The organism is Ureibacillus chungkukjangi (assembly GCF_044795995.1).
Taxonomy (GTDB): domain Bacteria; phylum Bacillota; class Bacilli; order Bacillales_A; family Planococcaceae; genus Ureibacillus; species Ureibacillus chungkukjangi.
This window is the reverse complement of record NZ_CP085009.1, coordinates 1,860,144-1,917,814: the sequence shown is the minus strand read 5'-3', so window position 1 is coordinate 1,917,814 and position 57,671 is coordinate 1,860,144. Positions and strand designations below refer to the sequence as shown.

General features: G+C 34.3%; 57 protein-coding genes, 1 pseudogene, 1 riboswitch and 1 other annotated feature (2 of these 60 cut by a window edge). Of the genes and pseudogenes, 18 read left to right on the top strand and 40 right to left on the bottom strand.

Annotated features, from left to right (window positions below):
- The 5 genes from LG296_RS09495 to LG296_RS09475 form a co-directional block, all read right to left on the bottom strand.
- Nucleotides 1-350, bottom strand: the beginning of a protein-coding gene (locus LG296_RS09495; protein ID WP_107937034.1) for an LAGLIDADG family homing endonuclease. 463 nt of this gene lie to the left of the window's left edge; the window shows 350 of its 813 coding nt (coding positions 1-350); its start codon is at nucleotides 348-350; its stop codon lies beyond the left edge, outside the window.
- 179 nt (nucleotides 351-529) lie between these two features.
- Entirely contained in the window at nucleotides 530-1,945 is a 1,416-nt protein-coding gene (gene aspA / locus LG296_RS09490) for an aspartate ammonia-lyase (RefSeq protein WP_107937036.1), read from the bottom strand.
- A gap of 467 nt (nucleotides 1,946-2,412) precedes the next feature.
- Complete coding sequence (locus LG296_RS09485) at nucleotides 2,413-2,979, bottom strand: nitroreductase family protein (protein ID WP_107937038.1); 567 nt, start codon at nucleotides 2,977-2,979, stop codon at nucleotides 2,413-2,415.
- A 115-nt stretch (nucleotides 2,980-3,094) separates the two neighbouring features.
- Entirely contained in the window at nucleotides 3,095-4,156 is a 1,062-nt protein-coding gene (locus LG296_RS09480) for a serine hydrolase (RefSeq protein ID WP_107937040.1), read from the bottom strand.
- Nucleotides 4,157-4,186: 30 nt separating this feature from the next.
- Complete coding sequence (locus LG296_RS09475) at nucleotides 4,187-5,068, bottom strand: LysR family transcriptional regulator (protein WP_181418058.1); 882 nt, start codon at nucleotides 5,066-5,068, stop codon at nucleotides 4,187-4,189.
- A gap of 110 nt (nucleotides 5,069-5,178) precedes the next feature.
- Here LG296_RS09475 and LG296_RS09470 point away from each other — a divergent pair, with 110 nt between their 5' ends.
- Complete coding sequence (locus LG296_RS09470) at nucleotides 5,179-6,201, top strand: DUF2332 domain-containing protein (RefSeq protein WP_107937044.1); 1,023 nt, start codon at nucleotides 5,179-5,181, stop codon at nucleotides 6,199-6,201.
- 115 nt (nucleotides 6,202-6,316) lie between these two features.
- Here the strand turns inward: LG296_RS09470 and LG296_RS09465 are convergent, their stop codons facing one another.
- The 3 genes from LG296_RS09465 to LG296_RS09455 form a co-directional block, all read right to left on the bottom strand.
- The gene (locus tag LG296_RS09465) at nucleotides 6,317-6,544 is read right to left on the bottom strand and encodes a hypothetical protein (RefSeq protein ID WP_107937046.1); all 228 of its coding nucleotides are present in this window, start codon (nucleotides 6,542-6,544) and stop codon (nucleotides 6,317-6,319) included.
- A 153-nt stretch (nucleotides 6,545-6,697) separates the two neighbouring features.
- The gene (locus LG296_RS09460; RefSeq protein WP_107937048.1) at nucleotides 6,698-7,786 is read right to left on the bottom strand and encodes a toxic anion resistance protein; all 1,089 of its coding nucleotides are present in this window, start codon (nucleotides 7,784-7,786) and stop codon (nucleotides 6,698-6,700) included.
- Between the two features lie 34 nt (nucleotides 7,787-7,820).
- Nucleotides 7,821-9,443, bottom strand: a complete 1,623-nt coding sequence (locus tag LG296_RS09455) for a YceG family protein (RefSeq protein ID WP_181418059.1) — start codon at nucleotides 9,441-9,443, stop codon at nucleotides 7,821-7,823.
- A gap of 344 nt (nucleotides 9,444-9,787) precedes the next feature.
- Here LG296_RS09455 and LG296_RS09450 point away from each other — a divergent pair, with 344 nt between their 5' ends.
- Nucleotides 9,788-11,182 carry a nucleoside-diphosphate sugar epimerase gene (locus LG296_RS09450; RefSeq protein WP_107937052.1) on the top strand — a complete coding sequence of 465 codons (1,395 nt, stop codon included), beginning with the start codon at nucleotides 9,788-9,790 and terminating at the stop codon, nucleotides 11,180-11,182.
- 73 nt (nucleotides 11,183-11,255) lie between these two features.
- Here LG296_RS09450 and LG296_RS09445 read toward each other — a convergent pair whose 3' ends face one another.
- The 4 genes from LG296_RS09445 to LG296_RS09430 all read right to left on the bottom strand — a co-directional run bounded on the left by LG296_RS09445 (nucleotide 11,256) and on the right by LG296_RS09430 (nucleotide 14,142).
- The gene (locus LG296_RS09445; RefSeq protein WP_107937054.1) at nucleotides 11,256-12,968 is read right to left on the bottom strand and encodes an EAL domain-containing protein; all 1,713 of its coding nucleotides are present in this window, start codon (nucleotides 12,966-12,968) and stop codon (nucleotides 11,256-11,258) included.
- 236 nt (nucleotides 12,969-13,204) lie between these two features.
- Nucleotides 13,205-13,369, bottom strand: coding sequence for a transcriptional regulator (locus LG296_RS09440; protein WP_107937056.1), 165 nt, complete (start codon nucleotides 13,367-13,369; stop codon nucleotides 13,205-13,207).
- 1 nt (nucleotide 13,370) lies between these two features.
- Complete coding sequence (locus tag LG296_RS09435) at nucleotides 13,371-13,532, bottom strand: transcriptional regulator (protein ID WP_368730906.1); 162 nt, start codon at nucleotides 13,530-13,532, stop codon at nucleotides 13,371-13,373.
- 184 nt (nucleotides 13,533-13,716) lie between these two features.
- Entirely contained in the window at nucleotides 13,717-14,142 is a 426-nt protein-coding gene (locus LG296_RS09430; protein WP_107937058.1) for a GatB/YqeY domain-containing protein, read from the bottom strand.
- Between the two features lie 341 nt (nucleotides 14,143-14,483).
- On the opposite strand from LG296_RS09430, the gene LG296_RS09425 reads away from it, so the two are divergent.
- A complete protein-coding gene (locus LG296_RS09425; RefSeq protein WP_107937060.1) occupies nucleotides 14,484-15,512 on the top strand; it encodes a PTS transporter subunit IIC in 1,029 nt (342 codons plus the stop codon).
- A gap of 19 nt (nucleotides 15,513-15,531) precedes the next feature.
- On the opposite strand, the gene LG296_RS09420 is transcribed toward LG296_RS09425, so the two are convergent.
- Nucleotides 15,532-16,422: a tyrosine-type recombinase/integrase gene (locus LG296_RS09420; RefSeq protein WP_107937062.1), complete on the bottom strand. Its 891-nt coding sequence runs from the start codon at nucleotides 16,420-16,422 to the stop codon at nucleotides 15,532-15,534.
- A gap of 293 nt (nucleotides 16,423-16,715) precedes the next feature.
- Here LG296_RS09420 and LG296_RS09415 point away from each other — a divergent pair, with 293 nt between their 5' ends.
- A complete protein-coding gene (locus tag LG296_RS09415) occupies nucleotides 16,716-17,507 on the top strand; it encodes an enoyl-CoA hydratase/isomerase family protein (RefSeq protein ID WP_107937064.1) in 792 nt (263 codons plus the stop codon).
- A gap of 53 nt (nucleotides 17,508-17,560) precedes the next feature.
- Here the strand turns inward: LG296_RS09415 and LG296_RS09410 are convergent, their stop codons facing one another.
- On the bottom strand, nucleotides 17,561-18,364 hold the full coding sequence (locus tag LG296_RS09410) for a hypothetical protein (RefSeq protein ID WP_107937066.1): 804 nt from the start codon (nucleotides 18,362-18,364) through the stop codon (nucleotides 17,561-17,563).
- A 217-nt stretch (nucleotides 18,365-18,581) separates the two neighbouring features.
- Between LG296_RS09410 and LG296_RS09405 the strand changes: the two genes are divergently transcribed.
- Nucleotides 18,582-19,748, top strand: coding sequence for an aminotransferase class I/II-fold pyridoxal phosphate-dependent enzyme (locus LG296_RS09405; protein ID WP_107937068.1), 1,167 nt, complete (start codon nucleotides 18,582-18,584; stop codon nucleotides 19,746-19,748).
- A gap of 44 nt (nucleotides 19,749-19,792) precedes the next feature.
- On the opposite strand, the gene LG296_RS09400 is transcribed toward LG296_RS09405, so the two are convergent.
- Both LG296_RS09400 and LG296_RS09395 read right to left on the bottom strand, forming a co-directional pair.
- The gene (locus tag LG296_RS09400) at nucleotides 19,793-21,019 is read right to left on the bottom strand and encodes an AI-2E family transporter (RefSeq protein ID WP_107937070.1); all 1,227 of its coding nucleotides are present in this window, start codon (nucleotides 21,017-21,019) and stop codon (nucleotides 19,793-19,795) included.
- Between the two features lie 137 nt (nucleotides 21,020-21,156).
- The gene (locus LG296_RS09395) at nucleotides 21,157-22,110 is read right to left on the bottom strand and encodes an LCP family protein (RefSeq protein ID WP_107937072.1); all 954 of its coding nucleotides are present in this window, start codon (nucleotides 22,108-22,110) and stop codon (nucleotides 21,157-21,159) included.
- A 187-nt stretch (nucleotides 22,111-22,297) separates the two neighbouring features.
- Between LG296_RS09395 and msrA the strand changes: the two genes are divergently transcribed.
- Nucleotides 22,298-22,813: a peptide-methionine (S)-S-oxide reductase MsrA gene (msrA, locus tag LG296_RS09390; protein ID WP_107937074.1), complete on the top strand. Its 516-nt coding sequence runs from the start codon at nucleotides 22,298-22,300 to the stop codon at nucleotides 22,811-22,813.
- A gap of 117 nt (nucleotides 22,814-22,930) precedes the next feature.
- Here msrA and recQ read toward each other — a convergent pair whose 3' ends face one another.
- Nucleotides 22,931-24,691 carry a DNA helicase RecQ gene (gene recQ, locus LG296_RS09385; protein WP_107937077.1) on the bottom strand — a complete coding sequence of 587 codons (1,761 nt, stop codon included), beginning with the start codon at nucleotides 24,689-24,691 and terminating at the stop codon, nucleotides 22,931-22,933.
- 213 nt (nucleotides 24,692-24,904) lie between these two features.
- Here recQ and LG296_RS09380 point away from each other — a divergent pair, with 213 nt between their 5' ends.
- Complete coding sequence (locus LG296_RS09380; RefSeq protein ID WP_107937079.1) at nucleotides 24,905-26,509, top strand: ABC-F family ATP-binding cassette domain-containing protein; 1,605 nt, start codon at nucleotides 24,905-24,907, stop codon at nucleotides 26,507-26,509.
- Between the two features lie 643 nt (nucleotides 26,510-27,152).
- Here LG296_RS09380 and LG296_RS09375 read toward each other — a convergent pair.
- From LG296_RS09375 to LG296_RS09355, 5 genes and pseudogenes are all read right to left on the bottom strand, one after another.
- A complete protein-coding gene (locus LG296_RS09375; RefSeq protein WP_107937081.1) occupies nucleotides 27,153-27,374 on the bottom strand; it encodes a transcriptional regulator in 222 nt (73 codons plus the stop codon).
- A gap of 241 nt (nucleotides 27,375-27,615) precedes the next feature.
- Entirely contained in the window at nucleotides 27,616-28,965 is a 1,350-nt protein-coding gene (locus tag LG296_RS09370) for an amino acid permease (protein WP_107937083.1), read from the bottom strand.
- Nucleotides 28,966-29,046: 81 nt separating this feature from the next.
- Nucleotides 29,047-29,299 (bottom strand) — a binding site (T-box leader).
- Between the two features lie 582 nt (nucleotides 29,300-29,881).
- Nucleotides 29,882-30,375: pseudogene (locus LG296_RS09365) on the bottom strand (DinB family protein).
- 197 nt (nucleotides 30,376-30,572) lie between these two features.
- Entirely contained in the window at nucleotides 30,573-31,604 is a 1,032-nt protein-coding gene (locus LG296_RS09360; protein WP_235867656.1) for a serine hydrolase, read from the bottom strand.
- 243 nt (nucleotides 31,605-31,847) lie between these two features.
- A complete protein-coding gene (locus LG296_RS09355) occupies nucleotides 31,848-32,135 on the bottom strand; it encodes a hypothetical protein (RefSeq protein WP_107937918.1) in 288 nt (95 codons plus the stop codon).
- Between the two features lie 142 nt (nucleotides 32,136-32,277).
- Here LG296_RS09355 and LG296_RS09350 point away from each other — a divergent pair, with 142 nt between their 5' ends.
- Nucleotides 32,278-32,448, top strand: a complete 171-nt coding sequence (locus tag LG296_RS09350; RefSeq protein ID WP_404427952.1) for a hypothetical protein — start codon at nucleotides 32,278-32,280, stop codon at nucleotides 32,446-32,448.
- A 237-nt stretch (nucleotides 32,449-32,685) separates the two neighbouring features.
- On the top strand, nucleotides 32,686-33,852 hold the full coding sequence (locus LG296_RS09345; protein WP_107937934.1) for an IS256 family transposase: 1,167 nt from the start codon (nucleotides 32,686-32,688) through the stop codon (nucleotides 33,850-33,852).
- Between the two features lie 722 nt (nucleotides 33,853-34,574).
- Here LG296_RS09345 and LG296_RS09340 read toward each other — a convergent pair.
- Nucleotides 34,575-35,783 carry a helix-turn-helix transcriptional regulator gene (locus LG296_RS09340; protein ID WP_282433294.1) on the bottom strand — a complete coding sequence of 403 codons (1,209 nt, stop codon included), beginning with the start codon at nucleotides 35,781-35,783 and terminating at the stop codon, nucleotides 34,575-34,577.
- 139 nt (nucleotides 35,784-35,922) lie between these two features.
- On the opposite strand from LG296_RS09340, the gene LG296_RS09335 reads away from it, so the two are divergent.
- Complete coding sequence (locus LG296_RS09335) at nucleotides 35,923-37,221, top strand: S8 family peptidase (protein WP_107937884.1); 1,299 nt, start codon at nucleotides 35,923-35,925, stop codon at nucleotides 37,219-37,221.
- Nucleotides 37,222-37,507: 286 nt separating this feature from the next.
- On the opposite strand, the gene LG296_RS09330 is transcribed toward LG296_RS09335, so the two are convergent.
- From LG296_RS09330 to LG296_RS09315, 4 genes are all read right to left on the bottom strand, one after another.
- Nucleotides 37,508-37,936, bottom strand: a complete 429-nt coding sequence (locus tag LG296_RS09330; protein ID WP_107937883.1) for a PhoU family transcriptional regulator — start codon at nucleotides 37,934-37,936, stop codon at nucleotides 37,508-37,510.
- Between the two features lie 157 nt (nucleotides 37,937-38,093).
- On the bottom strand, nucleotides 38,094-38,285 hold the full coding sequence (locus LG296_RS09325) for a hypothetical protein (RefSeq protein ID WP_107935121.1): 192 nt from the start codon (nucleotides 38,283-38,285) through the stop codon (nucleotides 38,094-38,096).
- Between the two features lie 321 nt (nucleotides 38,286-38,606).
- On the bottom strand, nucleotides 38,607-38,867 hold the full coding sequence (locus tag LG296_RS09320; RefSeq protein ID WP_235867715.1) for an RNA polymerase sigma factor: 261 nt from the start codon (nucleotides 38,865-38,867) through the stop codon (nucleotides 38,607-38,609).
- Between the two features lie 51 nt (nucleotides 38,868-38,918).
- Nucleotides 38,919-39,191, bottom strand: coding sequence for a sigma factor (locus tag LG296_RS09315; protein ID WP_251398975.1), 273 nt, complete (start codon nucleotides 39,189-39,191; stop codon nucleotides 38,919-38,921).
- Between the two features lie 85 nt (nucleotides 39,192-39,276).
- On the opposite strand from LG296_RS09315, the gene LG296_RS09310 reads away from it, so the two are divergent.
- The gene (locus LG296_RS09310; protein WP_107937920.1) at nucleotides 39,277-39,705 is read left to right on the top strand and encodes a VOC family protein; all 429 of its coding nucleotides are present in this window, start codon (nucleotides 39,277-39,279) and stop codon (nucleotides 39,703-39,705) included.
- 322 nt (nucleotides 39,706-40,027) lie between these two features.
- On the opposite strand, the gene LG296_RS09305 is transcribed toward LG296_RS09310, so the two are convergent.
- Complete coding sequence (locus LG296_RS09305; RefSeq protein WP_107937921.1) at nucleotides 40,028-40,408, bottom strand: GNAT family N-acetyltransferase; 381 nt, start codon at nucleotides 40,406-40,408, stop codon at nucleotides 40,028-40,030.
- 176 nt (nucleotides 40,409-40,584) lie between these two features.
- Between LG296_RS09305 and istA the strand changes: the two genes are divergently transcribed.
- From istA to LG296_RS09290, 3 genes are all read left to right on the top strand, one after another.
- The gene (gene istA, locus LG296_RS09300; RefSeq protein WP_181418126.1) at nucleotides 40,585-42,135 is read left to right on the top strand and encodes an IS21 family transposase; all 1,551 of its coding nucleotides are present in this window, start codon (nucleotides 40,585-40,587) and stop codon (nucleotides 42,133-42,135) included.
- Complete coding sequence (istB, locus tag LG296_RS09295) at nucleotides 42,132-42,878, top strand: IS21-like element helper ATPase IstB (protein WP_107937907.1); 747 nt, start codon at nucleotides 42,132-42,134, stop codon at nucleotides 42,876-42,878. Before istA ends, istB begins: the two co-directional genes overlap by 4 nt.
- 206 nt (nucleotides 42,879-43,084) lie before the next feature.
- Nucleotides 43,085-43,237 carry a hypothetical protein gene (locus tag LG296_RS09290; protein ID WP_181418125.1) on the top strand — a complete coding sequence of 51 codons (153 nt, stop codon included), beginning with the start codon at nucleotides 43,085-43,087 and terminating at the stop codon, nucleotides 43,235-43,237.
- A 441-nt stretch (nucleotides 43,238-43,678) separates the two neighbouring features.
- On the opposite strand, the gene LG296_RS09285 is transcribed toward LG296_RS09290, so the two are convergent.
- The 3 genes from LG296_RS09285 to LG296_RS09275 all read right to left on the bottom strand — a co-directional run bounded on the left by LG296_RS09285 (nucleotide 43,679) and on the right by LG296_RS09275 (nucleotide 45,168).
- On the bottom strand, nucleotides 43,679-43,777 hold the full coding sequence (locus LG296_RS09285) for a YjcZ family sporulation protein (RefSeq protein ID WP_107936181.1): 99 nt from the start codon (nucleotides 43,775-43,777) through the stop codon (nucleotides 43,679-43,681).
- A gap of 670 nt (nucleotides 43,778-44,447) precedes the next feature.
- On the bottom strand, nucleotides 44,448-44,648 hold the full coding sequence (locus tag LG296_RS09280) for a cold-shock protein (protein ID WP_107936179.1): 201 nt from the start codon (nucleotides 44,646-44,648) through the stop codon (nucleotides 44,448-44,450).
- Between the two features lie 226 nt (nucleotides 44,649-44,874).
- On the bottom strand, nucleotides 44,875-45,168 hold the full coding sequence (locus LG296_RS09275) for a DUF1033 family protein (RefSeq protein WP_107936177.1): 294 nt from the start codon (nucleotides 45,166-45,168) through the stop codon (nucleotides 44,875-44,877).
- A 297-nt stretch (nucleotides 45,169-45,465) separates the two neighbouring features.
- On the opposite strand from LG296_RS09275, the gene LG296_RS09270 reads away from it, so the two are divergent.
- Together LG296_RS09270 and LG296_RS09265 are read left to right on the top strand one after the other, a co-directional pair.
- Nucleotides 45,466-46,113 (top strand): 5-bromo-4-chloroindolyl phosphate hydrolysis family protein, encoded by a 648-nt coding sequence (locus LG296_RS09270; protein ID WP_107936175.1) that lies wholly within the window; start codon nucleotides 45,466-45,468, stop codon nucleotides 46,111-46,113.
- On the top strand, nucleotides 46,113-47,216 hold the full coding sequence (locus LG296_RS09265) for a toxic anion resistance protein (RefSeq protein WP_107936173.1): 1,104 nt from the start codon (nucleotides 46,113-46,115) through the stop codon (nucleotides 47,214-47,216). The genes LG296_RS09270 and LG296_RS09265 overlap by 1 nt, the downstream gene beginning before the upstream one ends.
- Before the next feature lie 89 nt (nucleotides 47,217-47,305).
- Here LG296_RS09265 and LG296_RS09260 read toward each other — a convergent pair whose 3' ends face one another.
- Nucleotides 47,306-47,503, bottom strand: a complete 198-nt coding sequence (locus LG296_RS09260) for a DUF6501 family protein (RefSeq protein ID WP_107936171.1) — start codon at nucleotides 47,501-47,503, stop codon at nucleotides 47,306-47,308.
- 298 nt (nucleotides 47,504-47,801) lie between these two features.
- Between LG296_RS09260 and LG296_RS09255 the strand changes: the two genes are divergently transcribed.
- Nucleotides 47,802-48,089: a YerC/YecD family TrpR-related protein gene (locus LG296_RS09255; RefSeq protein WP_107936169.1), complete on the top strand. Its 288-nt coding sequence runs from the start codon at nucleotides 47,802-47,804 to the stop codon at nucleotides 48,087-48,089.
- 187 nt (nucleotides 48,090-48,276) lie between these two features.
- A complete protein-coding gene (locus tag LG296_RS09250) occupies nucleotides 48,277-48,906 on the top strand; it encodes a YitT family protein (RefSeq protein WP_107936167.1) in 630 nt (209 codons plus the stop codon).
- A 43-nt stretch (nucleotides 48,907-48,949) separates the two neighbouring features.
- Here the strand turns inward: LG296_RS09250 and LG296_RS09245 are convergent, their stop codons facing one another.
- The 8 genes from LG296_RS09245 to LG296_RS09210 all read right to left on the bottom strand — a co-directional run.
- A complete protein-coding gene (locus LG296_RS09245; RefSeq protein WP_107936165.1) occupies nucleotides 48,950-49,687 on the bottom strand; it encodes an amino acid ABC transporter ATP-binding protein in 738 nt (245 codons plus the stop codon).
- A 29-nt stretch (nucleotides 49,688-49,716) separates the two neighbouring features.
- Nucleotides 49,717-50,439: an amino acid ABC transporter permease gene (locus LG296_RS09240; protein ID WP_107936163.1), complete on the bottom strand. Its 723-nt coding sequence runs from the start codon at nucleotides 50,437-50,439 to the stop codon at nucleotides 49,717-49,719.
- Nucleotides 50,440-50,563: 124 nt separating this feature from the next.
- Nucleotides 50,564-51,409, bottom strand: a complete 846-nt coding sequence (locus tag LG296_RS09235; RefSeq protein ID WP_107936161.1) for a transporter substrate-binding domain-containing protein — start codon at nucleotides 51,407-51,409, stop codon at nucleotides 50,564-50,566.
- 101 nt (nucleotides 51,410-51,510) lie between these two features.
- Nucleotides 51,511-51,697: riboswitch (Lysine riboswitch) on the bottom strand.
- A 111-nt stretch (nucleotides 51,698-51,808) separates the two neighbouring features.
- Nucleotides 51,809-52,657 carry a transglutaminase family protein gene (locus tag LG296_RS09230; protein WP_107936159.1) on the bottom strand — a complete coding sequence of 283 codons (849 nt, stop codon included), beginning with the start codon at nucleotides 52,655-52,657 and terminating at the stop codon, nucleotides 51,809-51,811.
- A gap of 58 nt (nucleotides 52,658-52,715) precedes the next feature.
- Nucleotides 52,716-53,660 (bottom strand): alpha-E domain-containing protein, encoded by a 945-nt coding sequence (locus LG296_RS09225; RefSeq protein WP_107936157.1) that lies wholly within the window; start codon nucleotides 53,658-53,660, stop codon nucleotides 52,716-52,718.
- A complete protein-coding gene (locus tag LG296_RS09220; protein WP_107936154.1) occupies nucleotides 53,653-55,104 on the bottom strand; it encodes a circularly permuted type 2 ATP-grasp protein in 1,452 nt (483 codons plus the stop codon). The genes LG296_RS09225 and LG296_RS09220 overlap by 8 nt, the downstream gene beginning before the upstream one ends.
- Before the next feature lie 157 nt (nucleotides 55,105-55,261).
- Entirely contained in the window at nucleotides 55,262-56,515 is a 1,254-nt protein-coding gene (odhB, locus tag LG296_RS09215) for a 2-oxoglutarate dehydrogenase complex dihydrolipoyllysine-residue succinyltransferase (protein WP_107936152.1), read from the bottom strand.
- Nucleotides 56,516-56,623: 108 nt separating this feature from the next.
- On the bottom strand, nucleotides 56,624-57,671 hold the 3' portion of the coding sequence (locus LG296_RS09210; RefSeq protein WP_107936150.1) for a 2-oxoglutarate dehydrogenase E1 component. 1,763 nt of this gene lie beyond the right edge of the window; the window shows 1,048 of its 2,811 coding nt (coding positions 1,764-2,811); its start codon lies off the right edge, out of view — the gene reads right to left on this strand; its stop codon occupies nucleotides 56,624-56,626.

The following is a 57,671-nucleotide window of genomic DNA, read 5'->3' as shown; positions in this document are numbered from 1 at the left end:
CGTACTACGTAGGCTACTTCCATATATTTGGCCACTAGTTTAAGGATTCTTTCATCTTTTTGAGCGAAGTTTATGCTATGTGCATTTCCACTAACTGTTCCATCCGTAACAAATAATCCAAATACCCAAGCCATTTCATGGGACCAGATTTTAAAAAAGTCTTCATTGACCTTATGTTTTCTTGGTTGGCCACTGGATGGCTCACGATTAACGGTGACATTATGCTTAGCAATTACATTATAGATGGCTCGATTAGATAGCCCAATAATTGGAACCATCTCTTTATAAGGCATGCCACTTTTGTACATCTCTATAATCATATCATCAGTTATTCCTTTATTTCTCGGCATCTTAAACCCTCCAATATAATTAGGCTTTATGCTATAAACTAAAGGTGTTAATACAATTATACAAACATATGTTCTTGTTTTCAATAATTTACACTCAATTTAAATGAAATAATTTCCAGATGATTCAAATAAAAAGTTCAACCAATATTGGCTGAACTTTAGATATTTCTCTTACAATCTTATAAGCTTCTTCCACCTGCAATACCTGGATGCGTCATTTCATATGGATCTAATATTTTATCTAACTGTTCGGCAGTTAGGGCACCTGATTTAATACATAACTCACGAACAGAGTTCCCTGTTTCAATTGCCTCTTTTGCAATTTGAGCAGCAAGCTCATATCCAATATGAGGATTTACAGCAGTAATAATCCCTACACTTTGTTCGACATATTGTTTTAAATGCTCTACATTTGCTTTAATACCTAATACACATTTCTCTGTAAACACTTTAAATACATTATTCATAATCGAGATAGATTGAATTAAATTATAGAATAGGACAGGCTCCATTACGTTTAATTCAAATTGGCCAGCTTCAGAGGCTTGTGAAATCGTTAAATCATTCCCCATAACTTGAAAAGCAACTTGGTTTACTACTTCTGCCATCACGGGATTTACTTTACCAGGCATGATTGATGATCCAGGCTGACGAGCTGGTAACACAATTTCAAATAATCCATCGCGTGGTCCAGAGGCCATTAAACGAAAATCATTGGCAATTTTAGACATATTAATCATGCAAACCTTTAACATGGCAGATACTTCAGTATAACAATCCGTATTTTGAGTTGCATCCACTAAATGTTCTGCTCCACTTAATGGCAACCCACTTAAATCCCTAAGATTTTGTATAACTGCTTCAATATACTTCGGGTCTGCATTTAAGCCTGTACCAACAGCGGTTGCCCCCATATTCACTTCATATAAATGCTGAATAGATAGTGACATACGTGATATATCACGAGAAATCACTCTAGCATAAGCCTCGAACTCTTGACCAAGTAATATCGGTACAGCATCTTGTAAATGTGTACGGCCCATTTTTATAACACCGGCAAATTCTTTCGCCTTTGACCCAAACGCATCTTGCATAGTTTTAGTTGAATCGAGTAATTGATGCATTAAGCTTAAGACTGCAATATGAGTTGCTGTTGGAAATGCGTCATTTGTTGACTGAGACATATTGATATGGCTATTGGGACTAATGACTTTATAATTCCCCTTTTCCACTCCCATAAGTTCAAGTGCACGATTTGCAATTACTTCGTTTGAATTCATATTGATAGATGTCCCAGCACCACCCTGAATCGGGTCAACAATAAATTGGTCATTCCATTTTCCATCAATCACTTCATCACATGCTTGTATAATGAATTGTCCAATTTTATTGTCTAACATACCCACCTTCATATTGGCTAGTGCGGCAGCTTTTTTTACAATACCTAAAGATTTTATAAGCACTGGATGGATTCGGTATCCAGTAATTGGGAAATTCTCAATAGCCCTCATTGTTTGTACGCCATAATATGCGTTTTTTGGTATTTCCTTTTCACCTAAAAAATCTTTTTCAATACGAAATTCGCTCATTACCATAATACAAATCTCCATTTCTGATGTCTTCTAAATTAAAAGCAAATTATTTTATATAAGAATATTCCAAAACCTATCTCTAGATTAGCACAATTTAATCTAATTTTGAGATAGAAAATTAAATTTTTTAATGTTCGAATATTATGTGAATAAATCTTCGAAATCCAATATATGGAAACTAATTGATTTACAGTAATGAATTGATTATATATAATTATAGTAATATCGTTTAGAAAGTGAGGAGTTTCGGTGGGAAACAGTAAGGTGAAGGCTAAAATAACATCAAATTTAGTAGTACCAGCCTTTTTCGGAGCTGGTATTGGCGCATTTTTAGGTTTGTTAGCATATGTTAAGGATTGGCTCTCTTTTTTATAATTAAATAATGTAAATAGTTATCTGGTTAAATTTTAAAGGGTTTTTACACGACGCTATACGATCGTGTAAAAAACCCTTTAATAATGTTTATGGTGTTATTTAAAAGTGCCCTCAAAAATTGTTTCATTTAATGGGCGACGTGTAGATGGCTGTTCACGACCTTGTAAATCTTCTGGTAATGCCTCTTTCTCACCTTGGTAGCCAATGGCAATTACAATTTGAAGATCGAAGTTGTCAGGAATATTTAGAACTTCACGGGCCTTGTCCTTTTCATATCCACCCATCGCATGAGTTACTAAACCTTCTTTTGCAGCCTGTAGTGCTAAAAAGCCCCATGCCGTGCCACTGTCAAAAGCATGCACTGGATCTTCCTTATCTGAAATAAGTACAGCTAATACTGGAGCTTTTTCGCACCAGCGACGGTTCCCATCTAAGATGAAGGAATTGAATTTTGCTCGATCCTCTTCACTTCGTGCAATGATAAATCTCCAGGGCTGTAGATTGATTGCAGAAGGAGCCCAGCGTGCTGCTTCAAACACGCGCATTAGAACGTCCTCAGGCACCTCTTTCTCAGAAAAAGATCTAGGAGACCAACGATTTAAATAGATAGGATCCACATCATGCTCTGATTGGCGGAATTGTTTAATTTGTAGTTCATTCATTGTAATTACTCCTTAGAAATAGTTTAAATTTAATGGGCAGCATCGTATGTATTTTTACACTCTATTGCCATTCAAAAGTTTAAACCAGTTGCAGGGAATAATCCAAAGGAACGACTTATAGTGAAAGCGTTCGATTTTGTACATTTTCTATTTCTAGCTTTTTCAAACAATCCATCACTGTATCTCCAAATGACCTAACATCCTCTAAATAGTCATAGCCTTCTGGTGAACCATAGCTATTAAACATACGAACTGCAACTATGTCTTCATCTGGTATGACCAACAGTGTCACGCCTGTATATCCAAGGATTTGAAAGGCTCCTTTTGGGACACTCGCACCAATCTCTGTTTTTGTTGCAGGTAAAGCCTTAACAAACCATAAAAAACCGTTTTGAGGGAGATCTTTATCTATTGTTGAAGGACTTTGTAATGAAATAGCTAAATTTAGCAATTCTTTTGGTACTATCTGTTTCCCGTTAATATTTCCTTCTTTTAAATGTAAGTACCCCCAGAAAGCCAATTCCCTTGCAGAAACAAACATATTCATCCTGTCACCATCAGTACTTTTGTCGATGTTCCATTTCCTGTGCTGACCGTCCGTAAGAATAACATCTACAAGTTTTTCGTGTGAATTGCTATACCAACCAGTTTCTTTCAAACCTAATGGCTCAAAAACTTGTTCATGCAGGATATGAGAAACTGTTTTTTGGGTAGTCCGGTTGACCAGTTCGGTTAGGGTATTTATATTGACTTGCCTATATGTCCAATTTTCACCGACTGGATATTCGCGGAAAATTTGCCCGTCTAATTCATTTAGACCATGTGTATGGGTTAATAAATGTCTTATTGTGGTATTCTCCCAGATTTCAGTATCAAGCTCTGGTAAATATTGAAGGACGTGATCATCTATACTCTGAATTTTGCCGGTAAAAATTGCGTAAGCTACTGCAAAACCAATATAGCTTTTTCGAACAGATGCTACGTGAAATTGGGTGTTTGCTTGAACAGTCCGTGCATCATTCTTATTGGATTGTTTACCCCAATACTCTTCAATGACAACTGTATCCTTATGAATAACAAATGTAGCAGCTCCTGAACAAACGACTTGATTAGCGGTATTTTTTACATGCTCAACTATTGGAGTAAAATCATTATTACTTTTAAAATTTAGATTCATAGAATGCTCCTTTATTGATTTAACTGCATTTTAAACTAGATAAGAAGATAGCAGCTTTTCTCTAATTAATAACGTTTTTTTATCGTTCAGCTTATATTGCATGTATATTTTTACTGATGGTAGCTCGAATTCTGTAAACGGTATGACATTAAACCGACCCTCCATCATCTCTCTACGAATAATAAGCTTGGGTAAAAAGGATATTCCCAGGCCATCCTTTATGAACCTTTTCACAATATAAGATTGAGGAATGGAAATCGGTTTTACATAATGAAAATGATTTTTGACTAATAGATTGATGCTGGGAAAGATGCTGGATATATGATTTGTAAAGAAAGGATAAGTTCTAAAAAGCTCGTGGATATCAAAGTTGACACCTGTTTCATCATCATATTGATCTAGCGGCACCACGAACTCTAGCGGGCTAGTATGAATTAATTCATCCTGTATAAACTCACTATCACTTGGTGTCAACCCAATTCCGATATGCGCTTGTCCAGATTGCAATAAACTTCCTATTCTCTCAGATTCCACAACCATTAAGGTTACCTCATAGGATGGGTTTTCTATTATAAATTGATAGATTATCTGAGGTATAGTTGAATCAACCAGCATCGGTGAAATCACAATAGTAAGCTTGACGTTTTTCTTTTCTGAAAACAATTTCAGGTTCTGCTTCCCTTGCTCAATTTTATTTAGGATTTCCTCTGCCTCAGTTAAAAAGAATTTCCCCTCTTCTGTTAAAGCGACCTTTCCACTCTCCCTTTTAAATAATTGAATTTGTAGGTAATCTTCTAATTGATGAATATGTACTGTTATTGAAGGCTGAGAAATATAAAGAAGTTCAGCGGCTTCTCGAAAGTTTTCAGTTTTACCAGCAACTACAAAGGATTTCAAACATTTTGTTTCCATTTTCATCCCACCAATTAAAAATCTTAATCGTAATAATTAAAAAGTATTAATTTTCATAATTTTACCAAAAGTATACACTTAACTTAATCAATCAACAAGGGGATGATGAAATGGATGATTATAAAAAAAACTTTCAACAATTCGCCGACAAAGAAGCGAAAGGTAGTAGTGAGCTATATGCTTATTTGAGTATACGAGTTATCGAGGATTTGGAATTACTTGATATTATTGATAAAATTCCAGCTTCTCAGCCAAAACCAAATCTCTTTTTTGCATCTATTCAATATCTTCTAACGAAATCTGATGCTCCTTTGCGAAATTATTACCCGTCTTTAACTGAAAATCCCTTACCATTTGATGAGTGCTTTGAACCTTTTAAAGAATTCGTACTTACACATAAAGAACAGCTTCTTGACTTGTTTCATACAAAGCTAGTCCAAACAAATGAGGTGAGAAGAGCTGCCTATCTATACCCGACTTTTTTAGATATACAAAAGAATACGAACAAGCCTCTAACACTCATAGAAATCGGCACAAGTGCTGGGCTATTGCTTTGTTTAGATGCTTACAATTATGAATATAAAGAAGATAATCAATCATTTAGAGTAGATAATTTCGATAATTCGATAACAATTCAATCTGAAAACAAAGGAGGAAATTTACCAAATACTATAAATGTAGACTTGAAAATAGAAAAGCGCATTGGAATTGATTTAAATATTGTGGATTTAAGTAATAGAGAAGAATTCGAATGGATGCTTGCATTAATTTGGCCAGAGCACCAAGAAAGAAGGAAGCAGTTTGTGGCAGCCAGTAAAATTGCAAATGCAGTTGAAAAAGAAATGTATGAAGGAGACCTATTAGAACTATTACCGAATATTATTCAATCCAATTCACCTGAAAATCAAATTGTTTTGTTCCATACTCATGTTGCAAACCAATTTCCTGCACAGTTAAAAAATGACTTTAAAGCGTTATTAAATAAAATGAGTTACACACGCTCTATTTACCATGTCTATAACAATATGTACGATTTAAATCTTCATCAGGAGCACCTTGAAAATGGCAAAGTCGTTTCAAAAAAGACATTTCTCAAACCGGATGGGCATGGAAGATGGTTTTATTGGAATTAAATTGATTTTTTCGTAAATAAAAAGCGTATCACTAAATATAGAGATACGCTTTCCTACTATAAAACTAGCTACTTAAAGGAGAATTCTAATATTCTTTCGGTCTTACTTCTTGTTCTTAGTCAGGCATGAAAGTAATTATTCCACTAAAAATAAGAAATATAGTTACTATCACTATGGCAGCAATATTGCCCCACTTAAACAGAGTCATTTGTAAATCTGAAAACTCGGGCTCTTCGCTATAACGCCATCTATCCATAAAAAGAATCATATCTTGCGGATAATATAATCCGAAAATTGCAAAAGTATATATAGGTAATGAAAAAACGATTGCTAAATAAAGCATAATAAGTCAGCTCCAAATTTTTCTAGTACTAGTATTTACGAGCTATACATTTAAAAGTTTCAAATTTTTGTATATTTACAACAATAAAAATACAGATTATTTAGCTTTCTATTTTTTGAAAGGTCTAAAAAAAGTGTCAATTAGATGACACCTTTACTTTGCGACTTTCTGTTCAAAACGTTTCTTTAAATCTGCTAATTTATTTGTACCCTCTGTTCGTTCTTCATTTGCTTTACTATAAATATCTTTCACATCTTCAATCCCCTGGATAATCGTTCCCCAGGTCTTTTCAAGCGATTCTAATTGAATCAAGCTACCATTTGTTAATCGTGCCATCGCTTTTTCTTGCAAGGCGGCATTATTAGCGTTTTTTAACAATAATTCATTTGTTTGAGCATCTAAAGTCTGCTGAGCTTTTTCAATCACCTGCTGACGTTTCAGTGCTACCGTTTGAGCTAGAGCCTGCTTGAATAATGGCAGAGTAATTATAAATGAAGTATTGATCTTTTGAACTAATTCGTCATTCCCCGTTTGTGTAAGTTTAATCATGGGAAGACTTTGCAGTGCAACATTTTCAGCTAGCTGTAAGTCGTATACCCGGTGGTCCAACATTTCTTTAGCCTGGACTAAGGATTGTAATTTTAACTGGTCTAACTGATTGCCAGATACCTTCGCCTTTTCTTCCCACTCAGGTATAAGCTTTGTTGATAATTCCTGAATAGCAATTTCTCCAGCTGCAATATATTTTTGAAGCTCCTCGTAATAGGCAAGATTATGATGGAACATTGTTTCTAACTGATCGTTTTCCTTTAGAATTTCAGCCTCATATTTCTTTAGAGTTATGCCAACTTGTTCGACATCCATTTGCATTGTTTCATATTTCTTAAAAATCGTTTCCATCGAGTTTTTCGCTTTCTTGAACAGCTTTTGAAAGAAACTAGGCTTTCTTTCCTTATCAAAATCATTTAAATCAAATTGATCCATGATTCTGCTAAGTCGTAAAGTTAGATCCTTAGCTTCTTCAATTTTAGCTCGCCGAATAGAATTTAAAATCATATCCGAAAATCTTGATATCTCTACAGTCGTTTTACTACCAAATGTGACGAGGGAATTCAGATTTTCGATATTTAATTGACGACGAATAGCTTGTGTTTCAGGAGAGATTTTAACCTTTTTTAGAATCTCACTTGTTCTTTGCTCTAATTCATTTGGTAATTGAACCTTATAATTTTCTGCTTCCATCTTCCTTCCTACCTCCCTTTGAGTTAGAAATGAATTATCGTTTAAAGAATCTTTTTAAAAAGCCTGTTTTAGTTTTAGGAATATCATTTGGAATTTCCAAGTCAAATTGAACAGCTGGTAACTGATGGATATCAAAATAGTTTCGGTTAATCCAAGCTTCAATATTATTGTAGTTTGTGGGTGTATAAATAAGAATATCTGCCCCTATCAAATTGAAATAACATAATAAGATAATGTCTGTTTCAGAAAAATTATCTGGCTTATTATCATAAATAACAATTTTAGGAACCTTACCAGTAAAGTCGAATGACTCAACTAGCCTCAAAAAGTCTTTTTCCAATGTTATAACTGTCATTAGTATTTTGATTCTTAAATCATCATCCATCTCTTTCAAAAACATATCTGATTTAATTAACTCGTTCATCTTACTTACAACAAAGTCTTGTACAGTTTGATTTAAATATGCCAGCTTATATAACGGGTGCTTAAACAGCTTTTCCTTTTCAATCAATCCATTTGCATCGAAAACAAAGGAAGTAGAATACATTTCCTGCCTGCTATAAGTAATTGGTGTAAAATCTACTTTTTCTCTAAAAACAGTATTAACAGTTTCCTTCATTTCAAATAGTTCTTTCCAGTAGTCCTCTAATTGAGGATATGTTCCACTTACCTTGACAAACAAATTCGGAACATAGACAATTTCATTCTTCACTTGAAATTCAGGTCTTATTTTTGCATCCTCATGCCATAAGATTTTCATTTCGTCATGAGTAGTTCTTAAAGTGATAGGCTTTGTTAAACCTGTTTCAAATTGCCTTGTTTTAAAAATCCCTACCTCTTCTCCATATAAGAAGCTTTCAATTTCCTCTTTTGCTTCATAGGTAACAGTTTTCTTTCGTACTCGTTTTGCCTCTTGAGGGAACGGTTTAATTGGGAAGCTGTTGGAGTAAACCATTCTTTTGGAGAACATATCGTTTGAATCAATTTGGGAAAACCTCTGCTCTTTTGCTGGTTCTGTATGAATGTATAAAATATCAATGCCTAACAACGAAGCAAAGATTAAGAAATAAACCTCATGAGCTTTTATATCTCCATAGAAAATGATTTTGGGTATATCCTTGTCTGGCTGACTGGTTGGATATAATTTTTCAATAATTCGCTGCAGCCAAATCAATATTTTAACAACGAAAGTCTCTACTTTTGATGTATTGAGGAAGGATTCATTTTTTAGAAATAAATCAAGAACCTGTAAAAAGGCTTTATGAATAACAGCATAATGACTATGCCCATAGAAAATACGTGAATTAAAAAATAGAGATAAGCCTTGCTTCCTAAGAGCTGTAGGATCTTGTGTTAAGGATTTCCCAATAAAATTTTTAAAATAGCTCATTTCATTGTTTTGTGGTGTGAGAATTGAACCATCAAATCGAACATAACGCCCATATGCCGATAACTGTTCGTCTAATCGAAACAACTCATTTATATATATATTAAAATCGTTTTCTTCTTCGCCCTCTACCCCCAGTAAACGATAAAAATAAATTGGTATAACGGGTGTCTCTCCCCCGACATATCCAATCCTTTGTTCAACCGGGACTAATATATCCTCTAAGGGGTTTCTCGTCTCCTTCAAAGAAACAACAAAGTTTGAACTCATAAACTCACCATCTTTTGTATAGTTAACTTCAATTATACATCTTTTATCTATTGGAAGAGAGTGTTTATCCATATTTTCTCATTAATCTTTTATATGCTTGTTATAATTTGCAAACCATAGCATCAGTCATGTATTTTATAATACATTGTTTTTCTAAAAATTATTGAATTCAGTTCTAAAACTCATGCAAACACAATAAATTAGTAGAGTGGGCTTTCTATGTATTTTTATAAGTACAATTTTTCGTTCAATTGTTTTGAGTAGGAATAATTCATAAATTCTCAACACTTTTTGCTATTGTTTCATAAGCGAAAGAAATATAATAGAGGTAATGGAGGTACGGTATGCTTAAAATTAAACATATTGAATTTATAAAGACAGTTTATGATGAATCTCTTTCACATAACATATTCTCAATAGCTAATATTCAATTCTCCAACTATCCCCCAATCAACGGGGCTCTTTTGTATTGGAAGAAAAATACGTCTCGTTCAGATTTTACTCCTGAGGGTGATTTTAAATTTTTCTATGATATGTCCAATATTACATACTACGCTTCTGTAAAATTCCCTAAAAATATTAAGCTAACACGTGACCAAAGACAAGAATTAGCTTATATTTTGTTGGACGAGCGTGGATCAATTGGTACTTATAGCTTAAAAACTGATCCTAGCCGAAAAAGAAAATTCAGACCCCAAAAAGCATTGGAAAAGTTGAACTTCCCTATGGGCTTTGATTTAAAATCAATCCCCTCTTATGTGGGACCAATCATTGATGAGATAGACTTGTCCCAATTGATAAAAGACAACGGTAATATGTCAGAAAAGTTCGTCCATGATTATTGTTTTTGGCGATATAATTTAGTAAAGCTTCACCCGTCAGAGTTTGAGAAATTTTTGGACTATGTTGATTTTGCATATATTTGCTATGCTTGTGACCAGTTAACTGAAGAATATTTAATTGAACATATAGATAAAGTAGATGTTTCTACCCTGCAATATAATTACCCTGTATTATCAAGGCTTTCTGCTTCCTTTAAGAATTATATTGTCGACGAATTAAGACGTCAAAATCTGAAAATAAATGATCATTTTGAGGAAGAAGTCGAGTTGTTTATTGAAGATGAAACGTATTTCAGTGAATACAGTACAATTCACTTACTTGACGAATATGAGGTTGAAGAAGAGGAAGAAAAGCAAGAGTATCATTTTTTTGAGTTTGATCGTGGTCAATATAAATGGCCTGGAAGTGAACACATGGTAAAAGGAATTCCCTCATTAGCTAGTCAAATATATGACGATATGGGCTATAAAAAACGAACAAATAAGGAAATGGACGCTCACTTCGAGCAATATTCTGAACTACAAATTCAATTGATGAGTGCTGTATTAGAACCTCATTGGCTGCATCGCTACAGAAATAAAATCGATTGGCAAATTGTTTGTAAATATAACGAACATTTAACAGACGATTTCTTAGTCTCACATGCTCAATTTATTGATTTTGAAGCACTTGGCAATAATTTATGGTGTGAGTTATCCGTGGGATTCATAAAAAAGTATTTAAAACACTTTAATCATCACCAGCCTATACCAATCATAATTCGCCATTTAACAGAGGAATTGTATATGAGTTACAAGGATATGATTCAGGTTAATTCTGATTTATTATTCCAATATTATGATGCAGTTGGCAATTATGATGAATATGAACGTTTACTAGAGCTATTAAAAGAATAAAAGAGTATGCTGATTTCAAAATTCAACATACTCTTAACTAATCAGGAATAGTTTTAAGGCTATTCCTGATTTTCTATTCTGATAATTCACTTTGCATTTTCTTCGTTATATCAATAACATTTAAAGGTTTACTGAAATAATAACCTTGCACATACTCGCAATTATATTGTTTGAGGATTTCCATTTCCTCAATGGTTTCTACACCTTCTGCAACTACCTTTAACTTTAATGCATGGGCCAAGGCTATGATAGCTGCAACCATCGCTATACCTGATTCCCCTTCACTAATATTAACGATAAAAGTTCGGTCTATTTTAAGCGTATCTACTGGGAATTCTTTCAAATAACCTAAAGAACTATAGCCTGTACCAAAATCGTCAATCGCTACCGTTAGCCCTAATTCTTTTACTTCCTGAATTTTATTTATGAGATCATCATTATAATCCATCATGCTCATCTCAGTTATCTCTATTTCAAGATGCTCTGGCTTCACCTTTGTCTCTTCCAGAATCTCAACAAGTCGAGCTACAAAATTAGGTTCTTTAAAATGTAAAGGAGAAATATTAACTGCAACCCTCAAATTAAAATTAAATTGCTTTTCCCATTCTTTAATTTGTATGGCAGTTGTTTTTAAAACCCATTCTCCAATTTCATTGATTAACCCACACTCTTCAGCAAAGGGAATAAAATCATTTGGAGGAATATGACCTAATTCCTCATCATTCCAACGCAAAAGGGCTTCCATCCCAATAAGTAGTTCAGTCTTCACATCCATTTTCGGCTGATAATGAATTTCTAATAGGCTTTCTCTTATAGCGTTGCGGAGCTTAGATTCTAATATCAGAATGTGGTCATTTTTCCCTTTCATGACCTTCTTGAAAATCTCATATTGATTTCCTTTTCTATTTTTCGCTACATACATTGCCATATCAGCATTTACTAGTAAGCTATCAACGTCATTACCGTGTTTAGGGAAAATACTTATTCCAATGCTAATCGTCGAATAAAATTCATATTTGTTAAAGACATATGGCTGTTCAAACATTTTCATGAGCTTTGTCGCCATTTCTGACAAAATACTAATATCTTCAAGTAGAAATACAAATTCGTCTCCATTCAATCGATAAAAGGAATTGCCAGTCTTATCAATAGATTTAAAACGTTGTGCAACTTCAATTAAAAATAAATCCCCGACATTGTGCCCAAGTGCATCATTAATATGACGGAATCTATTAATATCTATGAAGAATAGGGCAAATTTTGATTGATTTTCTTTACTTTTTTCAATTAACATATTTAACTTTTGCGATAGATATCTACGGTTTGGTAAACCAGTTAACACATCATGATTTGCAAAATGGGTTAACATTTGTATGTTTTTTTGTTCAGTAATATCTGTTCGAATAGATATATATTGCTTTGGTTTCCCCATTTCATTTAAGAAAGGAACTATCGTTGTCTGAACCCAATAAAGTGAACCGTCTTTTGCGCGGTTACAGATCTCACCATTCCACGTTTGACCACTACCTATTGTTTTCCACATAGTTTTAAAGAATTCTTTTGTATGAAATTTAGAATTTAAAATGCGATGATTTTGACCAATTAATTCTTCTCGCCTATATTTTGAGATTTCACAGAACCGATCATTTACAGCAGTTATTATCCCCTTTGAATCTGTTACTGCCATAATAACGGCTTCATCAATTGCTGTCTTTATATCTTGTAATTCTTCATATGTATGCTCCATGAGTGAGGTTTCTGTTGACTGAATATCTTTATTTATCATGAATTCCCTCCGTTGCAACTTGTCTGAAATCTCGCAATATAATTATTTGTAAGTATTATAGAACTATTATACAGCTAAACCAGGTAAGATAATAGATAAAATGTCGAAAAATGTATAATTGTAGTTACAAATTGTTCGTTTTTATTTAGTAAAAAAGTCTTGATTTTTAAAACAAAACAACCTTACTTGACAAAAACTTCAAGTAAGGTTGTTAATTGGCGTATTCTAGATTTACATCAGTTATCAAAATTATTCCCCCTCTTTTGAGTAGTACGTTCATTGTAAGCCTCCAATTGCGCCTTGGATAAGCTCAATAAGTAGAATGCAAAATTAATAGGCTCTAGTCCATATCCCTGGCAAGCTTGCTTGTAGTAATCATATCCAAGATTATACTCAACCATCCTACTTACATCCTTTCATAAGCTTTGCTTGTTCATTATAAGAATTTAGCTGCTCCTGTGATAGCTGTTTAACAAAATAATAAAAGTTTATAGGCTCTAACCCAAAATCCTCACATCTCATTACATAATAGTCATAGCCTTCTTGATAAATTGACATTTTCATCATTTCCTTCCTTAGATGTTGTTATATAACAGCATATTATTATACACCATAATATAGAACAGAATTAATTTTAAGTCAATAAAATTTTCTGAATAAATAATTATTTATTTCGATTTTTACTACCTTTCTATGCCAAAATTAAAACCCACGTCCTTTAACGTGGGTTTTACATCAACTTACCTTATTAAATTAAACTTTTTACGGCTCTGGACATTGTTGCTCCGTCAGCTTTACCTGCAAGGACTGGTTTTGCAATTTTCATTGCATCCCCCATATTCATACCTTTACTAATGCCAGCTTCTGTTAAAACTGCCACAATTTCTTCTTCTGTTAACTGTTTTGGTAAGAAGCTTTTTAAAAGTGTCAACTTTGCTTCTTCCTTCTCAATAAGATCCTCTCGGTTTGCTTGTTTAGCACCATCTAGGGATTGGTTGGTTTGTTTTATTTCACGATTCACAATAGCAATCTCTTCTTCATTTGTAAGAGCAGCACCTTTTTCTTTTTCTGCTGTATCTAATGCGGATTTTAAAAGTGTCAATACTCCTTTTGCTAGGACATTTTTTTCCTTCATCGCAGTTTTTAATTGTTCAAATACTGTTTCTTTAAGCATTAATAATCTTCCTTCCCATATTAATCATTTAATAACCCAAATAAATATATTATTACTATATTAAATAAAGTGGATTTATGCCAATAATAGAGAACTCCGGTAAATAAATTAGGAATAGAAGAACATTTAATAAGAATCGATCAGAAAAATGATATATTTTTTATTAGTCTAATTTCTCTAAAAAAGCGTTTCCATTCTCTAAAACAACTATAAATTATCAAATCAATAAATAGTCAGAAAATTTCGTATTGAAATAATCTTCTAAACTAATATAATAATCCTTACATTACATGCTGATGTTATATAAGAAAAAAGACATCTTAGAGGGGATTTGTTGCATTATGAAAAATTTTTTTAGCAAGCTATTAACTGGGATGAGCTTAGGAATTGTTGTTTGTTTAATTCCGAATGCTCTAGTTGGAGAAATATTAAAATTAGTTATTCCATACTTCCCGTTTTTCGAAACTGTTTTAAACGCTTCTGTGATTGTAATGAGTTTACTTCCAGTGGTAATCGGGATTATGGCAGGAATTCAATTTAAGTTAACTCCTATTCAAACCTGCTCAGTTGGTTTAGCTGCTTTTATCGGTAGTGGTGTAACAACAATCACAGAAGATGGTACTATAACAATGGCGGGAATCGGGACAGTTATAAATATCGGTTTAACATCTGCCCTAGCAATTTTATTTGTTCAATTTCTAGGTACGAGACTAAAAGACTGGACATTGCTTGCAATGCCAGCATTGACAATTTTCATCCCAGGTTTAATAGGACTTGCTATTTTACCTTACATTAAAAACAGTTCACTTTTAATAGGTAATGGAATTATGTATTTAACAGATCTTCAACCGGTACTAATGGGTGCACTTATTGCTATGATTTTCTCAATTCTAATTATCTCTCCAATTTCAACAATTGGGGTTGCGACAGTAATCATGCTTTCTGGAATTGGTGCTGGAGCAGCAAATCTAGGCGTTTGTGCTTCAGGTGTTGGGATGTGTATCGCAAGCTATCGTTCAAATAATTTTGGTACAGCAATTGCTCACATTGCCTCAGCTAAAATCCAGATGCGTAATTTCCTCATGAAGCCTAAAATCGCTTTACCAATGATTTTAACTGCTACTATTTTAGGAGGCCTTGCAGGTGTATTCGAAATTGAAGGGACTCCTTATAGTGCCGGTTTTGGTTTAGCAGGATTTGTTGGCCCTCTTAAATACTTAGATATTGTAGGCTGGCAGATGGAAAGTATAATCATTTCATTAACATTATTTATTGGTTTACCGATTCTTTTAAATTTACTATTCATTAAAATGTTTGAAACAAAGTTAAAATGGGTTAAATCTGAAGATTATAAAGTTAATTACGAATAATAAAACCCCCTAATCTACGTTACAATTTAAGTAGATTAGGGGGTTTTTGTATCCGATCAAGTCGTTCTTGTAAAACACTTTTACGAGAATAACCATAACGAGCAAATAAATCCTCTAGCTGCTCACCATGCTCCTTTTTAATATCTGTATCAATCAGTGTATAACGAAGAGTAGTAGCTGTAACTTTAAATCCTAGATTATCAGTGAGCTTCTGGAAAATCCGTTCAATTGTTTTCACAGTTATAGGTTCATTTTGTTTATTTCCAAGGCCAAGCCAGACAAACTCTGCCTCTTTACTGTTGGGTAATAACATTTCTGTTTGTTTGCGATATACCCTGAGCCAAATAAGATTTGCTGTAGAAAGAAATAATTTTCTAATCCTTTTACCATGAATAATCGTGATTTCATTCTCTTCCATATGTCCCCACTTCATATTTACTACTTCAGAAGGCTTTAACCCGATTTCAAGCATTATGTTCACGATGCAAAAATTTCTTAATGCAATCCATTTATGGTCTAAACCTACAGTTGCTTCAAAGACTTCCATCCAATAATTAGAAACACTTTTGATCTGATTAGTGGATAAGGTATGAATGGTTAGCTTTTCTTTCTTAATCGGCTTTAATAAGTTATCTGGGAGCTCGTTTATTCTTTCTCTTTGCCTTAAAAATGTTAAAAAGTGATGCAATGAGGCCTTCTTTCGATTGATGCTTGCAACAGAAGAAAATGCTTCTGCTAAATAAAGATTATAGTTTTCAATTAATTTTACAATAGAATCATCAAATGTAAATAAGTGATCCTTCATAAAATTTATAAATTGCTGTGTATCTATACCGTATTGCTTTATAGTATTTTGTGATTTATTGATTGATTGCAGGTAAGCTTTATAATAAGTTACAATGTCATCCATTTAAGTATCTCCTTATAAGCTATTCGTAAATTATTTTGTTTTTCAGTAGATAATGGGCGTGAAATATAGATATTTATTATTGTAATTGAAGTGTCGGATAATATGCAATGAATTCAGTCTTAAGGTCTTGTGCATAAGGGTAAATTATAACAGAGTTTGAAATCTAGTAAACTTTTAACTTATGTATGACTACGTTAATAATTTGGAGTTTTTTTGTTGAATATTCAATTTATGATGCTAGTAAAAGTTATTGTAGTATATAATGTGAGTATTAATACAAAGGGGCTGTTTGAATGCAGGTAAGAACTACAAGACTACAGGAAGAGGATGCAAAAATTATTTATCAAGAAACTGCCGGACTCGCTATTATTACAATCCACCGACCCCAATTAAAAAATGCTTTAACAGCAAATATGTGGTCGCAGTTAGCGAAAATAGCATTACAGACTCTTGATAATCCGAAAAATAAGGTCTTAATTCTTCGAGGATCAGGGGAAAACTTTACAGCAGGCTCTGATATAAAGGAGTTTAACTCGATTTCATTAGAGCAGGCAGAAGAAGCATTTGTGCATATGGAGCAAACCATTTCTACAATTGAACGATTACCTATTCCCGTTATCGGTGTTATTAACGGACCAGCAATGGGAGCTGGCCTGGAATTGGCACTTGCCTGTGACATTCGAATAGGTTCAGAAAAAGCTCGTATGGGGATTCCTGTTGGAAAGCTAGGTATTACCCTAAATAATAAATTTGCCAAACGACTTGTTGATTTAGTTGGCCCATCAGCTACGAAGGATTTTGTTTTTACTGGCCGAATGTATAAAGCTGAAGAAGCATTTAATACTGGTATGTTAAATTATTTAGTAGCTGAAAAGGATTTAAATAAATTTGCTATTCGTATGGGTAAGCTGGTTGCTGGGATGTCCCCTTCATCATTGCTGGCAGTAAAGCGCTCAGTACAGGAATGTGTTGATTCCGCGCCTGTTTTATGGAAAACTTCCACGCCCTTTGTGGATCCTAATGATTTCCCAGAAGGTGTCCGCTCATTTGTTGAAAAACGTCAGCCGAAATTTAACCGAAAATAAATAATAGCCTACCTTGAAAGAAACTTCCTTCCAGGTAGGCTATTTTAAAATCCTCAAATGATTCCTTTTACGTTAATCTTTATCATCGAAGGCTCAAATTCAAATTGACGTATAAATTGCTCTAATATTACCTGCTGTAGACCGCGCATCTTTTCCATCACATCATAATTGACTGGTGAGGTTATATAAATTGTTATATATAAGTTTTGACTATAATCCTTCATAACAAAATGGACAGCATCAATTTTTGCAATTACTCGGTACTGACCGATTATATATTTCACGAATTCAACATATACATTTTTTGATATATAGATCATTTGCTGGTGAAAATCGGGCTGAACAATTGTCGTCTCTCCCAGCTTTTCACGATTTTTTGAAAAGATCGCAAAGCCTCTTTGAATAAATCGCTTAAAAAAATTTTGTTCAACCTGCCTATAAGGAATAGGCATAACATGTTTCCCTTGTGTATTCCTTATGAATTTTGCCATATGAATTTCTCTTTCTGACCGAATATCTTCAATTTGGTGAATATGGTCGATGGGCTCAAGCTTAAGACGTTTAGCAATTTTATTTGTCATTTTATCTGAAGTTCCAATAATGAGAACTGACTTAACCTTAAACTCTTTTATGGCGTTTAAAACCTGCTGTCGATGATCCTCATCCTGGAAAATTGCTCGACGTACTGCAGTAATCGTATTTTTTTCAAATTTAGCGGAAGTACCTGCGATTTTTTCTCCATTTAAAATCAAAAGCCCATCATCAATGATTGCTTCAATCTGGTTTTCATAGGCAAATTGAATGGCACTCGTACTTTTTCCAGTACCACTGGCTCCACTTAAAGCATGTACAATCATCAAATCCACCCCTACTTTTTTTATAGTATAAATGAAAGCCTACTACTATTCTATTCTTCTTTTTTACTCAATAACAATCAAGGCTTTTGCTATTAAGAACAAAATGTCTCTCTATATTATCTATTTATTTCATTTTTTCTGAATTTGAACAGAATTTCTATAGGCTCTATGATAAAATGTGATTTATATTTTGATAGAGTATAAGGAGTGTTCAACCTTGAAAATAATCCCCTCACAGAAAATGTCCCAATTTGAACCTGCGATATTTACAAGCTTAAAAGTCTTTGCCAAGCAGCAAGAGAAAATAAATGGCCTTAGTTTAATAGATTTAAGTTTAGGCAGCCCAGATATCCCTCCGCATGACATTTTACTTAAATCAATGTCGGACCTAAGCAAACAATCTTCTTCCTACGGCTACACATTAAATGGATCACCTGAATTTTATGAGGCTGTAGCGAGATATTATGCCCGTGTTAATAAGGTGGATCTAAATCCTGAAACTGAAATTGTTCAAACGATTGGTTCACAGGAAGGTTTAGTTCACTTACCTATTGCATTCTGTGACCCAGGAGATTACGTCTTAACAACGAACCCTGGATATGTAGCATATGCAGCAGGTATCACCTTAGCAGGAGCAATACCATATTACATACCACTTGAAGAAGAAAGAGGCTTCCTGCCAAATCTCAAAGCGATTCCAGAAGATGTCGCACATAAAGCAAAGCTATTAATCTTAAATATGCCGGGAAATCCTGTTCCAATGGCGCCATCTCTCAACTACTTTGATGAGGTAGTAGCATTTGCCAAAAAGTATAATATTATTGTTTTACATGATGCAGCATATTCGGAATTTTACTTTACTGGAGACGCTCCAATTAGCTTCTTAGCAGCACCTGGAGCAAAAGATGTAGGTTTAGAAATTAACTCCCTATCCAAAAGCTTTAGTTTAGCAGGTGCTCGGGTGGCTTATATTGCTGGCAATGCTGAAATGATAGCGATTATAAAGCAATTAAAATCAAATTTGGACTTCGGTATTTTTGATCCAATTCAATTAACAGCAGTTCTTGCATTAGATAATGCAGAAGTAATTACCTCTTCTTTAAGAGAAACATTTTCCAAACGCCATACAACACTCTTGACAGGTCTGAAGGAATTAGGCTGGACCGTAGCGCCATCAAAAGGAGGCATGTTTGTATGGGCAAAATATCCTTACAAATTAAATAGCGTAGACTTTGCATTTAAAACTATTGAGCAGTGTGGCATTCTAATGGTGCCAGGTACAGCATTCGGCTCTGAAGGTGAAGGGTATGTTCGTCTTGCACTTGTTCAAAATATAGAGACTTTAAAAGAAGCCATAAAACGACTAGAAAGCTTATCACTATAAAAATAAAGACTGTCTCTAATAATTGGAGACAGCCTCTTTTCATGCTAAATATCATATTTGTTTTCGATATCCCGTTCATATCGATTATATCTTCGCCTTACTAGCCCAAACAAATGACTAACTAACACTTTAAACAATGCATATGCCGGGATTCCCAGAATAACTCCTGCAACCCCAAACAATGAACCAAATGTCAAAAGGACAAAAATGATTGTAATCGGGTGAATAGAAAGGGATTTCCCCATAATGTTCGGGGTAATGAATTTCCCTTCTACCAACTGAACAACAGTCCAAACAATAATTAAATAGACGACCATTATTGGTGAAGTAACAATAGCGATAATGAGCGCTGGGGTAATTGCTATAACTGGTCCTAGGTACGGGACTACGCTTGTTACCATTGCTAAAATCCCTAACAAGAAGGCATAATCTAATTTGATAATTAAAAACCCGATCGTCATCATGACACCAATACAAATGGACACTAATATCTGGCCAAGTATGTACGAGCTTACTTGCTTGTCCATTTCTTTTAATACTTGCCCTACTTCATTGCGAGCGCGTGGCGGAAAAATTCGTAAAATGAATTTCGGTAATTTTTCTCCCTCATACAGCAGATAAAACAAGATAAAAGGAACTGTTACAAGGGATAAAAGAATTCCAGTTAATGTTGAAACGAAACCAGTAATTCCTGTAGCTACTGACGAAGCGATATTCGTTAGTGTATCTCTCATTGTGGTTACAAGATCGTCTGTCACATTTGTTAGCATCTTATCATAATCAAAATTAAATTTTGTAAATAATTCATCAAAGCTAGAATTGTTTAAAAATGTAACCGACGTCTCTACAAACTGCATAAAGTACATTGGAAACTCTTCCACTAAATTTGTAAATTGGTCACGTAAAAATGGATACACGAGAAGTGAAAGTAAGGTCATCAGCGCTGCTACAATTACATAAAGAATTAAGATTACAATGCTGCGCGGTACTTTTCCCTTTCCACTTTTATCTGCTAACCGTACGAACGGTCGTAATAGATAATAACCGATAATTGCTAACACACCTGGTAAAATTACTACCTCAAATAAAACCTGAAGTGGATAAAAGATAAAGTCGACTTGATTGAATACAAAGATAATGCATCCAGCAAGTAATAATGTAATAAGTAAAAATAACAGATTTTTCCCACCTAAAAAGCGGATAAATCTTGTTTGAAAAAAGGATGATCTTTCCCTGTTTAACCGATCCTCATAACTCTTTTCTCTTTCCAAAAAACCACCTCGTCAAACTATGAATTTAGTATTCATTCTATTCTATCATGTAAACTGATTTTCCATAAAGTGTTAGAACTGCCAACGATTAAAATTTGTGTAAAATGACATTCTTAAATTGGTAACAAAGAGGGAAATTACTCCCCCTCCAGCTGTAAAAATGAGTGTATTTCTTGTTTATTCTTTTCAATATCGATTTCTATAACTTCACCCGCGTGCGGATAGGATTGATAATCATAGCTTCCTTCCACTGGAATAGTCATTTTATCTATGTCTACTTTTCCCCCAACAGCTAAAGATAGTACTGTTTTTATCTCCTGAGCTGTCGATAAATCTGTCGTAATATACCCTTGTGACGCCCCAATTAGTTTTGGAAGGTTATTTATATTACTAGGAGATAACAATTCATCCTTAAGTGCATCAATGACCTTTTGCTGACGCTCTACACGACCAAAATCCCCCTCTGAATCATGACGGAATCTTGCATATCCTAATAGCTCTTGGCCATTTAAATTTTGTACCCCCTTAGATAGTGATACACCAATATATGCGGACATATCCTTTTCAACTTCCATTTCAATGCCATTAGGCGCAAGAATATCGATCAAGGATTCAAAGCTTTTAAAATCTATTAAAGCATAGTGATGTATTGGTACATCAAACATTGTTTTTAATGTATCCTTTAAAAGCTGTACCCCACCAAGATAATAGGCTGTATTTAATTTATATGATTTATAGCTTGGGATATCTGCATAGATATCTCGCATGAAGGATACAAGCTTTAAATCATTTGTCTCTTGGTTCCAGGATAATACCATCATCGTATCTGAACGGGATTCCTCTTCCCCGCGACTATCAACACCGAGGATTAAGTAGTTTTTAATAGTCTTATGCGCTTCATCTGCAACAAACTCTGCCTCAGGTAATTTTGTTTCAGAAGCGATTTCGAGTCCCTTTTGATATTGGAAATAAGAATAGATTCCAATAATCAGTAGCACTAGTATTAAAAAAGTAAAGAACAGTCTTCCTTTTCGCAGCTTCTTCTTTTTATGTCGGGTCTGTCTTTTTTCTTCGATTTGATTTTCTTCCATATTGCTTCTCCCCTTTGAAAATTCAATTACGAGACGTTCGAAAAGATAGAAAGGTTCATTTTTCCATTATTATACTACGGCTTGTGACAACAAGCTTGAAATATCCTATAAATAATTGTAATAATTTGTTTCCTTATCTATATCATGTTACAATACTATTTATTTTAAGCATTGGAGGCGTAAATAAATGGAAAAAGCGACATTTGCAGGTGGTTGTTTTTGGTGTATGGTTAAACCTTTTGTAGAGTGGGATGGTATACATAAAGTAACTTCTGGCTATATGGGTGGGGCTATAGAAAACCCTACTTATGAGCAAGTAAAAGAAGGAAATACTGGACATTTAGAAGTGGTGCAAATAGAATTTGATTCTTCTATTTTCCCTTATGAAAAATTACTAGAAATCTACTGGATGCAAATCGATCCTACTGATGACGGTGGACAATTCCACGATCGTGGTGAATCCTATAAAACAGCTATTTTCTATCATACAGAGGAGCAGCAAAAGCTTGCTGAGTTCTCTAAGCAACAATTGGCAGATAGCGGTCGCTTTAAAAAGCCTATAGTAACTCAAATTATAGAGGCAGCTACTTTCTGGGAAGCAGAAGATTATCATCAGGACTACTATAAAAATGAAGAAAAACATTACAAGGAAGACCGCGCAATTTCTGGTCGTGACCAATTTATCGATAGTCATTGGAAATAATAGAGAAATCAATCATTTCATGGGCAATAAGATGAAATAACAAAAGGCGACAAACTCCAAGTTGGAATTTGTCGCCTTTTATATTTTGTTGACTATATTCGCAAAAAAACTCGTATATTAAAGTGTACTAAATTCATTAATGGCATCAAGGAAGATGGCGCCATAGCGTTCTAGCTTGTTTTGTCCCACTCCACTCACCTCTAGGAACATTTGTTCGTCAGTCGGTTTTTTCTCACACATATCCTTTAACGTCTTATCTGAAAAGACAACAAATGGAGGTACTCCCTCTTTTTCAGCCAGTTCCTTACGAACAGCCCTCAAATGCTCGAACAAAGGATCATCCCGCTTGACTATTGTTTCTTCGGGCTTAGTCCGACGTAATACTTTCTTTTTCCCTAAAAGAACATCCTTTCCCTCATCCGAAATATAGATTGTTGGGAATTGACCTGGTTGAACTAATAATACCTTTTCCGAAATCAAAAATTCTATAAAGCTGGAAATCTCTTTTGCTGTCATCGATTTCAAAATGCCAAATGTTGATAAGTGTCTAAAGCCCTCTATTTTTTTATTGCGTGCGCCTGCAAGTACTTGGGCAGTAATCGTTTTACCAAATTTTTGACCCATTCGAAAAACACAGGATAATACCTTTTGAGTATCTTCCGTTACATCCATTTTTGGTCTTCCATCAATACAATTACTACATTGTCCGCACTCATTGTTTTGAGATTCACCGAAGTATTGTACTATGTAGGATTGCAAGCAATTCTCTGTATGGCAGTAATCGACCATACTTTGAAGCTTCTTAAGCTCTAACGGTATTCGAGAACGATCTTGAGCTTGATCTATAAGGAAACGCTGTGTTTGCTCATCCGACGAGCTATATAATAGTGTACACTCACTTGGTAATCCATCACGCCCCGCTCTTCCGGCTTCCTGATAATAGCTTTCCATATTACGAGGCATTTGATAATGAATAACAAAACGTACGTTCGTCTTATTGATACCCATTCCAAATGCATTTGTGGCTACCATCACCTGAACTTCATCCTGCAGGAAACGATTTTGTTCCTGTGTTCTATCGGTTTCTCCCATTCCACCATGGTATTTGGCAACCCGCACACCATTTTTTGATAGAAGCTCATAAACTGCTTCTACTGATTTTCTTGTAGCAGCATAAATAATCCCCACTTCATTTGGATTATTTTTTACATATCTTTTGATGTATTGATCCCTGTTTTCACCTATCAAAACCTTAAATGACAGATTTTCGCGAGCAAAGCCTGTTATGAAACTATCATGTTCACTGATATGTAATAAAGAACAAATATCATCGCTAACAGTAGGTGTTGCTGTAGCAGTTAAAGCGATGACAGTCGGTTTTTTATGCCATAGTGAAACGAGTGAGGAAATCGTGCGATAACTTGGTCTAAAATCATGTCCCCATTGGGAAATACAGTGGGCTTCATCAATTGCAACTAAAGGGACATTTAGCTGTGAAAGTTCATTTCGGAACATTTCGTTTTCTAATCGTTCAGGCGCAATATATAAAAGCTTTACTAATCCATTTCTTACATCTTCCATTGTTTCGTTTATTTGACTATAAGTTAATGAGCTATTAATATAAGCCGCTTGTATCCCATTGGAATGAAGTAGATCCACCTGGTCCTTCATTAATGAGATTAAAGGTGAAATTACAACGGTTGTGCCTTCAACACACAATGCAGGCACCTGATAACAAAGAGACTTCCCTCCACCAGTTGGCATAACGCAAAGTGTATCACGACCATTTAGCACATTCTCAATTACCTGTTGCTGCCCTATACGGAAACTATCATATCCAAAATATTGCTTTAAAACTTGCTGTGCTTTTTGTATCATAGATTACCTCTCTATTTCAGTGGTTCTCTTATTATACTAGAAATCCAGTAAAAGAAAAAATCGTGAATTTAACATTAATCTTAAAACTGCCAGGAAACTTAAGTAATACCAGTGATTTCTAGCTTTTGTAAGCATCCCATGCTATAATAGAAACATTGTGTACAAAAGAGATTTTTGAAGCAATTTAGCTGAATATAAAAAGGAGGAGCTTACATGATTCAAGTTAGCAATGTAGGTCTTCGCTATGGCGATCGTAAACTATTTGAAGACGTAAATATTAAATTCACACCGGGGAACTGTTATGGTCTTATCGGTGCGAATGGTGCAGGAAAATCTACTTTCCTTAAAATTCTATCTGGAGATATCGAGCCTCAAGAAGGTAATGTTTCAATGGGGAAAGACGAACGTTTATCCGTTTTAAAACAAAACCACTTTGAGTACGATGAGTATAATGTTCTTGATACTGTTGTTATGGGGAACAAGCGTCTTTGGGAAGTAAAAGCTGAAAAAGATGCGATTTATATGAAAGAAGAGTTCTCTGACGAAGACGGCATGCGTGCTGCAGAATTAGAGGGTGAATTCGCAGACTTAAATGGTTGGGAAGCTGAATCAGAGGCTGCAACATTACTTAACGGTCTAGGTATTGGCGATGAGCTTCACTATGTACAAATGGCTGACCTAGAAGGTTCAGATAAAGTCAAAGTATTATTAGCTCAAGCTTTATTCGGTAAACCAGATGTTCTATTACTGGATGAGCCTACCAATCACTTAGATTTAAAAGCGATTAAATGGCTGGAAGAGTTTTTAATTAACTTTGAAAATACAGTTATTGTTGTATCCCATGACCGTCACTTCTTAAACAAGGTTTGTACGCATATTGCCGATTTAGACTTCTCCAAAATCCAGATTTATGTTGGTAACTATGATTTCTGGTATGAGTCAAGCCAATTAGCACTTAAAATGGCTCAAGATCAAAACAAGAAAAAAGAAGAGAAAATTAAAGAGCTACAAGCATTCGTTGCACGTTTCTCTGCAAATGCTTCTAAATCAAGTCAAGCGACTTCGCGTAAAAAAATGCTGGATAAAATTGAACTAGATGATATCAAGCCTTCTAGCCGTAAGTATCCATTCATTAACTTCCAAATTGGCCGCGATATTGGAAATGACGTATTAACAGTAGATGGCTTATCAGCTACTCAGGAAGGCGAAGTATTATTTAAAGATGCTCGCTTTATGATGAACAAGGAAGATAAAATTATTTTACTTGGTAATCCAATCGCTAAAACAGCGTTGTTGGACATTTTAGCAGAACAACGCCAGGCTGATAGCGGTACATTTAAATGGGGTGTGACAACATCTCAAAGCTATTTTGAAAATGATCACGATAAATACTTCACAGGCTCTGAAAAATCATTAGTTGAATGGCTTCGTCAATATTCACCTGAGGATGAAACAGAAAGCTTCTTACGTGGCTTCTTGGGTCGTATGTTATTCTCTGGTGAAGAAGTGAAAAAATCCCCTTCTGTTCTTTCAGGAGGAGAAAAAGTTCGATGTATGCTATCTAAAATGATGCTTTCGAACTCAAACGTATTATTACTTGATGAGCCTACTAACCACTTAGACCTTGAGTCAATTCAAGCTCTAAACGAAGGTTTAACTCGCTTTAAGGGTGCGATGATTTTCACATCTCATGACCACCAATTTATCCAAACAATTGCAAACCGTGTGATTGAAATTCAGGAAGACGGTTCAATTCTAGATAAACAATTAACTTATGATGAATTCTTAGAGTGGAAAGAAGCTCAGGGAATTAAATAATTCGTTCTTTTATATGAAGCATTGATATTACTTGTGTGTTATACAAACTATATATTTACAACTCACCGTTATCACCCATTCTTCCCCAACTAATTTGGGGAGACTTTGGGGAAGTCCTTATAATATTTTATAAGAGCACGGGCAGGTACAATAAAACCAGGTAGCGTAATGCTATCTGGTTTTTTATTTTTTGAATTGTAACATTTGATCGGGAGGATAATGAAAAATAAACACTACATTCAAATGGCTTTAATTATTTCAAATTTAATAATGTATTTTAAATGTAGTAGAGAAATCGCATCCTATTCGATTAAACCTAATAATTGTTTTATTTCATTCTCACAATGATTTTTAAGCGCAATATTATTATATTTCACATTAAAATCACGTCTTTGTTCGGTAACGGTGTATATCGTGAAGCCATCTTCGGATTTACCTGGATGTACCTTTGCGCCGATTCTGCCTAATTCACCTTTAATGTTTATTAATTCCGTATGTAAATCTTATATTTTTCCATCGATCCACATCTCAAAAGCTCTTTGCATTTTCAACTTTTTTAAATGCTTGCTATCACGTTCAAGTGTTCGTATAGTTAGATCAAGTATAATCTGTCTATGGGCCAAATCACTAGCAGCCTGAGTAATCAAATAACTTCACGCTCTTTTATTATTACAGGCACGAGTGCAAGAACACTGTCGATTAGAAAGGTGCGTTTTCCCTGCCTAGTAAAACAAAATGCAGAAAATGATCCGTCTAAAACTTTAACAATCTTAATCCGCCTTTTACTAATTTCACCCGATTTTGAGACGTACATAATATCCACCAGTTGATTACGTTGCAAAGCTTTTAACACCCGACTCTTCATATTTAACCCTCCAACAATCGAACTAACGTTCTCATTCTATTCAATTATAGAACCAATGTTCTCGTATTACAATATGAAGAAGCCAGGTAATTATTACCTGGCTTTTTGACTTGTTCAACTTAAAGATGTTTTCCTATAACCCAAAATTTAGGTGCTCACGTTTGTTAATCTATTACATGAACTAAACGATTAACAGAGTATTAATATATCAGTGCAATTTAATTCCGATACTTCTGTAGAATTATTTTATTTTATATCCAATGTAAAGGATGATAAACCAAATAGGTGCTACATATAGCGCGATACACATGTCCGGTATAAATGCCATCAAGACAATGACAAATGCCAAAAAGGTTAAAGCTATATATGTAGTAATTGGATGTAGAGGTAATTTAAATTTTAGCTTTTCAACTTCCTCTTTTGTTTTGGTTTTTCTAAATTTCAATTGTGTAATTAAAATGATTGTCCAGCAGGTAATGACCGCAACCGTTGCAACAGCAGAAATATACAAAAACACTTTTTCAGGAACGATATAATTCAGGAATACTGCCACTAATAAAAAGAATGATGAAAACACAATTCCACGTCTTGGACTACCATTTTTGTGTAGTTTTCCGAAATACTTAGGACCGTTATTTTGAAGGGATAAATTGTACAGCATTCTTCCCGAACTGAACAAACCACTATTGAAAGCTGATAAGGCTGCTGTGATAACTACAAAGTTAATGATATGTGCAGCGCCAGGTATTCCAACATTCTCAAAGATTAATACAAATGGGCTACCATTAGTCCCAATATCATTCCAAGGGTATAAAATCATCATGATGCCTAGTGCACCAATATAAAAAATTAATATCCGAAAGACCACATTATTGATCGCTGATGGAATTGATTTTTGAGGGTTTTTTGCCTCACCAGCCGTAATTCCGACCAATTCTATTCCTCCAAATGAAAACATAACAAGCACCAATGACAATAAAATACCCTCTGTTCCATTTGGCATGAATCCACCATGAATCCACAAATTTTCAAATCCGATTGGCTGACCACTATTCCCAAACCCAAGGAAGATGATTCCTAACCCTAGCAAAATCATACCAATAATGGCTACTATTTTAATCATCGCAAACCAAAATTCAAACTCTCCAAATGCTTTGACATTTGCTAGATTAATGAATGTAATGAGAATCAAAACAACAAGCGCTGTCAGCCATTGTGGAATTTCTGGGTACCAATAATTCACATAGACTCCAGTAACTGTTATTTCCGCCATTCCAACAACAATCCACATAAACCAATACGTCCATCCAGTTAAATATCCTGCAAAAGGACCTAAATATCGATTGGCATATGTACTAAATGAACCCGACACCGGTTCTTCTACTGCCATTTCACCTAACGCCCTCATAATAGTGAAAATAACCAGTCCCCCAACTAAATAAGAAAATAAAATAGAGGGGCCAGCCATTTGAATGGTCGCACTGGAACCATAAAACAATCCTACTCCAATTGAACCACCCAGTGCTATAAACTGAATATGCCTATTATCTAAACCTCGTTGCAGTTTTTCGCTTTTATCCACCTTGTTCAATCAATTTACCTCCTCATAATCTATTTCAAATATTGCAAGTGTAATAAGAAAAAAATAAAAAAAACGCCCTTTTGGATTAACCAAAAGGACGATTCAACTCGTGTTACCACCTTAAATTCATAAGCAACTTTCATTACCTATCTTAGTAAGTACAGCCATAAGACGATACTTTAGCACATGATGACGGGTGCTTTGCCGGTGTAGCCTACTAAGAAATCCAATTCAGTACACAGCTCCAAGATGAATTCGCAATCCGTCAACACGCACCTCTCATCAACCGGTAACTTTCTGTAGTGTTTATGTGATTGCTACTATTTCTTTTCATAGCCTTTATTCTTATATTCCGAGATGCTTTACAACTCTTCAATCTGCAAATATTGATTGTTAATAATTTTACCTTTTATTATTTATTTGTCAATACAGAATATGACTTTTCTATTTTGGATTCTTACCTAGCCACAGTTACCCCCACATTTAGTGATATACATATTTACTTCTATGTATTTCCAGTCTATAATTTTACATTCAGATGTTTCTCCGCAATTTATTTCTTTCCAATTATGTTGCATTCTCACCTTATTCGTTCAACCCAAGCACTATGATTTCCCCCGCGAGTAGGATTTCGTCAGCCAGAGCGTTACGGTAAATTCATACAAAGTGGTTCTATAAATAACTATTTTACTATGTGTAATATTACAATAAACGTTCTCACAAAAAAATATTGAAACATATAATCCTCTTTCTAACCAACTATACAAAACAATTTTAGTCTACTCTCTAAACTATTAAAACAGTAAAAAACCCATTTTATTATTTAAACTATTACGCTAAAGATTATTCAAGATAATAGCCCTTAAATGAAAAATGAGCGCATTTCTTTTTCAAGAATTGGCCCCTTTTGTGGAATATCGTTTTTTCAACTAAAGACCACTTTAATTAATGAATGAATAGAGTTAAACTTTCTTCCGATAAAATTAGCAAGTACGGGATTGAGCTCTAATTCTCTTGACCAAATAGAGAGTTGACCAATGTGATGTATTTCGTGTGCAATTATATGATGTAATATTTCCACAACAGTATATTTATCTTAATCCCCAGGCACACATACAACTATCTCTTTTAATTCATCTAATTTATTTTTTAGAAATTCTGCTATTTCATTTCGGAGTCTATCAGAAAGAGATTTCAACTTTTCAGGCGTATCATATTCAGCAAATTCAACTACGATGTCTTCTTTGCCTTGAATACCACGAAGCCAACTATATACAACATCAATAACGTGAAATAAGTATATAAAATACTCCCTACTCCACCAGTTCGATCTTTTATCAATTCCTCATTTGATAGTTGGTAACACCATTCAAACCATTCGTCTCTTACCTGCCAATTATATTTAAAAAAATTTAACAATATGAACACGAACACTCCATTATAATTGTTTATAACTATTAGTGATACAATGTGTCTTATTAAAATATTTATATCAAAATAAAGAAGACCCTCTCGTTTGAGATGGATACCTCTTAATCATTATCCAACTAAAGCGCCCGATTGTTGAATATCATTTTTTAAGTTAAAGCAACTAACTGTTACTTCAATAATGCTTTTTAGCATATAAGAGTTCTATATATTTCTCCTATAATACCTTCCATCTGATGAACACCTAATTCAGTATTTGTCATGATGACTGCACCTTTTTCTAAATACGGAAACGCCACCATCATACATTGAAAACCTACTCCCCAACCGAGTGATTGAATTTCTATTTCTTTTTCAGAACCTGCTAGAAACACACCTAGTCCAACCCAATCTTTTCCTCTTTGCGAGCTTATCATGTCTTTTATTGCATTTGAAGAAATACCAACTTTACTTTCTCCTTTTATTGCATCCATTAATTCAATAACCAATTTTGCTAGATCCACCGAGGTTGTCCAAAGTCCAGAAGATGCTGGGTAGGGATATAAAGGATATTTTCCATCCACTAATTTACCATTTTTGTTATGACCACAAGAAAATTTTTCACTACTCATAACAGGTATTGACATATCCAATGTGCTATTTCCCATTTTTAATGGTTCAAATATAAGTTCTTTCATCATTTGATGAAACGGTTTTCCAGTCACATCTTCTAATAATAGCTGGATTATACAATAACCTGCATCAGAATAGTCGAATCCACTCTCTGGTTCGTAATTCACTTCAATAGGAACTTTACAATAAGGGGTTTTTCCATCTAATAATTCAACCAACGAAGGAAAGCTTGGAATTGTTTTAAGCTCACCAAAACTGTTTTCAGGGTCTTTTATTCCAGATTGATGGCTAAGTAAATTTCGTAATGTTACTCTTTTGTTTTTCGTTAAATCATTTTCAGGTATTTTCCACGAAACGAGTCTATTGTTTACATCCTCATCTAAATCAAGTAGTCCTTGGTTCGTTAGTTTCATAACAAGCATTCCCGTTAGAAACTTACTAATTGAACAAGCACTAAAAATCGAATTCTCATTTACGTACTTATTACTTTCTACCTCTAATAAGCCGTAATTTTCTGTATCACATATTTGTCCATGATTAATTAACGTAATACTTAAACCTTGCACATTATAATGTTTCATACGCTCTTGAATGTTGATGTTTTCCATACTCTCCCCCCAATTTAGCAGCCTCAGCTTCAATAGAATTATAACACGAACGTATTTTCTATTGTATGTATATGGAAAAAGCAATTTCAATTAATCTGTGAGAAGTTTAAGTGTAAACCTTCACATTTTTCACTTTAGATTAAAATTATTATTCAACAATATGGCCCTTTAATGAAAAATGACGCAATCCTCATTAAAGAAATGCGCCATATTCTAGAACAAGTATATATGGGTCTTAATTTATTACTGATTTATTACCGCGTAACCAATCCATCCGATTAGAATAATATTTGGTGCAATCAAGAGTGCTGATAGCCATCTAATATTTTTTCTTAGTGATAAAGCAGCACCGAGGTAAAAGAAAGGGAATATCAAACCCCACCATTCAAAACGTGGCGATGCAGCTAAGTAAAGCGATAATGGAATTATCAATAGACTGGAAATCACAAGAAACATTGGCTTTTTCATTACTAAAGAAATAAACGAAAGTACAATCGAAGCAATCATAAATGGCCAAAATAACAACCCCATAGAGAACCCCCTTAAAGTTTTCCTCTTATCCTGCGATGTTCTGAATACTCAATATAATTATCTCTAATTCCTATAATTCCCACAATGAGTTATTTAACAATCTGGCCCTATTGCTGAAAAAGACACAATTCCTCTTCAAGAATTGCGCCATTTAATCAAAGAAGGTTCAGCTAAAAATACAAGGGACAACATATTTCTTTTCTTTACTTTTTTCCCGTTTTTATCATTAAAAAATCCAAATACAACAGCCAATGAAATAATAATAGCAACTAATGAAATAATAATAGCAACTAATGGAATCCGTCCTTTATAAAGTAACAAGCGAAAGTAAAATATGTGGAGATTTTTCGGTTATATGCCAAATGAAGCTCTGTTTTGGGGTACATAAAGGGAAGAATTCCGAATATGTTAAAAAAATCCTCCACTTTCTCGTTCTTTGAGTCGATAGGCGATAAAGTCCATATAATTGTGTAAAAAGAAAAAGAGTCATTTTATTCTCTCTTGGATACAATGTTTTCAGCGACGATAAACATGAAAAGAGGGAATAATAATGACTCAATTACAGTTTAACTTAGATATGGACTTTTTAAAAGATTCTGTTCTAAATTCTGATTTAAATACTGTTGTAAAATCTGCTTTAGTACTAGTTCTAAATGAATTCATGGAAAAAGAAAGAGACGAATATTTAAATGCAGCGGCTTATGAACGTTCGAGCGATCGAATTGATTATCGAAATGGCTACTACGAGCGTGAAATTGTTATGAGTGTTGGAAAATTAACTTTAAAAGTTCCTAGAACTCGAAATGGCGAATTTTCTACCAGTGTGTTTGAAAAGTACGCTAGACATGATCAAGCATTGATTCTATCGATGATAGAAATGGTTGTAAATGGTGTCTCTACAAGAAAGGTAACTCAAATTGTGGAGCAGCTTTGTGGTGAAACTGTATCGAAATCACTGGTGTCTTCACTGACACAAAAACTAGATCCCATTATTAACACTTGGGCGAACAGACCTTTAAACACTACTTACTATCCTTATATTTTTCTGGATGCAATGTATATTAAAGTGCGTGAACATCACCAAGTTGTATCAAAAGCTGTCTATATTGCAACGGCTATTACCGAAGAGAATAAACGTGAGATTCTTGGTTTAAGCGTGGACCATGTAGAGAGTTATGAAAGTTGGAGTCGCTTTCTACAACACTTAAAATCGCGAGGAATTCAATCCCCAAAGTTAGTTATATCTGATGCTCACCAAGGTTTACGAAAGGCCATCCAACGGGAATTCATCGGAACTACATGGCAAAGATGTAACGTACACTTTAAACGTAATATTATTGAAAAGCTGCCGAAAAAGGATTCAGGAGATTTCCGTCTCATGATTAGACGCATCTTTGATGCAGTTACCCTTGAGGATATGCGCAAATTTAAAGATGAGTTAATGAATCAGTATGCAGAAGATCGCAGATATGAAAAAGCACTTACAGTACTAGATGAAGGTTTCGAAGATACCATTCAATATATGAATTTTCCCAAAGGAATACGTGTTAATATTCGAAGTACGAATTCTCTGGAACGATTAAATCAAGAAGTACGTAGAAGGGAGACCGTAATCCGTATCTTCCCTAATACCCAATCTGCCTTCAGATTAGTTGGTGCTGTGTTAATGCATTATCAAGAAAACGATTATTCAAAAAGAAAAGGACTTTCTAGATAGTACCTTGTTTTACATCTTCAACTCCCATTAATGGAGTATTCCACATTCAGTAAAGGCAGTCAAAGTGAAAAGAGCCTTTGACAGCCTTTACTGAATATGGAGTTAATAAGCCATGGGAGTTAAGGATGAAAAATGTAGTGGGGGTTGGTTTACATGCCCACAAAATATAGTTGAAAACATCTGTATTGAATTTACACAATAACTAGGACTTGACTCGATAGGCGGAATCTCTCCTTCTATTTAGGCTACTTTTTATCCTATTTCCTAATTAAGTGAAATTTTTCAGGCTATTATTCAGATTGGGCGTTCAACCTGAACGTTCAACCGATAAGAACGAACCCTTTTGATTCCAGATACGGGTATTAGCATCTTAACTAGTTCAAGTACTAAATGCTAACCATAAAAAACCATTCAGCAGCCTAAATAATAGCTGCTAAATGGCTTATATTGATTTGTTGAATCGAAGTTTAATCAACTTAATATTAAATAAACTTAAGATTTGATATCAGGAATGCCTCATATACGGCTATTTAGTAGAAGGTGTGTTATATGTGGCGCTTACAAGGCTTACTATTCTATACCGAAATTATTTAACTGAAATATTACTTTATATTTTTATAAAACCGGTGGATGAATTGGAATATACAGCGTTAATAATGCAACACTCACTAGTAAGATTGACAATCTAGCATTTTTTTTCATATTTATATTCTCCTTTAGATTCAGATAAATTGCATAGCTTTCTCAAACATTTTTTCTTGTCGATAATACTCTCCTAATAAATAAGAAAATTGTTGGTGCATTTCTTTTAATTCTTCATTATTTGCTGTATATGGAATTAACCTCCCTTCTAAAAAATCCATTGCTTTCTTTTTTTCTTCTCCCACCAAATATAAATAAAAAGTAGCGAATAAATTAAAACTTAACTTTTTCTTAAGTTTTGCTTCTGCCTTTAGAACACTAAAGGTATTAATACTCTTCTCCACTTGCTCTACGCGAAACTGTGTAATACCTAAGTTATATAAGCAAAGCAGATAATGATCTGAGTCCTTCGACATTAACGAGGCGCTTTTTTCAAAGTGAATCAATGCATTTTCATATTCCCCTTTCATTTGGTACAAATCCCCCAAATTGTGATATACGGCAGGTAAAAGCTGATGTTGCTGTAATAGTTCCACATTTCTCAATAGATGTTCATAGATTTCGATTGCTTCATGAAACACTTTTCCTCGAGAGTAATTGAGTGCCAGAGAAATTAATGTATAAACAATTCTTTTAAAATTAAACTGATCTTTATAGAATTGAAGAGCTTTTTTCCCATATATAATTGCCTGGCTTGGTTCTTCTAAACGTCCTTTTATTAAAGCGAAATGGTAGTAAAACTCTCCTTCTAGTGACCCTAGTTCTGGATGTATTTGAAGTATTTTATTAAGTTCTGTAGCTGCCTCCTCGTATTTACCCTTTGTTATTAAAACTAATGCGTAATAATATGAATGTAAATACCTTTCATGTTGGGAAAAATTCTTTCGGTGGGCATTTAGCCATCTTAATTGATTTTCTGCTAATTTATGCTCGTTAACAAACACATAGTAACGTAATTTATAAAGTTCATATAAATAAATAGATTCCGTAAAACAAATTATTTCTTCGTATTCTTTTAATTTATCTAGTGTCTCTTTTACTCTCTCATTCTCTAGGTAATTTATCTGTTTTTGTAAATCATTTAATAACCGCATAATATTTTGCTCACTATTTTCTACATCTTGAATATTAATATTTAATCTTTCGAGCAATAAACGTATTGTCTCACTATTTGCTTCTTTATTATTATTCTCAATTTTACTTAAATGAGGAATTGAGCAAATCCCCATTGCCACCGAATTCTGTGTCATTCCTAGCTTTGTTCGATAGTACTTAATTAATGAACCCATTTTCATTCTACTAACCTCCTTCCTAGAATTACCTTTTTTATATCTATTATACTTAAAATTTCCCAATAATCAAAAAATTAATAGTATGTTAGATTTAAATTGTAATACGATAACTTAATTTGAAAAGGGGTTAGGACAGATGAAAAAAATGAAAAGTACGTTACTTGGTCTATTGCTTGCCGGATCGATAATAAATCCGGCGTACGCGACAACTATGAATAACAGCGAAGATTACTCAGAAAATAACATTAATCAGGAAAAGTTCCGCGTCTACGTTGAGGCAAACAACAAATCAGCAAAATCAGTATTAAAAAGTCAATATTCTATTCGTTGGGAATTAACAGAGAATGGATTTTCAACTGATATGAATGAGAAACAATTCGAAGCATTACAGAAGAATAAAAATGTTACAGTTACAAAAGTTCCTGTTGTTACCTTAGATACGATAGACTTAGAAAAAGATAATATGATAGAAAGTAAAAAATCGGATTTTGCAATTACTGCGAGGGCCTCTCAACAAATCCCTTGGGGAATTAAAGCAATTTACAACAATAGCACTTTAACATCTACATCTGGAGGAAGTGGCATTAATATCGCAGTGCTCGATACGGGTGCAAACACTACTCATACTGACCTTGTCAATAACGTAGAACAATGTAAAGACTTTACAACTGCTACAACACCTACTAACAATAGCTGTACAGACAAAAACGGTCACGGTACACACGTTGCCGGTACAGCATTAGCTGATGGGGGAAGCGATAAAAGTGGCGTTTACGGTGTCGCTCCAGCTGCAGATCTTTGGGCTTACAAAGTGTTAAACGATAAAGGATCCGGCTACTCAGACGATATTGCTGCTGCTATCCGACACGCAGCAGATCAATCAACATCTACTGGTACCAAAACAATCATCAGTATGTCCCTAGGTTCTTCAGGCAATGACAGCCTAATATCAAGTGCTGTTAATTATGCTTACAGCAAAGGAGTTTTAGTAGTTGCAGCAGCTGGTAATTCCGGCTACTCGGAAGGTACAATTGGTTATCCAGGAGCATTAACAAATGCAATCGCCGTTGCAGCTTTAGAAAATGTACAACAAAATGGGACGTACCGTGTAGCTAATTACTCTTCACGTGGTTATGGCTCTACAGATGGAGATTATGTAATCCAGCAAGGAGATATTGAAATCTCAGCTCCTGGCTCATCAGTTTATTCTACATGGTATAATGGCGGTTATAATACAATTAGCGGCACATCAATGGCTACTCCTCATGTCTCTGGTTTAGCAGCAAAAATTTGGGCTGAAAATCCGTCATGGTCTCACACGCAGCTACGTTCCAACTTACAAACGAGAGCAAAAACAGTAGATATTAAAGGTGGTTATGGTGCTACTACAGGCGATGACTACGCTTCAGGATTTGGATTTGCCCGCGTTCAATAGTCATTAAAAGTAAGCATACTATCATTAGTATTACAGACCATGGACTTGGCATGTCTTCTTTTTAAAATTCCATGAAAACAATAGATTAAAGGCAGAAATCCCACTTGATTTCTGCCTTTATTTTTTAGAATCATCAATTACTTATGAAATGGCTCGCCTTCATTAATACTATACCAACAAATATTTACCCAACAATCTGGCCCTAAAATACAAAAAGAACCCAAATTCATCTTCTGAAAGGTACTGCGCCAGATTGTTGAAGAACGTTATTCAATTTAAATCACCTTTAATTACTTACAGGAATATCTAAAGGTTCATTATAAGGATTTATTTGATATTGCCATACTTTTCCGTCTTCCCCTAAATAAAAGTAAGAGTACATAAGTGCCTTTTCTTCCCTAAAATTTATGTATAATTGATATTCAAGATCGCCGGATAGAATCTCATCAAAAGCTACAACTTCAATTGTTCTATCGTACTTGAAATCGCTATATTGAGCGGAATCGTACAGCCAATTATCCATCCCTTCACCAAAAACAGAGAGCACCTCTGTTCCAAACCTCTCTCTTACTTCGTTAAAAGTTAAACCAATTTCTGCATTTTCTTCTATAAACGCTTTTGTAATATAAACATCGCTTGTTGAGTTGTCTTCCTGCTCATTTGAACAAGCAATAAGAATAAATAGAAGACTTAAGTAAACTAATATTCTTTTCATATATTACTCCCCATCTCCCTCTTCTTCTTTACATTTTTTTACTATCCATTATACATGAAACATGATTTCCTTATTCAAGGAAAGCGCCCGATTGTTGAAGATCAAAATTTATAAAATATAATGTTGTTTAACTTTAGAGAACTAACTTATATAGCCCTTATTTACATCTTTCACACACTACACTATCAGCAGTTCTTGCAATTGCATTATCTAAGCGTGATACTAACATATCTTTTTCAGAAGGCATTGTTAAGGTAGCAGTGAAACGTTGACCTTCTTCGATTTTTTTACTACAACTAGTACAAATTAATTCCTTTGATCGAATTGCATCTTTTAACCTATCCAACATTTTTATCCACTCCTATTCAATTATTTATACAAAGTTAATAACTCGATATCTATGAACTTTAACAAAATTATCCATTTATAGCAACCTAATTAACCGCACAATATGGCCCTATAACGCAAATACGCGATTTTCTTATTGAAGAATTGCGCCCGATTGTTGAATATCATTATTTAAGATATGGTTCAGTTCATTTGTGGTAAAACATATAGTATTGTAACATGTTGTGTTTGTATGAATATAATTCCTATTACTATGATATAATTTCTAAAATATTTCCATCCGGATCTACAACATGGAATACGGTATGCACAGAACTTCTTCTTACCTGAAAATTTTTCGTTTACAGTAGTCGATAAAAATAAAATATTTGCATTGGCTTAGATTTCTGTATTGCTTTTGAGAGAGTGCTATAATAATTTCATGATTAGGGGTAAGATATTCCAAATCTATATTACTATTTTTAAATTTTAGTTTCTTTCTAGAGCGATGAAGTGCAGTTTTAATAGATTCATTACTCACTCTTAACATTGACGCTATTTCTTTTGAAGTGTACCCAAATACATCTTTCAAGGTAATCAGCATAGCCTGTTTCAATGGTAAAGTTGTAAGTAAAATTTCAATTAAACTAGTTTTCTATTGAATCATTACTTCTCCATAAAAGTCCTCGTTAAAATGAATTACTTCTTTACTTTTTCTTTTTTCGTCAATAAAAAGATTTTTAGCCACAGTACATAGGAAAGAGAAGTTGAACTTTCTATTCGGATCTGTCTTTTTTAATCTATAAACCTTTATCATTGTTTCTTGAACTAGATCTTCGGCTGTCCAAGGTGACCCTGACAACTTTTGGCAATATTTATAAAGCTTCTTAATCTCAATCTCTAGATTTTCAAAAACCATATTTTTCATCTTTTTATTAAAATTCATATGTAAGTGTAACTTTTACACTATTATATTCGTTATAAGGAAGAATTTCATTTGCAGGAGGAAGATTATGTTTAAAGTAGGTAGTATTTTTATTCCGGTTACAGACATTGAAAAATCTACAGATTGGTATGTAAAGTTTCTTGGTGTAAAGATAATCGATAGTTGGGGAGATGGTGCCGGCTTTTATTTACCAACTGGAACAGCCCAATTAGCCTTGGTAAAAGTTGAATCCCCTCAACCTACTGAGTTTATTATCAAGGGGGACCAGAAGAATTCCTATTTTAATTTTGTCGTTGATGATATTGGAAATGCCCATCAACAATTTAAACAAAATGGCATAGTTACTACCGAAATAGATGATTTTGGTGGAATGAAATTTTTTGATTTCTTTGACTTGGACGGTAACCCATTTAGTGTGGTTAATGAAGTTAATAATTCCCCTTACCACTCAGATAATATTAGAAAAATGCAAGAAAGAGATAAAAAGAATAAATAAGATTATAAAAAAGAATTACCATTTAAATAAAATTGGTAATTCTTTTTTGTTTTTCTTTCCAACAGATAAATTTTATATTCATGTACACTTCTTTAAAGTGATTTTTTTAGAACTTTATCAAGCACAACCTCAACTTACTGTTGTACCACTACTTGTGGTACGATTCACTCACCTAATCCATAAGCCTTTTATCAAAAAATTCTTTGTAGTCTTATTCAATTAAATAGCCCTATAACTGCATTTAATATTCAGGTACTCAGCAAATTCATATAATTTTGTTTCAATAAATTTGATAACTCACCGGTTACATTATAACGAGCATTTAGGTTAATGTTTTGACAAAGCCTGTTGATTTTCCTTGAAACCCTCGTTTTAGATAAAATTGATGAGCATCTTTTCTTTCACTTCGATTTCCACTGTTTAACACTATTCCATTAGCTCCATGTTCCTTAGCCCATTCTTCTGCTTTTTCAATAAGTTTTTCACCAATTCCTTGTTTTCTAGAATTCGAATCAACTACTAAGGCAACAACTCGTACATAGTTATCATTTTTTTCATAAAGAAAACCTAATATCATACCAATCATACCAACAATAACACCACTTTCTTCAGCCACTAGCGTGTTATACATAGAATTAGAATTTATCTTTGAAAAGCGATGTTCCATTTCTTCAGTAGTTGTTGGATACCCTAATTCTCCCATTAAAACTGCTAATTGACTAACATCTGCTTTAGAAGCCTTTTGTAAACGCTAAAATAAAATGGACAGATATCGCTAAATAAGATTGAACACTTTCGCCAAAAATAACCCTTATCCTTTATACTAAATTGGTAGTAGATTGGTAATCGGGGGCATGATGAAAGGTGAAAAAGAAATTGATGTTATATTTAGCAATCCAACAAATGAAAGAACAAAGATTTACTGTAACACAGATTGCAGAACAGCTTAAAATATCTCGAACGACGGTTTATAGCTATTTGGAAATGTCGCCTGAACAGGCTTATGAGTGGGCGAATACATTAAAATCCAGAAAGAAAAAATTAGACCCTTATAAAGATTGGTTAGTCGCTTGGCTCAAAGAACATCCTCATTTAAGTGCTGCACAACTGCATGATTGGTTACTAGAACGTCATCCTAAATTGGTTGTTGGAGAAAGTACGATGCGCATGTATGTCAGTGAGTTACGAGAAGAATATCAAATTGAGAAAACCAAAAAAGTTAGGCAATATGAGGCCATAATCGAACAGCCAATGGGAAAACAAATGCAAGTTGACTGGGGAGAAACTCGTCAAAAAACGAAAGAAAATACTGAAGTGAAACTGTACTGTATTTGTTTTGTATTATCGCACTCTCGGTACAAATATGTAGAATGGCAAGATCGACCATTTACAACACGCGATACGATAAGAAGCCACGAAAATGCTTTTCAGTATTTTGGAGGGATGCCAGAAGAGATTGTCTACGACCAAGATCATTTAATAACAGTCAGTGAAAATGCCGGGGATATTATTTTAACAGGTGAATTTCAATCCTATAAACAACAACGTAAGTTCAGAATATATTTATGTCGTAAAGCAGATCCAGAATCGAAAGGTAAAATTGAAAATGTAGTGAAGTATGTGAAAGGAAATTTCGCAGATAGCCGTATTTTCACTACTATAGATAATTGGAATGAACGATGTATAGAGTGGCTGAAACGTACGGGTAATTACAAAGTACATAACGGTACAAAAAAGAGACCGACAGAAGTGTTTCTCCTCGAAAAGCAACACTTAAAGCCAGTCTCTAACCCACTCTCAATAGAGAGTAACAATACAATTAGTATAACAAGAACCGTTAATAAGGACAACACCATACACTATAAATCTAATCGTTACTCTGTCCCACTGGGAACATATAGACCAAGAGGTCTAAACCTTGTTTCAATTGAAATGGCTGTAGATGAAAGCAATCAGCAGCAACTGGTGATTAAACGAAGTCCTGATGGTGAAGTTCTAGCGAAGCATCGTCTTGAATTAGCCAAAGGAAAATTAGTCAAAAATCGAAATCATGAACGTGATCGTTCAAAAGGTATCCAAGCCTATAAAGAAACAGTGATTCGCCAGTTTAATAATACTGAACTAGCGACTACATATATTAATCAGGTCCTAGCTGAGTATCCTCGATATAAAAGGGACCAGCTGGCCATCATCCATAAAACAACCAATGATTATCCAGATTATATCGATGAAACCCTAATAAAATGTGTTGACGAGCATTTCACAAGTGCCAATGATTTTCATGATATTGCAAAGTATATAAGCAAGATTCAAAGCAAAGAACTACCAGTTCCACCTCTCGAATCGAGTAGGTTAAAAACAAGGAATATCAAAGTAGAAACACGTTCTATCAGCACATACACAGATATTTTAGGGGGTGTCATCTCATGAATGATGGCTTAGAAAATCTACAAAACTATTTTAAACAACTAAGATTAACAGAAACAGCCACTGAGCTGCCTAATATATTAAGAAAAGCGGAACAGTCCACATGGACTTATCGGGAATTTATTAAAGAAATCGTTGAATTCGAATTAACTAAACGTGAAGAAAAGAGTATTGAAAAACGAATGCGTTGGGCGAAGTTTCCTTATATGAAAACGCTGGAACTATTTGATTTATCTGATCAAACCTCTTTAAACGAAAGGCAATTAAACCAACTAAAAGAGCTAAATTGGCTAGAGCAACAATATAACTTAATTCTATTAGGACCGCCTGGTGTTGGTAAAACCCATTTGGCCATAGGATTAGGAATTGAAGCAATTCAAAAAGGATTTAACGTCATGTTTGTGACTATGGGTGAATTAATCAATCTTTTAAAAACCAGAGAATTTACACGGAAATCACAGGTGCAATTAAACCGAATTGAATCTTCTGATTTAGTAATTATTGATGACTTAATGTACATGGCAATGGATTCACGTGAAGCAAATCTATTCTTTCATCTGATAAATCATCTTTATGAGCGTAGCTCAATTATTTTGACTTCTAACAAGAGTCCTGATCAATGGGGCGAATTATTGGGAGATGAAGGTATAACTACAGCTATTTTAGATCGCATTTTACACAGAGTAGAAGTTGTACAGATGAATGATGATAGCTATCGAATGAAGCATCGTCAAGGTATGTTTTAACATTAGCAAATGGGTATAAGGAGATTTCATTTAAATGAAGATTTTAAATATAAATGAAGTAAGAGAAATCATATTAGAATTAGGTTTAATCTTGTGACCATCAAAAAGTTGAGAGCTGGTTATCGGATGGCTCTATAAAAAATATCCAGGATGGCAATCTTTACAAGATTATTGAGCATGATATCGAAGATTTCATATACGACACTTTGTGGATTGGTTCACCATATGAAAGAGGAATCAATAATGAAACGAAGATCGATAGATTACTTGAGGAAATTGCCTCTTTAAAGGCGAAAGTATCCAAACTTCAAGATGAAAAGCATGAATTAGAACTAGAACTTGGCAAGATGCCATTTTAATAATTCTTTCTCCTACTTCTACAAAGGAGTGGGAGAAGAATCAACGAAATTGTTCAAAATTAATTAGCAAAATGTGTCCAATTCTACTTGACGCTTACACCTTTCTAATCACTACAATCCCTCCAATTAAAAATGAATATTCAAATTAAATTATTCAATGCATTTACTCAAAATACTACCAGTATTTTAATATATTTATCCATTATATTTGGAGTTTTATTCAACAGTTGGCACGATTGTGGAATAACCAGTCTCTAGATAGATGGAATCTTTGCTATTCATAATAAGTTGTTAAATTACATAAATATCTTGAATTATATGTCATATATTTACACTGTTTTTAGATGAATAGATAAAAAAAAGACCGCCTTCATATTGAGAAGGCGGTGTTCATTCCACTTAACAACAACGTTTGAGTGGCAGTGGAATATAATATTATTACTACGACCATACCGAAGCACCAACAATAATTAACAAAATGAAGAGAACAACAAGCAATACAAATGAACTAGAGTTATTTCCATTTTCGTAACCTGACATTATCTCACCTCCTTCGATATACTAATATATTATATTAATTAGTATATTGACTGGAGTGTGTATACGTGGAATATAAAAAAATATAAATAAAAAAGGATTGCCCTCCACCTCCACAATGATGGAACGGTAGTAAATTAATTTCACTAATAATCCGAAATATGGAAACTGGTTAAGCGGTTCAGCAGCGATATATTCTGCACCATTTGGCAAAGGAAAATGTTATGTATTCGATGGTTAAATATTTTGATAATGAAAATGTTTTAAAAGAAGTTGGTTATAATTAGGAAAAATACGAATAGCTGAAGATGCAGTTTATCCTAAAGCTGAAAACCTTGATGATTTCCTTCTCTTGAAACCTTTTTAACTGGACCTATTAAACCTGGAACGATATTTTTAAATTAGATAATAGTTGAGACAGGTGTAGAGTTTGCTACTCCCTACCAAACCTTTAACAATGTACTAGTTTTAGAAGAATCAAGTGATGGGTTTACAAAATAAAAATTATCTCGCAGAGGACTACGGAAATATTAAGACAGAAGCAATAATGAAAACGATTCCTCTGAAGAGATAATTGTAACTTCTACATTAGAAAATATCAGTTTGCATTAAAAGAGACATCCCCCAAAAGGGATGTCTCTTAGTTAACGTTTATAGTTTTAATTAATACTAATTAAATTTTTGTTACGTTAGCAGCTTGAGGTCCGCGGTTTCCATCAACAACCTCGAATTCCACTTTTTGACCTTCGTCAAGTGTTTTGAAGCCTTCGCCTTGGATAGCTGAGAAGTGTACGAATACGTCGTTTTCCCCTTCAACCTCGATGAATCCAAAACCTTTTTCTGAGTTAAACCATTTTACTGTACCTTGTTTCATTTAAGAAAACCTCCAAAAAATAAAAATATTAACAATATGTGATTGATTTACCGTAATAAAAAATTCACATATTACAAAGAGTACCGACTTTACACCGATCACTCTTTGTAATATGTGAATCAATTTGTACCCGGTCATGCAATTTTATTGTTATTTAAATTATACCATCTTATCCCAATTTGTCAAAGTCTTTTTTTAATTTTCACTTATTTCAGTTAATTGAGGATTATTCGTTATTATGTTGAGTCAATTTATCGATTATTATTCCATGATAAATTTGGATATCATCCTCACATGCTTCACAGTATTCCCGTTCTTTATCTGTCCAAAACGCATAATACTTATTTTCTTTAGAAGCTTCATGCTCATACTGTTGTCGAAAAGACATTAAAGTCTCCAGAAGATGTTTATCGAACTCATGCTCAGACTGGAAAGTTGAGGTTGTTACAATATTCGATTGCCATCCCTCAAACATCCACCATGGTTCATAATCTGCTTTCATATAAATTATTTGGTACACTATAATTTTCGTTCCTTTCCTTCTGCTATTAGCATTTTAATGGAAAAGTTATAAATTTGTCCATTTTAAGACCTTAAACGACAATAACAATGCATTTAAAACTACATTTATTTTCCTGTAGAAAAAATGGTATCTGATTAGGCTATACTAATAAATATAAGCTTGTGGTTTTATAACTATTTCCTTTAAAGTAAAAAATAGAACATTTTAACATTTTAGATTAAAAATTTGAGAACAATTGAAACTTTTAGTAAGCTACTTTCGTAATAAAGATATAGAAATAAAGGAGGTACGGATATGCTTGGGGCTGCAAATTTCTTCATACGACATGCACTCAATTTTTTAATTAGTTTTACAGTATTTATTTTAACGGTTGTCCACTTTGATCTTGGCTTTATTTTCGTGCCGATTGTATCTATTGCTGTTTATTTAATAAGCAATAAAGTGATAAAAGCTTTTCAAAAATCTAAGCGAAGTAAAGAGCTCGGTCTATCCCGCTCTGAATTTAATCATATTGAATCACAGTTAAAACAAGCAAAGGGACATATTAACTCCCTTTCACAACAATACATTCGTGTTCGTTCAGTTCGTTCCTTTAAATTATTAAATGAGATGATGAAACTTTCAAAAAGAATTGTCAACATTGTACAGAAAAATCCACAAAAGTTTTATTCGGTAGAGGATTTCTTCTATTCGCATTTACCATCTGCAGTGCAATTAACAGGAACATATACCATGTTAAGCCAAACTCAGGTTAAAGATACAGAGGTTCACTTAGCTCTTGAAGATACGCGTAAAACATTAAAAGGGCTTCATATAACAATGGAAAATGATTTAAAAAGTGCGATTGAATCAGACCTAGAAAACTTAAGAATTGAATTAGATTTCGTAAAGCTTCAAAATGCTAGAAAGCTGCAGCAAATCGATCTTCGAGGTGGAAAATAATGACCAATAATAAGAGCTCAAATCATCCATTTGAAGAGTTTTCAAATAATGAGAGCTCTTTTTCTTGTACAAGCAATCACTATTCGACCGATACATTGGTATTCTCTTCTCTGTCTGAAGAAAATCAATCACATGCATTACTACTAGCCAGTAAATTAGATGCTTCACAATACGAAAATGTTTTACAGTTTGGATCTGAAATTCAGCATTCATTAAAAAACTTTACTCACAATATGCTTATTCGAGTTCAACGTAATGATACTTCCCCTATACGTGAAATTTTGCATAAGCTCATAGAGCATTTAAATAAAATTAACCCTGATGATTTAATTGAAAAAGAGAAAGGTTTTCTACAAAAGCTGTTTAACCGCTCAAAATCATCAATTCAGGAACACATCACTCAGTATAATCGATTAAGTAAACAAATCGATCGCTTAGGCATACAGCTGGAGCATTCTCAAAAAGGCTTACTTGGCGATGTGCGGATGTTAAATGAGTTGTACCAATTGAACGAAGATTATTATCATAATATAAATATGTATATTGCAGCTGCAGAAATGAAGAAAAAGGATTTAATTTTAAATCAATTACCTAAAATTGAACAAGCTTATGAATTGTCGAATAATCCGTTAGACAAACAACGATTAAACGATTTACAAGCTTCGATTGATTGGTTAGACAAACGTCAATATGACTTACAAATTTCACGAGAGATAGCAGTTCAAACTGCACCTCAAATCAGAATGATCCAGCAAACCAATCAAATGCTTATAGAAAAAATTCAAAGTTCCGTTATGACAACCATTCCATTATGGCAAACCCAAATTTCCATGCTTATTCATATGAATAATCAAAGAAGAGCAAACATAACAACTCGTCGCCTAATGGAAACTTCTGAGCAGATGCTACATAAAAACGCTAAAATACTTGAAACTACTGCTCAGGATACAAATAAGCAGAAGGCCATCACAAATAATGATGTCGATTTATTTAAACAAACCCAATTGGAGCTAATTCAGTTAATCGAAGAGACTCTACGGGTGCAAGCTATAAGTAATGAACAACAAGCCACAGTTGAAGCAAGTATTAAAGAAATCGAATAGTGTCCACTTTGTAAAAATAGTTTTTATTTTTTATATACAAAAACACCCTAGCTTCCTCATCTGAGAGGAACTAGGGTGCTGCATTTTAATCATTCGAAATAGTCTTTATAATAGCCGCCTACATTACCAGTATTATCAATGACAAAGATGAATTCTTCTGTCTCATTTTTCACTTCATATTCTTTGCCAACTGTTAACACATTAGAAACTAAATATTTCTCAGCATTCGTATGTGTGCATTTTACTTTACGTATCGTTGGTGCATCTTTCCATTTTAAATTTAACATCTTTTTAACCTCACTTTAAATCTTCTATATATTGCTTCTATTCTAGACCCTATTGTATCTCATTTCCACTCTTTTGTGGAAAGATTTCTATCTATATTGTGGGAAAATGTTATAAATGATACATTAGATTAGAGGTGATCAAATTGTTCTTTGGTGGTTTTAGCGGAGCTCCAATGTGGTTTTTCATCATAGCAATTGTTTTTGCTATTATATTTATAATCATATCTGAATGGAATTCGAGAAGTTAATTCCAATAATATTTAAATATTATTTACTACAGAATTCGGAGGTTTCAGATATGAAGGATTCTCCTGATTATAAGGTTGAACAGTTAATGAAGGTAGTTTTGTTACTTGAGACAACAAATGAGTGTGAAGCGTTTTTTGATGATTTGTGTACCCTAAACGAGTTAAAAGCCTTTTCACAAAGACTTGATGTCGCTAGAATGCTCTTAGATGGCCATACCTATGAGCACATCGAGGCATTTACTGGAGCTACCTATAATACCATTTCTCGAGTAAATAAGACACTCTCAAAAGAAAACTCCTTGAAAATCATATTAAATCGTATAGAAAACAAATTATGAAAGCTTGCTGAATGCGGCTTTTTTATTTTGACGTAAACTAAAATATTCTATACTTATCACGCTTTAACAGTTCACCGCGTTAAATGGGATGATTGCTCACATTAAAAAAATACTATAGAATCCATTATAGCTAAATAATTACATAGAATAATATTCTTAGTTAACTATTGAAGGGAGGATCATTCCATTGAAGTATGTACACCTTATGATTGCATGTCTCATTGTTAATATGGGGATATATATCTTGCATAGCGCAAATGTCGCTACTGGCGGAACAGTAGGCTTAGCATTAAGCATTAACTATTGGATAACTTTAGGCTTTGCAATAACCTATCTTTTAGTAAACATACCATTTATGATTCTCGCTTATAAAAAACTGGGTAAAGAATTTACAATTTCAACCGTTATATCAATTTGTATGCTTACTGGTATTTCCTTTTTAACAGGATTAATTCCTACTATTTCCATTCCTGCTTGGATAGGTGTAGTTTTAGGAAGTGCATTTGCAGGAATCGGTATGACATATTTATTCCTCAAAAATTCTTCCCTTGGTGGAACGAGTATATTAGCTGTTTTTCTACAAAAAAAGTACAATTGGGACCCAGGTAAAACTCTATTTGTTTTAGATATTTTCATCCTCCTTACAACGGTATATTCAATTGGCTGGTCTGGTTTATTATATTCAGCCTTATCTGCTTTTATTGTGTCGTCGATTGTATCCATTTCTAGAAAACAAATAAGCGCGAAGCTTACTGATAATCATGAGGATGATTCTATTCTTGAAGACGAATCTAGTGAAATGTTGATTATGCAATAAAAAAGATAAATTTCTGAGTCAATTCAGAAATTTATCTTTTTTATTATTGCTTGATAGTTCGTTTTAAAAATTCTTTTGTTCTTTCTTGTGTCGGGTTAACTAGCACTTGATCAGGTGAACCTTCCTCTACGATAACCCCTTTATCCATAAATACTACACGGTCAGATACTTCACGAGCAAATTCCATTTCATGCGTAACGATTAACATTGTATGTCCTTCATCAGCAAGCTGACGCATTACTTTTAGCACTTCTCCTACCATTTCAGGATCTAATGCGGAAGTTGGTTCATCGAATAGCATTACCTCTGGATCCATAGCCAGCGCACGTGCGATAGCTACACGTTGCTTTTGACCACCTGAAAGCTGGCGAGGCTTTGCATTCACATACTGATCCATACCTACGATTTGCAAATATTTTAATGCGTTTGATTTTGCTTCTTCCTTTGAACGTTTTAGAACCTTTTGCTGACCAACGACACAATTTTTCAACACATTGTGGTTGTTAAATAAATTAAACTGCTGGAAAACCATCCCTAAATGTGTACGATATTGTTTAATATCGTGTTTGTCGTCTAAGATGTTTTCGCCTTTATAAATAATTTCGCCGCCACTTGGTGTTTCAAGTAGATTAATGCAACGTAATAATGTTGATTTTCCGGAGCCTGAAGAACCAATTAAGCAAACAACCTCACCTTTTTTTACTGTGAAGTTTACATCTTTTAAAACTTCATGGCTGCCAAATGATTTATTTAGATGTTTAATATCAATTACTTTTTCCATCATACGATCTCCTTATGCCATTAATAAATTTACTCTTCCCTTTTAACTTGAACTTGATATGCATCTTGACCATCCATTCTTTTTTCGACAATACGTAATAGACGAGAAGCAACAAAAGTCATGATTAAGTAGATGACAACAGTAATGATAAAGGATTCTGCAAAACGGAAATTTGCACCAGCAATCGATTTTGTTGTAAAGAATAATTCCGTTACACTAATTACACTTAGTACGGCAGAGTCTTTTATATTCATAATTAATTGGTTCCCTGTTGCCGGTAGAATATTGCGGAATACCTGAGGTAAAACGACATGAATCATCGTTTGGAAATGTCCCATTCCAATAGCTGACGCAGCCTCATATTGTCCCTTATCAATCGATTCAATACCACCGCGCACATACTCAGCCATATAAGCACCCGTATTTAACCCAACAACAACGATCGCTGCAACAAAACGATCCATTTCTATTCCATAAGCATATAATCCATAGTATACGACCATTGCTTGTACAATCATTGGTGTACCACGGAAGATTTCAACATAAACTGTTAATATGAAATTAAAAATCTTTAAAATAACAGATTTAATAGATTTCTTACGAAGAGGAATCGTGTGCATTACACCGATAAATAATCCGATAAGAGCACCAATAATTGTACTAAAAACTGCAATTAATAACGTCATATATGCGCCACGTAAATAACTTGGCCAATTCTCTTTTAATATTGAGAGTATAATATCTAAACTCATAAATATCCTCCTAAATAATTTAGAAAACCTTTAACTCTACTAAACACTTACTCTAAAGATAAAATAAGTCTGGCTAAAAGATGGATACTGGCCACTAAAGTGTGACCAGTATTCACCGCTTTAACTATTGTGCTGCAGGTTGGTTTTCAATTGCTTGATCCATAATTTGTTGACGTTCTTCTTCAGAAATTGCATTTAACGTTTCATTGATTAAATCAATATTTTCATCGCCTTTTACAAGTCCGATTGCAATCGCTGTATCTGCTTCTTCTGTTTTAAAGCCTTTTTCTAACTCTACATATTTGAAATTTTGATTTGCTGTTGTAGCTGAGATTGCTTCTGGTCTTTCAGCCACATATCCATCAATTGCACCTGATTCTAGAGCAACACGCATATGTGAGAAGCTTTCCATTGCAACTTCTTTTTTAACATCCGGAATTTGATCAATTACATCATAATTTGTTGTATTTAGCTGTGAAGTGATTTTTGCTCCTGCGAAATCTTCAAGAGTTTTAGCATTTTCAAATGCTCCACCTGCTTTTGTTACAATAACAAATTGACTTGTATAATAATTATCTGAGAAATCAATTACTTCTTTACGTTTATCAGTTGGGCTCATCCCTGCAATAATTGCATCAATTACACCTGTTTGTAGTGCTGGTAGTAAACCATCCCATTCTGTTTTAACGATAACTAATTCTTTACCAAGTGCTTCTGCTACACGTTTAGCGATTTCTACGTCATAGCCACCCGCATATTCCTGGGAGCCTTCAATTTTAACCGCCCCATTTGAATCATCGTTCTGAGTCCAGTTAAACGGTGCATAGCCAGCTTCTAAACCTACTTTAAAAACATCGCTTTCTTTAGAATTTGAAGTTGATGTTGAAGTCCCTTCATCAGCTTTACCACAAGCTGCTAGTAATACAACTGCCAGCAATGTAGTCATTAAGATTTTAAGTGTTTTCGACATTTCTCTCTCTCCTTCTCTCTTTTTCGAGCTAAATAATGCAAAAAGCGACCTAAGATGAACTTAGGTCGCTAAAAATATAGCCCAAATCCTCTAACGTTCCCGACTGAGATAGCTCACCTCAGATGGTTGGGATATCCATCTGAGACAGTCCTGCAATTATTCACTGCAGACCCAGCATGAAGTAGAGAGCCTACATTCACACTTCGGCGATATTTCCTCATTTTTCATATCATGGTTTTGCTCTAAACTCCATGAAAAACTATTAAGTATCGCGCCTCTACCTCACTAGTAACGTGAGGTTTTAATATTTAATTTACTATTTGAATATTACTATACTAACAATATCATGTCAACATTCATTATTCTGAAAAATAGACTTTGTTGACCTAGTAATTATTGTTAATTTAACTTCCTTACAGTCACCTTCACATTTAAAGTATGGGCTCCACCATGATATACACCCTCAACTGGACTAACATCCTGATAATCTCTACCGACACACATAATAATATGATTATCGAGTACTTCAACATTATTGGTAGGATCAAGACCAATCCATCCAATTCCAGGTAACATTAGCTCTACCCAAGCGTGTGTTGCTGTATTCCCTACTAATTTATCATCTTCACCTACATATAGATAACCACTTATATAACGAGCAGGTATATTAAAGTGCCTTAAAACTCCTAACATAATATGGGTAAAGTCCTGACACACGCCGGCCTTTATAGCAAAAGCCTCGGCAGCTGTTGTATTTACATTAGTTGCCATCTGATCATAATTCAAATTCATGTACAGGTAGGTCATAAGATCGCAAGAAAATCGAATAGGGTTAATAGGCTCTCCAATAGTTTTTAAAATTTCTTCAAGTTGTCTTTTTTCTAGCCTCGTATAATTAGTTGTAGTGAGATATGGACGGTAGTGATCCTGAAAAAGTGGTGAATGGAAAATTTCCATCATTTCCTTAGAATATTCAATTTGATATAAATAAGGTGATCTTTGAACGCTTACAATTGATGATGAAATGATGCTTAGCTCTTCATGTTTTTCTGGTATATAAAAACTAGATGTTGAATTTTTCCATATATCGATATAATCCTTTGTCATTGAATTGGGGGAGATTTTAAGATGATAGGATAATAGGCGTTGACATTCATTATTTCTAGGCTTTAAACGAACCGTATTTAATGATTGTTCAACTGGTGTATCATATTTAAAAGTGCTAGTATGTTTAATGCGATATTTCATATTATCCTCCCTCCAAATTTTATTGGCATTTCACTTTAATATTTAATGGAATTTCCTTTCAAGGTACTAAAATTGGAGGAGTTAGGTAATACGTTTTTGAAAAGATCGGTCCAAAGCTCGTACATTGCTCTCTAATGTCCTTAACCCATTTCCTGCACTGTTCAGTTGATAATAATGTTGTATCAATTTGTAAACTATTTTCAAGCTCGGTCAGTGCCTCAAACATATCAGCAGTGTATACTTCGGTTTTCCCGTTTTCTACTTCTATAATAGCTTCTTTTATCTTCTGGACTGAAAAAGCAATGGAACGACTAGTTTTAAGATCACCTATCAAAAAGTTTAAAACTTTGCGGTTAGAACGATCTCTAGATCGTCTAGTATATTCTTCAAGAGCATGTGTTAATTGTAAGGAGAAGGTTGCTGTGAAATCACCTTTAAGCTGTCCTTCCTGTTCTAATAGCTCATTAAGAATTATAGCCGTCTTCTCGGCACGCTCTAGCCATTTACCAATCTTCAAAAATAAATAGCATTCGTCGCGTGTCATCAACGAATCTATGATACCACTAGCCGTTAAAGAGGCTTTCCGTATTGAATACAGAAACTCTTGTGTTGCTATAATCGAATAATCCTTGCGTTCTTTACTTTTAATCGACAGGTACAAATCGTTCCATTCCTCCCACAACTCATTCGGAAGGATATCTCTTGTATTTCTAGCATTCATTCGTATACTTTCAACCATGGAGTTCATCGAATTGTAATTTTCAACATCACATAATAGATACTGAATCATTTTTTGTAAGTCATATCCATTATACCTACTTGAATATTCATTATGATATCCGCAAATCTTAATAATTGTTTCCCACTCAATTTCGTAATTTTTATCTTCCGTAGAAAGCTCAATCATATGCTCTAATTGAGTAGAAAGAATATGAGCATTTGATTCTGTACGTTCACTATATCTACCAATCCAGTATAGAGAGTCCGCTACTCGACTAAGCATGTACCTTTGCCTCCTTTACAACCCATGTATCCTTACCGCCTCCACCTTGTGAGGAATTCACAACAAGAGAGCCCTCTTTAAGTGCAACTCGAGAAAGACCTCCTGGAAGAACGTGCGTTTCTTTTCCTCTCATCACAAAAACTCGCAAATCAACGTGGCATGGGTAGAATCTCCCCTCTTGAAAGGCAGGAGCTCTAGAAAGCTTTATAGTTGGTTGAGCTATATATTGGTGAGGAGCTTCTTCAATTTTTTGTCGGAAAATTTCACGTTCTTCTTCAGTAGAATGTGGTCCGATTAGCATGTCATAACCACCTGATGCACCAACATTTTTGATAACTAGCTTGTCCAGATTATCAAGCACCCAATTTTTCCTTGCCTCATTTGTTAAAAGATAAGTGTCAACATTCTTTATAATAGGCTCTTCATTTAAGTAAAAACGTATCATTTCAGGAACATACATATAAATTGCCTTATCATCAGCTACTCCGTTTCCAACAGCATTTAAAATTGCTACATTCCCTTCTTTATATGCCTCCATAATGCCTGGTACACCAAGCAATGAATCTTCTCTAAAGGTTAAGGGATCTAAAAAGTCGTCATCAATTCTTCTGTAAATAATATCAACTTGCTTTAGACCACGAATTGTTTTTAAATATACTTTTTTGTTTTTAACTACCATATCTCGACCTTCGACAAGTGGAATATTCATTTCTTTTGCTAGGAAAACATGATCGTAATATGCAGAATTATAGATTCCAGCTGTCAAGAGCACTGCACGAGGATCCTTACCTGGTTCTAAGTTTACAGGTCTGTGTGATAATAAAGCCTCCTGCATTTGAAGTAATTGTACCTCTAATGTTTCAATAGAATAATCTCTAAAAAATTCAGGGTACATTTTTCGCATTACATATCGATTTTGATAGACATAGGATATTCCAGAGGGATTCCTCAAATTATCCTCTAGCACACGATATTCTCCGCTTTCATCTCTTATCAAATCGATACCTGCTAAAAAGATATGGTTATGTAATGGCAGATTAGCGCCAATTACTTCTTTGTAATGATAGGGATTATTTTCGATTAAACTTTTTGGCACTACTCCTGCCTCTAATATCAGTTGGTCATGATATACATCATGTAAGAACAAATTTAACGCTTCGACTCTTTGCTTCATTCCCTTTTCAATATTACCCCATACCTGTTCAGGTATAATGATAGGAACAAAATCAAAAGGCATCGTCCTTTCTGTATCACCGTCCGCACCGTAAACTGTAAATGTTATACCCTGTCTTAGGAAGCTAGATTGGGCAGATGTATGCTTTGTTAATAATTCTTCGTCTGTAAACTTTAATAATTGCTCATAAAAAGGAATATAATGTTTTTTAGGTTTATTGCCCTCTAGCATTTCATCATAAAAGCTATAACAATCATATGGTTTGAACATTTACAATCGCCTCCAGTAATCATCCATGAAAGAAAAAGTTGAAATTTTATAATTCTCCTCATTTTTAATTTTAGAAAATTTTTAATATTTAAATTTTAATATAAATGGAAAAAAAAACCTAGCGAAATTTTTCTCCGCTAGGTAGTTTTTAAGGAAATTATGAATTTAATAGTAAATCTTCTGGATTTTCGATTAATTCTTTTACTGTTTTTAAGAAGCCAACAGAATCTTTTCCATCGATAATACGGTGGTCATATGATAATGCAACGTACATCATTGGACGGATTTCAACTTCTCCGTTTACTGCTACTGGACGTTGAACGATTGAGTGCATACCTAAAATACCAGCCTGTGTACCGTTCATGATCGGTGTTGACATTAATGATCCAAATACACCACCATTAGTGATTGTGAATGAACCACCAGCCATGTCATTTAAACCTAATTTTTTCTCACGTGCTTTTTTAGCTAAATCAGCAATATCTTTTTCGATTTCAGCAAAGTTTTTAGCATTTGCATCGCGAACAACTGGTACTACTAAGCCTTCTTCAGTAGATACAGCTACACCGATATCGAAGAAGTTGTTTAAGTGAATTTCATCACCATTGATTTGAGCGTTAACGTAAGGATATTTTTTAAGTGCAGCAACTACTGCTTTTGTGAAGAATGACATGAAACCAAGTTTAATGTCGTTAGCTTTCACGAACTCTTCTTGTTTACGCTTACGTAATGCCATGATGTTCGTCATATCGATTTCGTTGAAAGTAGTTAACATTGCTGTAGATTGTTTAACTTCAAGTAAACGTTTTGCGATAGTTTGACGACGACGTGACATTTTTTCAATTGTAACACGATCCGTTTCTGCTGCTGGAGCAAATACAACTGGACCATTAGTTGTAGAAATAGGTGTTGCTGGTGCTGCTTGAGCTGTTCCATGAGCTGCTACATCTTGAACACGTACGCGGCCTTGTGGATCTACAGGTGAGATTGCAGCAAGGTCAATTCCTTTTTCACGAGCTAATTTACGAGCAGCTGGTGATGCAACTACACGTTCATTAGAAGTTTCTTCTACCACTGGAGCTGGTGTTGGTGCTGCAACTGGTGCTGGTGCAGCTGCTGGAGCGCTTTCAGCTTTAGGAGCTTCTTGTGTTGCTGCTGGAGCCGGTGCAGCACCTTCTCCTGCTTCTACAACGGCGATTACTTGGCCAACTAAAACCGTATCGCCTTCTTCAGCTAATACTTGAGTTAAAACACCAGCTTCTTCTGAAATAATTTCTGCATTTACCTTATCAGTTTCTAATTCAACGATGAATTCGCCTTTTTCAACGCGATCTCCAACTTTTTTTACCCATTGTGCAATGGTACCTTCTGTAATTGATTCTGCTAATTCAGGGACTTTAATTTCAGCCACTTTAAATATCCTCCTTTAAATATCATATGTACCTTGTAAAAGGTACATATGGTATCGCTACTACTTATCATAGTGTAGCTGTTTTAATCAGTAAATTAAAATAGTAATTTATTTAGCAAGCGCCTCATCAATAACTTTTGCCTGCGCAATTTTATGTGAATCCATGTCACCTTCAGAAGTTGAAGACATTTCTGGACGTCCAACATATTTTACCTTTTTACCATCTGCTAGGTCTAGTAAATATTCTAATGCATATTTCCATGGACCTTGGTTTTTAGGTTCTTCTTGTACCCAATAGATTTCTTTTGCATTTGGATATTTTGCAATGATATCAGCAATTTTTTGTGATGGGAATGGGTAAAGCTGTTCAACACGAACAATATGAAGATTATCATATTCTTTCCCATCTTGCACACGGTCTGCTAAATCAATTGTTACTTTACCAGAAGCAAGAATGATGCGTTCCACTTTTTTAGCATTGCCACCTAAACCAGGTTGTTCAATTACTTCTTGGAAACCACCTTCAGAAAGCTGTTCCTGTGAGGCCGCAGCTAATGGATGGCGAAGTAAAGATTTTGGTGAAGGAATGATTAAAGGACGAATAGCTTCAGTTCCTAACATTTTCGCTTGACGGCGTAATAAGTGGAAGTAGTTTCCTGCATTTGAGCAGTTTGCAACAATCCAGTTATTTTCAGCCGACAATTGTAGATATCTTTCAATACGTGCTGAAGAGTGCTCTGGACCTTGACCTTCCATACCATTTGGCAGTAGGAATACTAAGCCAGACTTTTCTCCCCATTTAGAACGCGATGACGAGATAAAGTTATCAAACATAACTTGTGCCATATTAGCAAAGTCACCAAATTGGGCTTCCCAAATTGTTAAAGCATTATCATTTTCTAAATTATAACCGTACTCAAATCCAACAATAGCAGTTTCTGTTAATGGTGAATTGTGTACAGAGAATGATGCTTTAGAATCCGATACATTGTGTAATGGTACTAATTCAGCGCCTGAGTTTTTATCATGTAATACTAGGTGACGTTGAGAGAACGTACCACGTTGTGCATCTTGACCTGTAATACGGATTGGATTACCATCACGTAAAATTGCAGCGAATGCTAATGTTTCAGCATGACCCCAATCGATTTTATCA

Bases quoted from the DNA above. Each gene is read 5' to 3' on its own strand.
- LG296_RS09310 (WP_107937920.1), top strand. From the start codon at position 39,277: ATGTTTAAAGTAGGTAGTATTTTTATTCCGGTTACAGACATTGAAAAA.
- LG296_RS09270 (WP_107936175.1), top strand. From the start codon at position 45,466: ATGCTTGGGGCTGCAAATTTCTTCATACGACATGCACTCAATTTTTTA.
- LG296_RS09445 (WP_107937054.1), bottom strand. From the start codon at position 12,968: ATGATAAATAAAGATATTCAGTCAACAGAAACCTCACTCATGGAGCAT.
- LG296_RS09245 (WP_107936165.1), bottom strand. From the start codon at position 49,687: ATGGAAAAAGTAATTGATATTAAACATCTAAATAAATCATTTGGCAGC.
- LG296_RS09230 (WP_107936159.1), bottom strand. From the start codon at position 52,657: ATGAAATATCGCATTAAACATACTAGCACTTTTAAATATGATACACCA.
- LG296_RS09320 (WP_235867715.1), bottom strand. From the start codon at position 38,867: ATGCTGATTACCTTGAAAGATGTATTTGGGTACACTTCAAAAGAAATA.
- LG296_RS09460 (WP_107937048.1), bottom strand. From the start codon at position 7,786: ATGGAAGCAGAAAATTATAAGGTTCAATTACCAAATGAATTAGAGCAA.
- istB (WP_107937907.1), top strand. From the start codon at position 42,132: ATGAATGATGGCTTAGAAAATCTACAAAACTATTTTAAACAACTAAGA.
- LG296_RS09280 (WP_107936179.1), bottom strand. From the start codon at position 44,648: ATGAAACAAGGTACAGTAAAATGGTTTAACTCAGAAAAAGGTTTTGGA.
- LG296_RS09225 (WP_107936157.1), bottom strand. From the start codon at position 53,660: ATGCTTAGTCGAGTAGCGGACTCTCTATACTGGATTGGTAGATATAGT.
- LG296_RS09325 (WP_107935121.1), bottom strand. From the start codon at position 38,285: ATGTTGGATAGGTTAAAAGATGCAATTCGATCAAAGGAATTAATTTGT.
- LG296_RS09435 (WP_368730906.1), bottom strand. From the start codon at position 13,532: ATGAAAATGTCAATTTATCAAGAAGGCTATGACTATTATGTAATGAGA.
- LG296_RS09455 (WP_181418059.1), bottom strand. From the start codon at position 9,443: ATGAGTTCAAACTTTGTTGTTTCTTTGAAGGAGACGAGAAACCCCTTA.
- LG296_RS09380 (WP_107937079.1), top strand. From the start codon at position 24,905: ATGATTCAAGTTAGCAATGTAGGTCTTCGCTATGGCGATCGTAAACTA.
- LG296_RS09410 (WP_107937066.1), bottom strand. From the start codon at position 18,364: ATGATTGTACATGCTTTAAGTGGAGCCAGTGGTACTGGAAAAAGTACG.
- LG296_RS09340 (WP_282433294.1), bottom strand. From the start codon at position 35,783: ATGGGTTCATTAATTAAGTACTATCGAACAAAGCTAGGAATGACACAG.
- LG296_RS09480 (WP_107937040.1), bottom strand. From the start codon at position 4,156: ATGAATCTAAATTTTAAAAGTAATAATGATTTTACTCCAATAGTTGAG.
- LG296_RS09220 (WP_107936154.1), bottom strand. From the start codon at position 55,104: ATGTTCAAACCATATGATTGTTATAGCTTTTATGATGAAATGCTAGAG.
- LG296_RS09470 (WP_107937044.1), top strand. From the start codon at position 5,179: ATGGATGATTATAAAAAAAACTTTCAACAATTCGCCGACAAAGAAGCG.
- LG296_RS09395 (WP_107937072.1), bottom strand. From the start codon at position 22,110: ATGGAAGAAAATCAAATCGAAGAAAAAAGACAGACCCGACATAAAAAG.
- LG296_RS09420 (WP_107937062.1), bottom strand. From the start codon at position 16,422: ATGGATGACATTGTAACTTATTATAAAGCTTACCTGCAATCAATCAAT.
- LG296_RS09315 (WP_251398975.1), bottom strand. From the start codon at position 39,191: ATGAAAAATATGGTTTTTGAAAATCTAGAGATTGAGATTAAGAAGCTT.
- LG296_RS09235 (WP_107936161.1), bottom strand. From the start codon at position 51,409: ATGTCGAAAACACTTAAAATCTTAATGACTACATTGCTGGCAGTTGTA.
- LG296_RS09345 (WP_107937934.1), top strand. From the start codon at position 32,686: ATGACTCAATTACAGTTTAACTTAGATATGGACTTTTTAAAAGATTCT.
- LG296_RS09355 (WP_107937918.1), bottom strand. From the start codon at position 32,135: ATGGGGTTGTTATTTTGGCCATTTATGATTGCTTCGATTGTACTTTCG.
- aspA (WP_107937036.1), bottom strand. From the start codon at position 1,945: ATGGTAATGAGCGAATTTCGTATTGAAAAAGATTTTTTAGGTGAAAAG.
- LG296_RS09375 (WP_107937081.1), bottom strand. From the start codon at position 27,374: ATGAAGAGTCGGGTGTTAAAAGCTTTGCAACGTAATCAACTGGTGGAT.
- LG296_RS09430 (WP_107937058.1), bottom strand. From the start codon at position 14,142: ATGCTTAAAGAAACAGTATTTGAACAATTAAAAACTGCGATGAAGGAA.
- LG296_RS09240 (WP_107936163.1), bottom strand. From the start codon at position 50,439: ATGAGTTTAGATATTATACTCTCAATATTAAAAGAGAATTGGCCAAGT.
- LG296_RS09335 (WP_107937884.1), top strand. From the start codon at position 35,923: ATGAAAAAAATGAAAAGTACGTTACTTGGTCTATTGCTTGCCGGATCG.
- LG296_RS09485 (WP_107937038.1), bottom strand. From the start codon at position 2,979: ATGAATGAACTACAAATTAAACAATTCCGCCAATCAGAGCATGATGTG.
- LG296_RS09330 (WP_107937883.1), bottom strand. From the start codon at position 37,936: ATGAAAAGAATATTAGTTTACTTAAGTCTTCTATTTATTCTTATTGCT.
- LG296_RS09450 (WP_107937052.1), top strand. From the start codon at position 9,788: ATGCTTAAAATTAAACATATTGAATTTATAAAGACAGTTTATGATGAA.
- LG296_RS09415 (WP_107937064.1), top strand. From the start codon at position 16,716: ATGCAGGTAAGAACTACAAGACTACAGGAAGAGGATGCAAAAATTATT.
- LG296_RS09425 (WP_107937060.1), top strand. From the start codon at position 14,484: ATGAAAAATTTTTTTAGCAAGCTATTAACTGGGATGAGCTTAGGAATT.
- LG296_RS09260 (WP_107936171.1), bottom strand. From the start codon at position 47,503: ATGTTAAATTTAAAATGGAAAGATGCACCAACGATACGTAAAGTAAAA.
- LG296_RS09285 (WP_107936181.1), bottom strand. From the start codon at position 43,777: ATGTCAGGTTACGAAAATGGAAATAACTCTAGTTCATTTGTATTGCTT.
- LG296_RS09475 (WP_181418058.1), bottom strand. From the start codon at position 5,068: ATGGAAACAAAATGTTTGAAATCCTTTGTAGTTGCTGGTAAAACTGAA.
- LG296_RS09440 (WP_107937056.1), bottom strand. From the start codon at position 13,369: ATGGTTGAGTATAATCTTGGATATGATTACTACAAGCAAGCTTGCCAG.
- LG296_RS09465 (WP_107937046.1), bottom strand. From the start codon at position 6,544: ATGCTTTATTTAGCAATCGTTTTTTCATTACCTATATATACTTTTGCA.
- istA (WP_181418126.1), top strand. From the start codon at position 40,585: ATGTTATATTTAGCAATCCAACAAATGAAAGAACAAAGATTTACTGTA.
- LG296_RS09265 (WP_107936173.1), top strand. From the start codon at position 46,113: ATGACCAATAATAAGAGCTCAAATCATCCATTTGAAGAGTTTTCAAAT.
- msrA (WP_107937074.1), top strand. From the start codon at position 22,298: ATGGAAAAAGCGACATTTGCAGGTGGTTGTTTTTGGTGTATGGTTAAA.
- LG296_RS09305 (WP_107937921.1), bottom strand. From the start codon at position 40,408: ATGGGAGAATTAGGGTATCCAACAACTACTGAAGAAATGGAACATCGC.
- LG296_RS09255 (WP_107936169.1), top strand. From the start codon at position 47,802: ATGAAGGATTCTCCTGATTATAAGGTTGAACAGTTAATGAAGGTAGTT.
- LG296_RS09360 (WP_235867656.1), bottom strand. From the start codon at position 31,604: ATGGAAAACATCAACATTCAAGAGCGTATGAAACATTATAATGTGCAA.
- recQ (WP_107937077.1), bottom strand. From the start codon at position 24,691: ATGATACAAAAAGCACAGCAAGTTTTAAAGCAATATTTTGGATATGAT.